This is a genomic window from Pseudogemmobacter lacusdianii (assembly GCF_030848395.1).
GTDB lineage: Bacteria > Pseudomonadota > Alphaproteobacteria > Rhodobacterales > Rhodobacteraceae > Pseudogemmobacter > Pseudogemmobacter lacusdianii.
Genome location: NZ_JAVDBT010000003.1, coordinates 224437 through 280289 on the forward strand (window position 1 = coordinate 224437; position 55853 = coordinate 280289).

At 62.3% G+C, this 55853-nt stretch carries 52 protein-coding genes (1 of these 52 running past the window's edge); 25 read left to right on the forward strand and 27 right to left on the reverse strand.

The window, feature by feature from the left end; all coding sequences use genetic code 11:
- Positions 1 to 95: 95 nt before the first annotated feature.
- The 8 genes from Q9295_RS04305 to Q9295_RS04340 form a co-directional block, all read right to left on the reverse strand.
- Positions 96 to 680 (reverse strand): HNH endonuclease, encoded by a 585-nt coding sequence (locus Q9295_RS04305; RefSeq protein ID WP_306679271.1) that lies wholly within the window; start codon positions 678 to 680, stop codon positions 96 to 98.
- A 226-nt stretch (positions 681 to 906) separates the two neighbouring features.
- Positions 907 to 1692: an FAD binding domain-containing protein gene (locus Q9295_RS04310; RefSeq protein ID WP_306679272.1), complete on the reverse strand. Its 786-nt coding sequence runs from the start codon at positions 1690 to 1692 to the stop codon at positions 907 to 909.
- Positions 1693 to 1704: 12 nt separating this feature from the next.
- A complete protein-coding gene (locus tag Q9295_RS04315) occupies positions 1705 to 4089 on the reverse strand; it encodes a xanthine dehydrogenase family protein molybdopterin-binding subunit (RefSeq protein ID WP_306679273.1) in 2385 nt (794 codons plus the stop codon).
- A gap of 57 nt (positions 4090 to 4146) precedes the next feature.
- A complete protein-coding gene (locus tag Q9295_RS04320) occupies positions 4147 to 4635 on the reverse strand; it encodes a (2Fe-2S)-binding protein (RefSeq protein WP_306679274.1) in 489 nt (162 codons plus the stop codon).
- A 35-nt stretch (positions 4636 to 4670) separates the two neighbouring features.
- Complete coding sequence (locus Q9295_RS04325) at positions 4671 to 5204, reverse strand: SRPBCC family protein (RefSeq protein WP_306679275.1); 534 nt, start codon at positions 5202 to 5204, stop codon at positions 4671 to 4673.
- Between the two features lie 45 nt (positions 5205 to 5249).
- Positions 5250 to 7061: a sensor histidine kinase gene (locus tag Q9295_RS04330; RefSeq protein ID WP_306679276.1), complete on the reverse strand. Its 1812-nt coding sequence runs from the start codon at positions 7059 to 7061 to the stop codon at positions 5250 to 5252.
- Entirely contained in the window at positions 7058 to 8173 is a 1116-nt protein-coding gene (locus Q9295_RS04335; protein WP_306679351.1) for an FIST N-terminal domain-containing protein, read from the reverse strand. The genes Q9295_RS04330 and Q9295_RS04335 overlap by 4 nt, the downstream gene beginning before the upstream one ends.
- A gap of 129 nt (positions 8174 to 8302) precedes the next feature.
- Positions 8303 to 8998: a response regulator transcription factor gene (locus Q9295_RS04340; protein ID WP_306679352.1), complete on the reverse strand. Its 696-nt coding sequence runs from the start codon at positions 8996 to 8998 to the stop codon at positions 8303 to 8305.
- A gap of 171 nt (positions 8999 to 9169) precedes the next feature.
- On the opposite strand from Q9295_RS04340, the gene Q9295_RS04345 reads away from it, so the two are divergent.
- Genes Q9295_RS04345 through Q9295_RS04355 form a run of 3 tightly spaced genes read left to right on the forward strand, consistent with a single transcriptional unit; the run spans position 9170 to position 11345 of the window.
- Entirely contained in the window at positions 9170 to 9625 is a 456-nt protein-coding gene (locus Q9295_RS04345) for a lytic transglycosylase domain-containing protein (protein WP_306679277.1), read from the forward strand.
- Positions 9625 to 10557, forward strand: coding sequence for a diacylglycerol/lipid kinase family protein (locus tag Q9295_RS04350; protein WP_306679278.1), 933 nt, complete (start codon positions 9625 to 9627; stop codon positions 10555 to 10557). The genes Q9295_RS04345 and Q9295_RS04350 overlap by 1 nt, the downstream gene beginning before the upstream one ends.
- Complete coding sequence (locus tag Q9295_RS04355; protein WP_306679279.1) at positions 10554 to 11345, forward strand: metallophosphoesterase family protein; 792 nt, start codon at positions 10554 to 10556, stop codon at positions 11343 to 11345. The genes Q9295_RS04350 and Q9295_RS04355 overlap by 4 nt, the downstream gene beginning before the upstream one ends.
- 6 nt (positions 11346 to 11351) lie before the next feature.
- Here the strand turns inward: Q9295_RS04355 and Q9295_RS04360 are convergent, their stop codons facing one another.
- From Q9295_RS04360 to Q9295_RS04370, 3 genes are all read right to left on the reverse strand, one after another.
- The gene (locus Q9295_RS04360; RefSeq protein WP_306679280.1) at positions 11352 to 12974 is read right to left on the reverse strand and encodes an alpha-D-glucose phosphate-specific phosphoglucomutase; all 1623 of its coding nucleotides are present in this window, start codon (positions 12972 to 12974) and stop codon (positions 11352 to 11354) included.
- 440 nt (positions 12975 to 13414) lie between these two features.
- On the reverse strand, positions 13415 to 13807 hold the full coding sequence (locus Q9295_RS04365) for a Cu(I)-responsive transcriptional regulator (RefSeq protein ID WP_306679281.1): 393 nt from the start codon (positions 13805 to 13807) through the stop codon (positions 13415 to 13417).
- Entirely contained in the window at positions 13804 to 16227 is a 2424-nt protein-coding gene (locus Q9295_RS04370) for a heavy metal translocating P-type ATPase (RefSeq protein WP_306679282.1), read from the reverse strand. Before Q9295_RS04370 ends, Q9295_RS04365 begins: the two co-directional genes overlap by 4 nt.
- A gap of 142 nt (positions 16228 to 16369) precedes the next feature.
- On the opposite strand from Q9295_RS04370, the gene Q9295_RS04375 reads away from it, so the two are divergent.
- Both Q9295_RS04375 and Q9295_RS04380 read left to right on the forward strand, forming a co-directional pair.
- Positions 16370 to 16561, forward strand: a complete 192-nt coding sequence (locus Q9295_RS04375) for a heavy-metal-associated domain-containing protein (RefSeq protein WP_306679283.1) — start codon at positions 16370 to 16372, stop codon at positions 16559 to 16561.
- Positions 16562 to 16986: 425 nt separating this feature from the next.
- Positions 16987 to 17334: a TfoX/Sxy family protein gene (locus Q9295_RS04380; protein ID WP_306679284.1), complete on the forward strand. Its 348-nt coding sequence runs from the start codon at positions 16987 to 16989 to the stop codon at positions 17332 to 17334.
- A 23-nt stretch (positions 17335 to 17357) separates the two neighbouring features.
- On the opposite strand, the gene ndk is transcribed toward Q9295_RS04380, so the two are convergent.
- Entirely contained in the window at positions 17358 to 17780 is a 423-nt protein-coding gene (gene ndk / locus Q9295_RS04385) for a nucleoside-diphosphate kinase (RefSeq protein WP_306679285.1), read from the reverse strand.
- A 269-nt stretch (positions 17781 to 18049) separates the two neighbouring features.
- Between ndk and Q9295_RS04390 the strand changes: the two genes are divergently transcribed.
- The 3 genes from Q9295_RS04390 to Q9295_RS04400 all read left to right on the forward strand — a co-directional run bounded on the left by Q9295_RS04390 (position 18050) and on the right by Q9295_RS04400 (position 21232).
- Positions 18050 to 19900, forward strand: coding sequence for an ABC-F family ATP-binding cassette domain-containing protein (locus Q9295_RS04390; RefSeq protein WP_306679286.1), 1851 nt, complete (start codon positions 18050 to 18052; stop codon positions 19898 to 19900).
- 107 nt (positions 19901 to 20007) lie between these two features.
- Positions 20008 to 20628: a MarC family protein gene (locus Q9295_RS04395; RefSeq protein WP_306679287.1), complete on the forward strand. Its 621-nt coding sequence runs from the start codon at positions 20008 to 20010 to the stop codon at positions 20626 to 20628.
- A 25-nt stretch (positions 20629 to 20653) separates the two neighbouring features.
- On the forward strand, positions 20654 to 21232 hold the full coding sequence (locus Q9295_RS04400) for a retropepsin-like aspartic protease family protein (protein ID WP_306679288.1): 579 nt from the start codon (positions 20654 to 20656) through the stop codon (positions 21230 to 21232).
- 154 nt (positions 21233 to 21386) lie between these two features.
- On the opposite strand, the gene Q9295_RS04405 is transcribed toward Q9295_RS04400, so the two are convergent.
- Both Q9295_RS04405 and Q9295_RS04410 read right to left on the reverse strand, forming a co-directional pair.
- Positions 21387 to 21854, reverse strand: a complete 468-nt coding sequence (locus tag Q9295_RS04405) for a DNA polymerase III subunit chi (RefSeq protein ID WP_306679289.1) — start codon at positions 21852 to 21854, stop codon at positions 21387 to 21389.
- Between the two features lie 3 nt (positions 21855 to 21857).
- On the reverse strand, positions 21858 to 23330 hold the full coding sequence (locus Q9295_RS04410; RefSeq protein WP_306679290.1) for a leucyl aminopeptidase: 1473 nt from the start codon (positions 23328 to 23330) through the stop codon (positions 21858 to 21860).
- Positions 23331 to 23491: 161 nt separating this feature from the next.
- On the opposite strand from Q9295_RS04410, the gene lptF reads away from it, so the two are divergent.
- From lptF to rsmA, 6 genes are all read left to right on the forward strand, one after another.
- Complete coding sequence (gene lptF / locus Q9295_RS04415) at positions 23492 to 24619, forward strand: LPS export ABC transporter permease LptF (protein ID WP_306679291.1); 1128 nt, start codon at positions 23492 to 23494, stop codon at positions 24617 to 24619.
- Entirely contained in the window at positions 24616 to 25701 is a 1086-nt protein-coding gene (gene lptG / locus Q9295_RS04420) for an LPS export ABC transporter permease LptG (protein ID WP_306679292.1), read from the forward strand. The genes lptF and lptG overlap by 4 nt, the downstream gene beginning before the upstream one ends.
- A complete protein-coding gene (locus Q9295_RS04425; protein WP_306679293.1) occupies positions 25701 to 27857 on the forward strand; it encodes an LPS-assembly protein LptD in 2157 nt (718 codons plus the stop codon). Before lptG ends, Q9295_RS04425 begins: the two co-directional genes overlap by 1 nt.
- A gap of 79 nt (positions 27858 to 27936) precedes the next feature.
- Complete coding sequence (locus tag Q9295_RS04430) at positions 27937 to 29163, forward strand: peptidylprolyl isomerase (protein ID WP_306679294.1); 1227 nt, start codon at positions 27937 to 27939, stop codon at positions 29161 to 29163.
- A 10-nt stretch (positions 29164 to 29173) separates the two neighbouring features.
- Positions 29174 to 30148: a 4-hydroxythreonine-4-phosphate dehydrogenase PdxA gene (gene pdxA, locus Q9295_RS04435; RefSeq protein WP_306679295.1), complete on the forward strand. Its 975-nt coding sequence runs from the start codon at positions 29174 to 29176 to the stop codon at positions 30146 to 30148.
- A 75-nt stretch (positions 30149 to 30223) separates the two neighbouring features.
- Positions 30224 to 31066 carry a 16S rRNA (adenine(1518)-N(6)/adenine(1519)-N(6))-dimethyltransferase RsmA gene (gene rsmA, locus Q9295_RS04440; RefSeq protein ID WP_306679296.1) on the forward strand — a complete coding sequence of 281 codons (843 nt, stop codon included), beginning with the start codon at positions 30224 to 30226 and terminating at the stop codon, positions 31064 to 31066.
- A gap of 93 nt (positions 31067 to 31159) precedes the next feature.
- Here rsmA and Q9295_RS04445 read toward each other — a convergent pair whose 3' ends face one another.
- The 6 genes from Q9295_RS04445 to Q9295_RS04470 all read right to left on the reverse strand — a co-directional run bounded on the left by Q9295_RS04445 (position 31160) and on the right by Q9295_RS04470 (position 38315).
- On the reverse strand, positions 31160 to 32158 hold the full coding sequence (locus tag Q9295_RS04445) for a DUF4167 domain-containing protein (protein ID WP_306679297.1): 999 nt from the start codon (positions 32156 to 32158) through the stop codon (positions 31160 to 31162).
- A 218-nt stretch (positions 32159 to 32376) separates the two neighbouring features.
- Entirely contained in the window at positions 32377 to 33219 is an 843-nt protein-coding gene (gene prmC / locus Q9295_RS04450) for a peptide chain release factor N(5)-glutamine methyltransferase (RefSeq protein ID WP_306679298.1), read from the reverse strand.
- Positions 33216 to 34271: a peptide chain release factor 1 gene (prfA, locus tag Q9295_RS04455; RefSeq protein ID WP_306679299.1), complete on the reverse strand. Its 1056-nt coding sequence runs from the start codon at positions 34269 to 34271 to the stop codon at positions 33216 to 33218. Before prfA ends, prmC begins: the two co-directional genes overlap by 4 nt.
- A gap of 208 nt (positions 34272 to 34479) precedes the next feature.
- The gene (speB, locus tag Q9295_RS04460; RefSeq protein ID WP_306679300.1) at positions 34480 to 35445 is read right to left on the reverse strand and encodes an agmatinase; all 966 of its coding nucleotides are present in this window, start codon (positions 35443 to 35445) and stop codon (positions 34480 to 34482) included.
- A 115-nt stretch (positions 35446 to 35560) separates the two neighbouring features.
- A complete protein-coding gene (locus tag Q9295_RS04465; protein ID WP_306679301.1) occupies positions 35561 to 36976 on the reverse strand; it encodes an aminotransferase in 1416 nt (471 codons plus the stop codon).
- 175 nt (positions 36977 to 37151) lie between these two features.
- On the reverse strand, positions 37152 to 38315 hold the full coding sequence (locus tag Q9295_RS04470) for a M20 aminoacylase family protein (RefSeq protein ID WP_306679302.1): 1164 nt from the start codon (positions 38313 to 38315) through the stop codon (positions 37152 to 37154).
- 202 nt (positions 38316 to 38517) lie between these two features.
- Between Q9295_RS04470 and mazG the strand changes: the two genes are divergently transcribed.
- On the forward strand, positions 38518 to 39348 hold the full coding sequence (gene mazG, locus Q9295_RS04475) for a nucleoside triphosphate pyrophosphohydrolase (RefSeq protein WP_306679303.1): 831 nt from the start codon (positions 38518 to 38520) through the stop codon (positions 39346 to 39348).
- A gap of 59 nt (positions 39349 to 39407) precedes the next feature.
- On the opposite strand, the gene Q9295_RS04480 is transcribed toward mazG, so the two are convergent.
- Entirely contained in the window at positions 39408 to 39722 is a 315-nt protein-coding gene (locus Q9295_RS04480; RefSeq protein ID WP_306679304.1) for a DMT family transporter, read from the reverse strand.
- 234 nt (positions 39723 to 39956) lie between these two features.
- On the opposite strand from Q9295_RS04480, the gene Q9295_RS04485 reads away from it, so the two are divergent.
- Positions 39957 to 40970: a Fe(3+) ABC transporter substrate-binding protein gene (locus Q9295_RS04485; RefSeq protein ID WP_306679305.1), complete on the forward strand. Its 1014-nt coding sequence runs from the start codon at positions 39957 to 39959 to the stop codon at positions 40968 to 40970.
- A gap of 152 nt (positions 40971 to 41122) precedes the next feature.
- A complete protein-coding gene (locus Q9295_RS04490; RefSeq protein WP_306679306.1) occupies positions 41123 to 42064 on the forward strand; it encodes a nucleoside hydrolase in 942 nt (313 codons plus the stop codon).
- Positions 42065 to 42093: 29 nt separating this feature from the next.
- On the opposite strand, the gene Q9295_RS04495 is transcribed toward Q9295_RS04490, so the two are convergent.
- The 4 genes from Q9295_RS04495 to Q9295_RS04510 form a co-directional block, all read right to left on the reverse strand.
- A complete protein-coding gene (locus Q9295_RS04495; RefSeq protein WP_306679307.1) occupies positions 42094 to 43116 on the reverse strand; it encodes an ATP-binding protein in 1023 nt (340 codons plus the stop codon).
- A 238-nt stretch (positions 43117 to 43354) separates the two neighbouring features.
- Positions 43355 to 43873: a gamma carbonic anhydrase family protein gene (locus tag Q9295_RS04500; protein ID WP_306679308.1), complete on the reverse strand. Its 519-nt coding sequence runs from the start codon at positions 43871 to 43873 to the stop codon at positions 43355 to 43357.
- A complete protein-coding gene (gmk, locus tag Q9295_RS04505; protein ID WP_306679309.1) occupies positions 43870 to 44550 on the reverse strand; it encodes a guanylate kinase in 681 nt (226 codons plus the stop codon). Before gmk ends, Q9295_RS04500 begins: the two co-directional genes overlap by 4 nt.
- Positions 44551 to 44552: 2 nt before the next feature.
- Positions 44553 to 45458 (reverse strand): YicC/YloC family endoribonuclease, encoded by a 906-nt coding sequence (locus Q9295_RS04510; RefSeq protein ID WP_306679310.1) that lies wholly within the window; start codon positions 45456 to 45458, stop codon positions 44553 to 44555.
- Between the two features lie 306 nt (positions 45459 to 45764).
- Between Q9295_RS04510 and Q9295_RS04515 the strand changes: the two genes are divergently transcribed.
- Complete coding sequence (locus tag Q9295_RS04515) at positions 45765 to 46478, forward strand: PAS domain-containing protein (protein WP_306679311.1); 714 nt, start codon at positions 45765 to 45767, stop codon at positions 46476 to 46478.
- A 74-nt stretch (positions 46479 to 46552) separates the two neighbouring features.
- Here the strand turns inward: Q9295_RS04515 and Q9295_RS04520 are convergent, their stop codons facing one another.
- Complete coding sequence (locus Q9295_RS04520) at positions 46553 to 47923, reverse strand: class II 3-deoxy-7-phosphoheptulonate synthase (RefSeq protein ID WP_306679312.1); 1371 nt, start codon at positions 47921 to 47923, stop codon at positions 46553 to 46555.
- A 156-nt stretch (positions 47924 to 48079) separates the two neighbouring features.
- On the opposite strand from Q9295_RS04520, the gene Q9295_RS04525 reads away from it, so the two are divergent.
- Positions 48080 to 49114 carry a GlxA family transcriptional regulator gene (locus Q9295_RS04525; protein WP_306679313.1) on the forward strand — a complete coding sequence of 345 codons (1035 nt, stop codon included), beginning with the start codon at positions 48080 to 48082 and terminating at the stop codon, positions 49112 to 49114.
- Positions 49115 to 49139: 25 nt separating this feature from the next.
- On the opposite strand, the gene Q9295_RS04530 is transcribed toward Q9295_RS04525, so the two are convergent.
- Positions 49140 to 50237 (reverse strand): PQQ-dependent sugar dehydrogenase, encoded by a 1098-nt coding sequence (locus tag Q9295_RS04530; RefSeq protein ID WP_306679314.1) that lies wholly within the window; start codon positions 50235 to 50237, stop codon positions 49140 to 49142.
- Between the two features lie 191 nt (positions 50238 to 50428).
- On the opposite strand from Q9295_RS04530, the gene Q9295_RS04535 reads away from it, so the two are divergent.
- The 6 genes from Q9295_RS04535 to Q9295_RS04560 all read left to right on the forward strand — a co-directional run.
- Positions 50429 to 51631, forward strand: a complete 1203-nt coding sequence (locus Q9295_RS04535; protein ID WP_306679315.1) for an ABC transporter substrate-binding protein — start codon at positions 50429 to 50431, stop codon at positions 51629 to 51631.
- Positions 51632 to 51748: 117 nt separating this feature from the next.
- Positions 51749 to 52540, forward strand: a complete 792-nt coding sequence (locus Q9295_RS04540) for an ABC transporter ATP-binding protein (RefSeq protein ID WP_306679316.1) — start codon at positions 51749 to 51751, stop codon at positions 52538 to 52540.
- A gap of 35 nt (positions 52541 to 52575) precedes the next feature.
- On the forward strand, positions 52576 to 53289 hold the full coding sequence (locus Q9295_RS04545; RefSeq protein WP_306679317.1) for an ABC transporter ATP-binding protein: 714 nt from the start codon (positions 52576 to 52578) through the stop codon (positions 53287 to 53289).
- Positions 53290 to 53292: 3 nt separating this feature from the next.
- Positions 53293 to 54297 carry a branched-chain amino acid ABC transporter permease gene (locus tag Q9295_RS04550; RefSeq protein WP_306679318.1) on the forward strand — a complete coding sequence of 335 codons (1005 nt, stop codon included), beginning with the start codon at positions 53293 to 53295 and terminating at the stop codon, positions 54295 to 54297.
- 1 nt (position 54298) lies between these two features.
- The gene (locus Q9295_RS04555) at positions 54299 to 55603 is read left to right on the forward strand and encodes a branched-chain amino acid ABC transporter permease (protein WP_306679319.1); all 1305 of its coding nucleotides are present in this window, start codon (positions 54299 to 54301) and stop codon (positions 55601 to 55603) included.
- Positions 55604 to 55776: 173 nt separating this feature from the next.
- Positions 55777 to 55853, forward strand: partial view of a GcvT family protein gene (locus Q9295_RS04560; protein ID WP_306679320.1) — the 5' end (the start) only. 2344 nt of this gene lie beyond the right edge of the window; the window shows 77 of its 2421 coding nt (coding positions 1–77); its start codon is at positions 55777 to 55779; the stop codon falls past the right edge of the window.

Below are 55853 nucleotides of genomic sequence, written 5' to 3' on the forward strand. Positions count from 1 at the left end.
GGCGCATGGGTTAGAGTGTAACAGCTTTATGACAATCATCGCATATCTGCGACAAACAAAGCACCAATGCCGACCTTGCGCGCGAAGTTTGGCGGTTAAGCCTCAAGCTCGGCATCCCAATAAAGGTAATCGATCCAACTTTGATGCAGATGATTGGGCGGAAAACGGCGGCCATGCGCCTGCATCTCTTGCGCTGTCGGCGCCACAGCCGGACGGCGCAGATGCAACCCCACTTGGCGCAGACTTTTGTCCCCCTTCTTCAGATTGCACGGACTGCAGGCCGCCACCACATTCTCCCACGAGGTCACGCCCCCGCGTGAGCGCGGGGTGATGTGGTCAAAGGTCAAATCCCCCTTCGCCCCGCAATATTGGCAGCAAAATTCGTCCCTTAGAAAAAGATTAAAGCGCGTGAAGGCCACGCGCTTTTGGGGTTTTACGAATTCTTTGAGCACGACGACCGAGGGGATCCGGATCTCAGCCCTTTGGCTGCGCACCACCTGTTCATATTCGGCAAGGATTTGCACCCTGTCAAGAAAGGCCGCCTTGATGGCGTCTTGCCAAGGCCAAAGCGACAAAGGGTAGTAAGAGAGCGGCCGGAAATCTGCATTGAGCACCAGCGCTGGAAAATGCTTCAGCGCGGCCGGGTCGCGTACAAACTGAGTTCGAAAATCGCCGTCCAAGATGAGTGACTCCGTCTTTGCTCTGCGCCTGTGCGCATCGCGACGGGGAGTCCCGCCCCGATGGCCCGACTATATCTGGCGGCTTTCGGCTGACAACCCCCGACAGATATGTGAGGCAAGCTCTAGCCGGTGCGGATCACGCAGATATGACAGCCGAGACGAGAATGGCCCACCCGCTGCGGTTGCGGATGGGCCTGTGTCTGGTTTTTAAAGGCGCGACTGGGGGTTAGGAGGCCGCGACCGCGCGGCCTGTCAGAACCTTGGCCAAATGCGCGCGATAATCGCCACTGCCATGCAGATCGGCCATCATATCCGCGCCCGAAAGGTTCAGGTCCGACAGGGCCGAGGCTGAGAAGTTGGCCGAAAGCCGCTCTTCTGCGGCTTTCCAGCGCAAGACGCCGTCATTTGAGGCCCCCGTCACCGCCACCCGCACGCCGTTTGCGTATTTGGCGACGAAGACAGCCGTCAACGCAAAGCGGCTGGCGGGCTGTTCGAACTTTACGTAAGCCGCGCGTTCGGGGATCGGGAACTGCACCTCGGTGATGATCTCGCCCTCTTGCAAGGCGGTGGTGAAAAGGCCTTGGAAGAAGTCATCCGCCGCGATTTGGCGCCGGTTGGTGACGATGGTGGCACCTGAGGCGAGTGCCGCTGACGGATAGCAGGCCGAAGGGTCGTTATTGGCCAGCGATCCGCCGATGGTGCCGCGATTGCGCACGGCTGGATCGCCGATGCCGCCCGCAAGCTTGGCCAAAGCGGGGTAATGCGCCGCCGCCTCGCGCGCCACGGCGGCATGGGGCGTCGCCGCCCCAATCCGCAGCACGCCCTGCGCCGCCGCAACCCCGCGCATCTCGGCAATGCCGCCTAGGCTGACGAGCACCGAAGGCGCGGCCAATCTTTGCTTCATCACCGGGATCAGCGTCTGCCCGCCCGACAGCGCCTGCGCGCCATCGGCGGCCAACGCGCTGACCGCCTCGGCCAGAGTGGAGGGTTTTACCAGATCAAAAGATTGCATCTTATCCTCCGCTTAGCGTTGCATGGCGGCCCAGACCCTGGACGGGCTGGCCGGCATATCGATGTGGGTGACATGGGTGAAACCGCCGCGATGCAGCGCGTCGAGCACCGCATTGATCACCGCCGGCGGCGAGCCGATCGCCCCCGCCTCACCGCAGCCTTTCACGCCCAAGGGGTTGTGCGTGCAGGGCGTGGCGCAGCTGTGATCGACTTGGAACATCGGGAAATCATCCGCCCGGGGCATGGCGTAATCCATGTAAGAGCCCGAGAGGAGCTGGCCGTTTTCATCATAGACGCAATGTTCCAGCAAAGCCTGTCCGATGCCTTGGGCCAGACCGCCATGCACTTGGCCCTCAACGATCATCGGATTGACAACATTGCCAAAATCATCCGCTGCCGAGAAGGCGACCACCTCAACCTTGCCGGTCTCGGGGTCAACTTCGACCTCGCAGCCATAGGCGCCGGCGGGATAGGTAAAGTTCGACGGATCGTAGAAGGCGGTCTCTTCCAGCCCCGGCTCAAGGTTCTCAAGCGGATAGTTATGCGGCACGTAAGCGGCCAGCGTCACATCCACCCAAGTCTTTGATTTATCGGTGCCTGCAACGGTGAAGACGCCATCTTTCAGCTCGATATCGGCCTCCGAGGCTTCCATCAAATGCGCCGCGATTTTCTTGGCTTTGTTGATGATTTTATTGGTCGCCTTGACCATGGCCGAGCCACCCACCGCCAGCGAGCGCGAGCCGTAAGTGCCCATACCCATTGGGGTATTTGAGGTGTCGCCATGGACAATCTCAATCTGAGAAGCGTCAATCCCGATCATATCCGAGACGACTTGGGCGAAAGTGGTCTCATGCCCCTGCCCGTGGCTGTGGCTGCCGGTGAAGACGGTGATGGAGCCTGTGGCATTCACCCGCACAGAGGCGCTTTCATAAAGCCCCGCCCGCGCGCCAAGCTGGCCAACAAGGTTCGAAGGCGCGATGCCGCAAGCCTCGATGTAATGCGCCAGACCAAAGCCGCGCAGTTTGCCACGAGATTTGGACTCTGCCGCACGGGCCTCAAAGCCCGCAACGTCGGCCATTTCGACCAATTTATCCAATGTCGCCTGATAGTTGCCGGTGTCATAGACCACGGCGACCGGGGTTTGATAGGGGAATTGATCGGGCTGGATGAAGTTCTGGCGGCGCAGATCGAAGGGCGAGACGCCCAGCTCTCGCGCGGCCTGATCGACAAGGCGTTCCAGCTGGAAGGTCGCCTCGGGACGGCCCGCGCCGCGATAGGCGTCGACCGGGACGGTATTGGTAAAGACGGCCTTCACATTCACATAGATCAGCGGGGTTTTGTAGTTGCCCGCCATCAAAGTGCCATGCAGCCAAGTCGGCACGGAAGGTGCGAAGGTCGAGAGGTAAGCCCCCATATTCGCGTAAGTATCCGTGCGCAAAGCGGTGAAATTGTTCTGCGCATCCAAGGCCAGTTGGATCTTCGTCACATGGTCGCGGCCATGCGCGTCGGTCACAAAAGCCTCAGACCGGGTCGAGGTCCATTTCACCGGGCGTTTCAGGATATGCGCAGCCTTGGTGACAAAGGCCTCTTCGGCGTAATGGAAGATTTTTGAGCCGAACCCGCCGCCCACATCCGGGGCCACAACGCGCAGCTTATGTTCCGGAATAGAAAGGACAAAAGCCCCCATCAACAGCCGGATCACATGCGGGTTTTGGCTGGTGGTGTAAAGCGTGTGCTGGCCGGTCCATTCCTCAAAATCGCCCACCGCAACGCGCGGCTCCATCGGATTGGCGACGAGGCGGTTGTTGACCAGTTCCAGCGTGGTGACATGGGCGGCTTTGGCGAAAGCCTCCTCAACCGCCGCCTTATTCTCTTCGACAAATCCCCAGTCAAAGCAAAGGTTTGAGCCGAGTTCTTCATGCACAAGATCACCACCCGCAACGGCGGCTTTCATATCCATGACGGCGGGCAATTCCTCGATCTCGATCACCACAGCCTCGGCGGCATCGCGGGCTTGATCGAGCGTTTCGGCCACGACCACCGCGATCGGATCGCCGACATGGCGCACCTTGCCCTCGGCGAGGATCGGGTGCTTCGGCTCAAGCATCGCCTTGCCGTGGCGGTCGGTCACCTGCCAGCCGCAAGGGATGCTGCCCGCTTGCGCAAAATCGGCCGATGTGAAGACCTTAGCCACCCCCGGCATCGCCTCGGCGGCGGAGGCATCGATCGAGATGATCCGGCCATGCGCCACTTCCGAGCGGATAAAATGGGCGTAAAGTTGGCCGCGAATGTTGATGTCGTCGGTGTAGCGACCTTTGCCGGTTAGGAACCGCAAATCCTCGCGCCGTTTGGTGCTGGCACCAATTCCGCCCTTATTGGCGATCTCATCTTTGGGCATCTCATCCCTCCTCATGCAACGCTTTAACTTCGCGCCACAACATGATGAAAATTATGATTATTCAGCAGCGACGCCTTGCGTGTCCGTCTGGCCGGACGCCTGCAAAACCGCTTTGACGATGTTATGATAGCCGGTGCAGCGGCAGATATTGCCCTCAAGCCCGTGGCGGATCTCGGCCTCAGTTGGGCGCGGATTGTTCGCCAGCAAAGCCGCCGAGGCCATCACCATGCCCGGCGTGCAGAAGCCGCATTGCAGCCCGTGGCAGTCGTTGAAGGCCTGTTGCAGCGGGTTCAAACTGCCATCGGCATGGGCCATGCCTTCGATGGTGCGCACCTCGGCCCCGGCCACATCTTGGGCAAAGATGGTGCAAGATTTCACGGCTTGGCCGTTCACATGCACGGTGCAGGCGCCGCATTGGCTGGTGTCGCAGCCGACATGGGTGCCGGTGAGCCCCGCGCCTTCGCGCAGGAATTGGACCAGCAAGGTCCGCCCTTCAGTCTCGGCCGAGACGGCTTTGCCGTTCACGGTCATGGTGACTTTTGTCATCCGCTCCTCCCTTGGTCATGCCTAGGTCAAGCTGATCAGCCCCCGATCATGCGGCGGAACCAGCCTTTCTTACTTGTGCCAGTCTCGTCCGGTGCAGCGCCCTCCTCTGGCGCTGCCGCGTCCGCCTCACCCGCTTCAACCGCTGCCTGGAAGCGGGTGAAGAACTCGTCCGCGAGTTTTTTCGCAAAACCGTCGATGATCCGGCTGCCGAGTTGGGCAAGCTTGCCGCCCACGGCCGCATCAACGTCATAGGTTAATAATGTGCCCGCGCCCTGCGCATCGAACCGCACGGCGGCGCTGCCCTTGGCATGGCCTGCGGCGCCGCCTTTGCCTTCGCCGCTGATGGTCAGCGATTGGCCGGGGATGATGTCGGAAAGCCGCACGAGCCCGGTGAAAGTGGCCGAGACCGGGCCGACCTTTTGCCTGACCACCGCCTCATAGCCGTCTTCGACCGATCCGGTGAGGCTTTCGCAGCCGGGAATGCAGGCCCGCAGCACTTGCGGATCCAAGATTGCGTCCCAGACAAGCGCCGGGGCGGCATCGATGCTGCGGCTGTCAGATAGTTTCATGATCACTCCCTTGGCAAAAAGCCTAAAGCGGCGGGGCGCGGCGCGCTATGAAACCTTGGTCGTAGTTTTCATCATGGCGCGGCCTTCGAGCGGCAAAGTGATGCGGAAGGTGGCGCCGCGTCCGGGGGCGGAGATCAGTTCGAGCGGATGGCCGAGAAGACGGCAGGCGCGCTCCACGATGGCAAGGCCAAGGCCCATGCCTTCGGAGGCAGAGGCGCGGGCGTTAAGCCGTTGGAATTCCGCAAAGATCAGCTCTTGCGCGGCTTCGGGGATGCCGGGGCCGGTGTCGCGCACCTCAAGCCGCAGGGTGCTGCCCCGGCGGCGGACGGCGATCAAAACGCGGCCTTTATCGGTGTAGCGCACCGCATTGGCGATCAGGTTTTGCACGATGCGGCGCAGGTAGCCGGGGTCGGAGAGCACCAAGGCTTCGGCCCCGCGTAGGTAAAGGCCAAGGCCCTTGGCACCGGCGATGGGGGCGAATTCCTCGGCGAGTTGGTCGAGCAAGGGGCCAAGGGCGACGGGCCCAATCGAGAAGGCCAAGCGGCCGGCTTCAAGCTTTGAGATATCAAGCAGCGCGCCCAAGATGCCTTCCACCGATTGCAGGGCGTTTTGGGCTTTGTCCAAGGCGGCCTCGCCGTCCCCGGCGGCTGCGGCGGCGATGTAAAGTTTTGCCGCTGCAAGGGGTTGCAGAAGGTCATGGCTGGCGGCGGCGACAAAGCGGCTGCGGGAGGCATTGGCGCGCTCGGCATCCGCCAGCGCATCTTCCAGCTCTAATGTGCGGGCGCTGACGCGGGCCTCCAGCGTTTCATTGGCGCGGTGCAGCGCGGCCAAAGCGGCGCGTTCGGCGGTGACATCGGTCAGGCTCATCACAAAGCCGCCGTCGGGCAGTTCTTGCGCGAAAACGGTGAGGACAAGCCCGCCGGGGCGCTGGAGGGTGAAGGTCAGCGCGGGGCGGCCCGGTCCCTGCCCGGCCCAAGCCGCCAAGGCCTCGGCGCTGATGCCGGTGAGCTGCATCTGGGATTGGACCCGCGCCAAGACCCGTTCAAAACTGGTGCCGAGGCGCAGTTGCGCCAAAGGGATCATCGCCAGAAAGCCAAGGCGCTGGTTCCAGCCAGCGAGCTGAGCGCTCGCGTCGAAGACGGCGACGCCTTGGTCGAGATGGTCCAAGGTCGCGCGGATCATCTGGGCTTGGTCATCAAGCATCCGCCCGCGTTCCACCCTTTCATTGCGGATGATATCGGTGACATCGGTTTGCAGGACGACGGTGCCGCCCTCGGCGGTGCGGTGTTCGCTGACTTGGATCCAGCGGTCCCAGATCATCCGCACGTTGAAGATGACATGGCGCTCTTGGTGGCGCAGCAGCCGTTGTTCGCGCCATTGCGCGGGGGTTAGCCCCTGCGGCAGTGCCAGATGTGACGAGCGGCTGACGAGGGTGACGTAATCAGCAAAGCCCAGACCGGGGCGGATCTCGTCGCGGATATCGGTCATATGCATCGCAAAGCGCGCGTTGCACAGGATCAGAAGGTCGTCGCGGTCAAAGAGCGCAAAGCCTTCTTGCACGGTCTCGATCGCGCTGGCGAGGTTGGCGCGGGCGGCCTCGGTCTCGGCCATAGCTTCGGCCAGTTTGGCGTTGGAGAGGTTGAGAAGATCGAGCGCATGTTCAAGGTCGCGGGTGCGGTCGCGGACCTGATCTTCCAGCATGGCGGCGCGCTGGAACTGGGCGTAAGCGGCGCCGGACTCGTCGGTGACCGCCTCAACCCGGGCCATCAAAGCGCCAGCGATGGCGAGGAGTTTCTCAACCCTGCGTTCGGGGCCATCGGCGGGGTCGATCAGGGCTTCGGCGAGGGCTTCACTCATGTTGTGACCTCGGGCGCCCAGATCGCCATGCCGGTCATGGTCTGGTTGACATGCATCGCATTGACCTGCTCGCCATAAGTGGAGAAGCCCACCACGCCATGCGCGCGCAAGATGGTGGACACTGCGCTAAAACGTTGATTTTCCTGCGCCTCCATCCGCCGCAAGATGCAATCGCAGGCCAAGATCGCATCGGGCGCGCCCGATTTGCCCATCTCGCGCAAAGCGCCTTCCAGATGGGCGGCGATGTCCTGCGGCTCGGCCAAGGTCAGCACCAGCCCCTCGGCGATGGCGGAGAAGAAGACGAGATCGCCGTTCGGCTCCATCCGCTGGATGGCGCGGACATGCGGGCGGCCGCCGACGCGCACGACCAAGGGATGCGCGGCGAAGGTGAAGGCGGTCAGCTGCTCGGGGTCTTTGCCCAAGAGGCGGGCATATTCGCGGGCGGCGGGTTCGGCGTTGATGCTGCGCACGATGCGGCGGGCGGGGTCGGCGCCGGTCACGACCATGCGCCGCGCGGTGGGCACGAGATGGTCCAGGCTGAAGACTTTGACCCGGCAGGCCGAGCGCGCCATGAGGACCACGGCGGCATGGTCATGAACCTGCCCGTCCCACAGGAGTTTGGCTTGGCCAAAGCGGGTGCCATCCCCGGCCGAACCGCCGAACAGCGGCACCGGGCCAAGGCCGGGGGCAAGGGCGGCGGTCAAAGCATCCTCACGCGTTGAGGTGCCATCGACCATCAGAAAAGCAAATTCGGTTTCCCATTCGGGGCGGGCTTGCGCGAGTTTGGAACGCGCGCGGATGAGGCCGCCAATCAGCGCTTGCGGGTCGAGCGCGCTGAGGTCCGGCACGGGTAGGATCTCAGTTGCGAACATCGCTTGCGGCAGGCCGATGGCAAGGATGGTGTCCTCGGCATAGCCCTCGGCGGTGATCTCTCCGGCCGTTGTGCAGCCCAAGACGGGGGCGCTGAAAAGCGCGGCCCCGGCGGCCAGAGCCTCAAGATCGGCCTCGGGCGCGGCGAAAAGCACCACGGCGGCGAAGGGACCGGGGCCAAGCCCGCGCTGCAAAAGCGCCATGGCGTCCTTGGCCCGCGCCGAGACGCTGGCGCGCGGCATCACCGTGGCAAAGCGCAAGTCCCTCATCAGCCGCCCTCCCCGGTGCTGCGAGCCTTCACGGGGGCAAGCCTAAGACGGAAGCGCGCTTTGCGCCAAGCGCAACCTGAAGGGCGTGGGGCGAAAAGGCGTTCAGCCCGCCTCGGGCACCAATGCGGCGAAGCTGGCCTCTTTGGCCAAAAGCACCGCTTGCGTGCGGCTTTGCACGCCCAATTTGCGCATCGTGGCGGTGACATGGGCTTTGACGGTGGTCTCAGCGATCGACAGTTCCCATGCGATTTGCTTGTTGAGCCGCCCTTCGCAAATGAGCTGCAGAATCCGCGCTTGTTGCTTCGTCAGCGCGCTGAGGCGTTGGATGGCGTCCTCTTGGCGGCTGACCAGGCCGCAGAGACCGGGCGGTTGATAGCCCTCGGGGAGCCAAGTTTCGCCAGAGCGCAGGGCTTCAAAGGCGGCGCGAAACACCTCACGCCGGGAATGTTTCGGCACGAAAGCCGCTGCGCCCGCCGCCATGCAGGCGGTGATGACCCGGTCCTCGGCCATTGAGGAGACCACCACAACCGGCACCCGTGCCGCCGTTTGGCGCAAGCGCAACAGCCCCTCAAGCCCCTCAACATCCGGCAAATGCAGATCCAGCACGATCACATCGGGGGCAGGCCCCTGCCCCAGCCGCGCCAAAGCGGCATCAAGCCGGTCGGCCGTGTCAATCCGCGCGATCCCCACCACCGCCTTCAGCGTCATCGCCAAAGCGTCGCAGAACAAAGGATGGTCATCAATGATCAGCGCCAGATCTAGCGCGACGGGCTGGCTTTGCGGCTGGCCTTCGAACATCACGCGCGGCCTCCCCTCCGCTTAAAGAAAGGCTAACACCGGCGCGGCGCTGTCGCTATAGCGCAAAAGTCCAACTTCCGCCGATGCTTTGGGCAAGGCTTGCCCCAAGGCTTGCTCGTGCCGCGCGCGCGCCCTATCCCTTGGCAAAATGCCAAGATCCAAAGGCCTCTGATGCTTCTCAACCGCCGCTTTCTTCTTCTCGCCCCCTTGGCTCTGGCCGCTTGTGGCGCAGGCAAAAGTGACCCCGCCCCTAAGGGCCTGCATAGGGGCGAGACGCCGGAAATGCGGGCCTTGATCCGCAAATATGCCAAAATACACGATATTCCGGAAAGCCTGCTGCATCGGGTGATCCAGCGCGAAAGCGGTTATAATGCGGGGGCGCGCAATGGCCCCTATTACGGGCTGATGCAGATCATGCCGCAAACCGCCCATACGATGGGGTATCGCGGCGCGCCCGAGGGGCTCTTGGACGCCGAGACCAACCTGCAATATGCTGGCAAATATCTGCGCGGTGCCTGGCTGGTGTCGCGTGGCAGCGAAGAGCGCGCGGTCAGCTGGTATGCCAAGGGCTATTATTACGAGGCTAAGCGCTTGGGCCTGTTGAAAGAAACCGGGCTGCGCAGCTGATGGGCAAAGATGACGCCCAGATCTGCGTCATCGCCAACCCCGCCTCGGGGACCGTTGCGCGCAACCCAGACGCTTTGACCCGCGCGATGGAGGTGTTCGGCACGGCCGCCGAGCTGCGCCCCTTCAAGGGCGATCCGGCCAAAACCGCCGAAGCCGCCGCGCGCGAAGGGTTCAAGATCATCGTCGCCGCGGGCGGCGATGGCACGGTGGCCGGGGTGGCCCATGCTTTGGCAGGGACGGATGCCGCCTTGGCCGTCTTGCCCTTGGGCACGTTCAATTATTTCGCGCGCGGCCTTGCCATGCCCGAAGACCCTGCTTTGGCCGCCGCGGCCATCCTTCAGGGCGCGCCACATCCGATTAAAGTCGGCACGCTGAATGGCCGCGTCTTTCTCAATAATGTGGCGATTGGGCTTTACCCGGCGATCCTAGAGGAACGCGAGGCGGCCTATGCCCGCTGGGGCCGATCGCGGCTTTTGGCGCATTTGGCGTCCTTGCGCACGATTTTGCGGTTTCAAAAGCCGCACCGAATGCGGCTTAAGCTCGACGACACCGAGCAGCTGATCCGCACGCCGATGCTTTTCGTGGCGCGCTCGGCCTATCAGTTGGACCAGTTTGGGCTGAATGGCGGCGAGGCGATCTCGGACGACCGTTTTGCCTTGTTCTTGGCGCCACAGCAAACCCGGCTTGGGTTCTTGCGGTTGGCGCTGCGGCTGATCTCCAAACGGGTGGATCATGGGCGCGATGTGATGGTGGCAACGCCCGCACGGATCGAGGTGCAGATTCCAAGGCGGCGGCGGATCTCGGTCGCCTTGGACGGCGAGCAGTTGACCATGCAACTGCCCTTGGAGATCGCCCTTGCACCCGACCGTTTGCAGGTGATTTTGCCACCGCAAAAGGCAGGACAGATGGGCGGCTCTGAGGCGGCTGTATGACCCGGATCCTGCATCTCTCGGATCTGCATTTCGGCACTTTGGAGCCGGGGATTGAGGGCAAGGCCTTGGCCCTTGCCAAGCACCTTAGGCCCGATGCCACGGTGATTTCAGGCGATATGACACAACGCGCAAGGGCCGAGCAATTCCGACAAGCCCAAGCCTTCGCCGCCAAGCTGCCCCAGCCCGTTCTGGCGGTTCCCGGCAATCACGACGCGCCGCTTTACAATCTTTTCCAACGGCTTACCGCGCCCTATGCCGGTTTTGCCCGCACCTTCGGGGCCGAGTTGGAGCCGTGTTTGCATATCCCCGGAGCGGTTTTGCAAGGGGTGAACACCGCCGATCCCTACGCTTGGAAACGGGGCCGGCTGCGCACTGGCTCGCTTGCTCGGATGCAGCAAAATTTCGCCGCCGCCCCGGCGGAGTATTGGCGCGTCGCGGTGCTGCATCACGCCCCCGTTCCCGCCGCCGACAACACCCCCGCCGATATCGCCGATGCCCCGCGCGCTTTGCGCGATCTGGGGCAAACCGGCGCGCAGATCGTGCTGTCCGGCCATACCCATATGCCGCATTGGGGCATGGCCGAGACCGCACAGGGCATGCTTTTCGTGCAAGTCGGCACCGCGATCTCCACCCGCCGCAAGACCGAGGCCAATGACATTGGCCTGCTGGAATTGGACCCTTGGGGCGTCACCTTGCGGACATGGCTGGCCCTGCCCGGTCAAGACTTCCGCGAAGGCCCGCAGGCGCGGTTTCGCTATGAGGGGCAGCATTGGGTGAAAGAGGGGTAAACGACCTCAGGTCACCACATCGGGCGCGCTGCGGCCGGTGAATCCGGTGATATCCGCAATGCGATGCGCCGCCGAGATCACGCCAGCCAGTGCCGCTTGCGGCTCCTCCGACAGCCCCTTTGGACCGGGCTCGAACCGCTCAAGATAAAGCCGCAACGTGGCCCCTTCCGTACCGGTGCCAGAGAGCCGGAACACCGCCCGCGCGCCGCCTTCAAAAAGCACCCGCACGCCTTGCTTGGTGGAAACCGAACCATCGACCGGGTCTTCATAGGCGAAATCATCCGCCGCCTCGACGGTAAGCCCGTCGAAATTTTGCCCCTTCAACTTAGCCAGTTTGGCCCGCAAAGCTGTGAACATCGCCTCAGCCGCCTCACTCGGGATCGCCTCAAAATCGTGGCGGCTGTAGTAGTTGCGGCCAAAGCGCTGGAAATGCTCGGCCAAGATCTGCGCCACACTCTGGCGACGCTTGGCAAGGATGTTGAGCCACAAAAGCACCGCCCAAAGCCCATCCTTCTCGCGCACATGGTCCGAGCCGGTGCCAAAGCTTTCCTCACCACAAATGGTGGCGCGGCCCGCGTCGAGGAGATTGCCGAAGAACTTCCACCCCGTCGGCGTCTCATAATGCGGCAGACCCAAAGCTTGCGCCACGCGGTCGGCGGCGGCCGAGGTCGGCATCGAGCGCGCAATGCCCTTAAGACCCGCTTTGTACCCCGGCGCCAGAGGCGCATTGGCCGCCAGAACCGCCAAAGAATCCGAAGGCGAGACATAGATCCCGCGTCCCACCACCATATTGCGATCACCATCGCCATCCGAGGCAGCCCCAAAGTCGGGAGCATTTTCGCTAAACATCTCGTCCATCAAGCCCGCTGCCCAAGTCGGATTGGGGTCGGGATGCATGCCGCCAAAGTCGGGCAGAGGCGTGGCATTGATCACGGTGCCTTTGGCAGCGCCCAGACGGTTTTCAAGGATTTCAACGGCGTAAGGGCCGGTCACCGCGCACATGCTGTCCATGCGCATCCGAAATCCGCCCGCGAACAGCGCCCGGATCGCCGGGAAGTCAAAAAGGCTTTCCATCAACGCGGCATAATCGGCCACCGGGTCGACCACATCGACGATCATGCCGCCAAGCTCAGACCGCCCGATCCGCGACAGATCGACGTCCTGCGCCTCAAGCAGGTGGTATTCGGTCAGTTCAAGCGAGCGGCGATACATCGCCTCCGTCACCGCCTCGGGGGCCGGGCCGCCATTGGCCATGTTGAACTTCACCCCGAAATCCTCGTCCGGACCGCCGGGGTTGTGCGAGGCGGACATGATCACCCCGCCATCGGTTTTGTGCAGCCTAATCAAATGGCTGGCAGCCGGAGTGGAGAGGATCGCCCCCTGCCCAACAATCACCCGTGCCGCCCCATTCGCCGCCGCCATGCGCAAGATCACCTGCGCCGCGCGGTCGTTGAAGTAGCGCCCATCGCCGCCCAGAACAAAGGTTTTGCCCTTGGCCCCCACCACATCGAAGAGCGATTGGATGAAGTTTTCCAGATAATGCCGCCCCATGAAGACGGCGGTTTTCTTGCGCAGCCCCGAGGTGCCGGGCTTTTGGCCAGCGATCGGGGTCGTTGCGACAGATGTCATGGCTCTTTCTCCAAAGGCGCATAAATACCCTGCGCGCTGCAGCAAAACGAAACGGGCTGGCACTGCGGCGAACGGCATATCCCTGTCGTCCTCGGACCGCGTGCTGTCAAGGTTCATCGCTTCAGCCTGGCACGTCCCGGCAAGGAAAAGGACAGGGCGGATGTGCAATGAAAGATGCCGAAAAGCGGCGGCACAGCATCTGCCCTCATCGCCAGAATGCCCCCGCGCTGAACCATCGCCTCAGCTGCCCCGAACTGAAACCCTTTCATCTTGAGCGAAATACTCCGGGGGGTGCGGGGGGCTGGCCCCCCGCCTCCTTCGCCGACCCATCTCCTCAGCCCCCCTGCCCGCCGATCCAAGCCGTCGTCGGCCTTCGACCGGAAACGCCTATCAAGGCAAATCGGACGCTCTCTTTTGCGAAACAGCAAGGGTGACGCGACTTAGCGCGCGGGGCTGGCCAGCCCTGAAAGGATCGGACAATCGGGTCGTGCATCGCCGCAACAAGCGCCGACCAGATCGCTCAGCACCCTCTGCATCGCCCGCAATTCGCTTAACTTCGCAGCGATCTGCTCAAGATGCCGCTCGGCCAAGGCTTTCACATCGGCACTCGCCCGCGCTTTGTCTTCGTAAAGCGCCAGCAAGGCGCGGCAATCCTCAATCGAGAAGCCAAGCCCGCGCGCACGACCGATGAAGGCAAGCTTGTGCAGATCGGTCTCGCGAAAATGCCGGTAGCCATTGGCGCCGCGCTGCGGATGGATGAGGCCGATCTCCTCATAATATCGGATGGTTTTGGCCGGCAGCCCAGCCCGCGCGCCCACCTCTGAGATGTTCATGACAGACCTCCTTCACGGCCAAACCGCCGCAATCGCAACGCATTGCCTAAGACAAAGACCGAAGACAAAGCCATCGCCCCCGCCCCGAGCATTGGCGACAGCTGCGGCCCGCCAAAGGGCACCAAAGCCCCCGCCGCAACCGGGATCAGCGCGATGTTATAGCCAAAGGCCCAAGCCAGATTTTGCCGGATGTTGCGCATCACTGCCCGGCTCAGCCGCACCGCCGCCGCCACCGCGCGCGGATCGCCGCGCATCAAGACCACCTCACCGGCCTCGATCGCCACATCGGTGCCACCGCCCATCGCAATGCCAACATCCGAGGCCGCAAGCGCCGGGGCATCATTGATGCCGTCCCCCACAAAGGCGCCGCCGTTTTGCTGCAATATCTGCAGCTTACCTGCGGGCAAAACCTCACCATGCACCTCATCAATGCCAAGCTGCCGCGCCACTTTTTGCGCTGCTGCCCGGCTGTCGCCCGAGACGAGTGCCGTGCGCAGTCCCATATCATGGAGTGCCGCAATCGCCTCGGCTGCGCCCGGTTTCAGCGGGTCTGCCGTCAGAATCAGCCCCGACACCACACCCTCCCGCGCAACGTAGAGCAAGCTCTCTCCTCGCTCGGCCGCTTCCTGCGCCAGAAGCGCCAGATCCGCTGGGATGTTCTCAAACATCCGCGCGGCACCAACGGCGACCTCTGCCCCCTCGATCTGCGCCAAAGCGCCGTACCCCGGGCGGGCCGTGAAGCCTTCTGCGATGGGCAGATTATGGCCCTTCGCGGCCTCAAGAACAGCGGCGGCCAAGGGATGCTCGCTGCCCGCCTCGACCGCGGCGGCCATCGGCAGCACCCAATCGGGGCCATGCACGGCAACGACTTGCGGGCGGCCCATGGTCAACGTGCCGGTTTTGTCAAAGCTGACGCTCCGGATATCTGAGAGCTGCTGCAAGGCATCGCCGCGGCGGAACAGCACGCCCATCTCAGCCGCGCGGCCGGTGCCGACAAGGATCGAGACCGGCACCGCCAGCCCCATAGCGCAAGGGCAAGCGATGATCAGCACCGCCACTGCCGCCACCATGGAGCGCGCGATATCGCCAGTAAGTGCCAGCCAAATCAACGCGGTAAAGAGGGCCACCGCCATAACGGCAGGCACGAACCACAGGGTCACCCGGTCGACCAAAGCCTGCACCGGCAGCTTGGCGCCTTGCGCCTCTTCCACCATCGCAACAATTCGGGCCAGCGTGGTCTCGGCCCCGACCGCCGTCACCTGCACCACCAAAGCGCCAGTGCCATTGACGGTGCCTGCGGTGACCTTATCGCCGGGGCCTTTGGCTTGCGGCACAGGCTCCCCCGTCAGCATCGCCTCATCCACCGCCGAGCGGCCACTGATGACCGTGCCATCCACAGGCACCCGCTCACCGGGGCGCAAAGCGATGCGCTGGCCGGGGGTGAGGCTGGCCACCGCCACCTCCTCGCCGCTCTCAAGCCGGGCAAACCGCGGCTGGAGGCCGATCAGCTTAGCGATTGCCGCCCCGGCCCGGCCCCGCGCCCGCGCCTCTAAAGCGCGGCCCAGAAGGATCAAGGTGATGATGACGGCAGCCGCCTCGAACCAAACCGCGCGGTTCTCAGCCGGGATCAACGCGGGCGCAATGAGCACCAGCGTGGAAAAGCCCCAAGCGCTGAGCGTGCCAAGCGCCACCAAAGCATTCATCTCAGGCGCGCCGCGCAGCAAGGCGGGGATGCCTTTGGTGAAAAACCGCCGCCCGGGCAGCGCCAAAACCAGCGTGGCGAGCAGGAATTGTGCAAGCCAGAGCGGGGTTTGGCCGATGCTGGCATAAAGCCAATGGTGAAAAGCCGGGATCAAATGCCCCGTCATCTCGGTCAGGAAGATCGGCAGCGTCAAAGCGGCGGCAAGGGTGAAATCGCGCCAAAGCTGGCGCTCTTCATTGCCCGCCCTGTTATCGGAGCCAACCGGCGCCGCTTCGGGCGCGACAGCCGAAGCCGCAAAGCCCGCCGCAGTCACGACCTTCGCCAAAGCCTGCGGATCAAGCCGCTCCCAGCCGCTGACCTCAACCCGGCGGGTTGCCAGATTGGCCCGCGCCGTGGCGACGCCGGGTTGCGCTTGCAAGACCCGCTCCACCCGCCCGGTGCAAGAGGCGCAACTCATGCCCTCGACGTTCAGATTTAGCGTTTCGGTCTGGCTGGGATAACCCGCATCCGCCAGCACCTGCGCCATCTGGGCACGCGTGGCGGGGGCGGTGAAAGCAACCTCGACCCGGCCAGTGGAGAAATTGGCCGCAGCGGCGCGCACGCCGTCAAGCGCGGTCAACGCCCGCTCGACCCGGCCCACGCAAGAGGCGCAGCTCATGCCCTCCAGCGCGAAGCGTGCGGTCTGCAGGTCGGGGGCGGACGTGAGGGGGCGCGACATGTTTGATCTCCTTGCCCAAAGCCAGATAAGGCTTCCAGTGACGGGAAGGTCAAGCCCGCCGCGCGATATTTCTGCGCGCCCGCAGCCCCTCTTGACCTTTGCCGCGATCAGGCGCCGATATGGCCCGACAAGGAGAGATCACATGACCACATTTTCGGTGCCAGAAATGAGCTGCGGCCATTGCAAAGCCAGCGTTGAGGCGGCTTTGGCCCCCATCAGCGCGACGGTGCGGGTGGATCTGGAGCAGCGCCGCGTGACCACAGAAGGTGCAGAAGCGGCGGCCGTGATCTCGGCGCTGGCGGCGATTGGTTTTCCGGCGCAACCGCTTGGCTGAAGGGATTTCACCCCGATGCTGGGACATTTAACTGTTGGGAAATAAATGTGCCAAAGCTGTGACTTATGTCGCACATGTGAAAGAAGAGCCGCATCAAGGCCACCGATCCACCCTTGCTGCGGCCCCACCTTCGGCGCAAAGAGGCCTGCAATGACATCAGAGCCGAAGGCAGAGCAGTCAAATGGCCACAGCATCGCAACAGCAAGGTGACCTCCCGTCGCCCGCACAAGCCCCGCAACAGCAAGGCAGCATGCCCAAACCCACGGGCAAGCCGGTGTTCAAGGACTGGGCCTCGATCTAAGGCGCCCCCATTTCTCATTTTGGATGTGCAGAACCCGCTCGGGCCTGCGGTCTTGCGGCAGCAGCCGAGTGCGTTAGGCTAAGGCCCTGCCCGTCTAGCGCCCTGGTTCTCTATGCCCAGCGATATGCCCACTGATCCCCCCGATCCGATCTCGGCCATCCGCAATCTTGGCCCCGCCTCTGAGGCCAATTTTGCCAAGGCAGGCATCCATACCGCCAGCGCCTTGCGGGCTTTGGGCGCGGATGAGGCCTATGCGCGCCTGCTTGCCTCGGGCACAGCGCCGCATTTCATCAGCTATTACGTCTTGGTCATGGCGCTGCAAGGTCGGCCTTGGAATGACGCCAAAGGCGCCGAGAAATTGGCTCTGCGCGCAAAATTTGACGCGATCAAAGCGGCAATGGGGCCAAAAGATAAGGGCCGCTCCGATCTGGAAGCGGCCCTTTCTATGATTGGCGTGGTGGAGCGGCGCTGAGGCCGCCCGACCTTAAAGGGCGATCAGCCCACCAGCTCGAGGCCGGAGAAGAAGAAGGCGATCTCACGGGCGGCAGCAGCTTCGCTGTCCGAACCATGGGCCGAGTTTTCGCCTTTGGACAGAGCGAATTCTTTACGGATGGTGCCTTCAGCGGCTTGAGCCGGGTCGGTTGCGCCCATGACTTCGCGGTTTTTCGCGATGGCGCCTTCGCCTTCCAGAACTTGCAGAACCACCGGCTCGGAGATCATGAAAGCGACGAGCTCGCCGAAGAAGGGGCGCTCTTTGTGCTCAGCATAGAACTCGCCAGCTTGGGCAGCGGTCAGTTGCACGCGCTTGGAAGCGACGACGCGCAGGCCGGCTTCTTCAAACTTGGCAACGATCTTGCCGGTCAGGTTGCGCTTGGTGGCGTCTGGTTTGATGATCGAAAGGGTCCGTTCGATGGCCATCTGAGGCTCTCCATATCAGGGGCCAGTCAAAGGCCCAATTGCATGGCGGGCTGCTAGCACGGGGCGCGGATAAAGAAAAGTGTTCCGAAAGGCGGCGCAGGCGTCTTTCGATGACAGTTTCTTAAATCGGGACTTTGAATGGGAGCTCTGCCGCCGCCGCGCGTGCCGCGCGCCTCCCCCGGGATATTTAGGGTTCTGAAAGAGGGGAATGGCGCTTTGAGGCGCTGCGGGGCGTTGACCTTGGCGCGCGCCTGCGGCAAGGCGTGGCCATGCTGCGCATTGATGATATCACCTATAATGTCGAAGGCCGCCCCCTCTTTGAAGGGGCCTCGGCCACCATTCCCACCGGCCATAAGGTTGGTCTTGTCGGGCGCAATGGCGCGGGCAAGACGACGTTGTTCCGGCTGATCCGGCGCGAGCTGGCTTTGGAGGGCGGCGACATCTCGATCCCGTCCCGGGCGCGGATCGGCGGCGTGGCGCAAGAGGTGCCCTCGTCCGAGACCTCGCTGATCGACACGGTGCTGGCCGCCGATACCGAGCGGGCCGAGCTTTTGGCCGAGGCCGAGACCGCGACCGATCCGCACCGGATTGCCGAAGTGCAGGCGCGGCTGGCCGATATCGACGCTTGGTCGGCTGAGGGGCGCGCTTCCGCTATTCTGCGCGGCCTTGGCTTTGATGCCGAAAAACAACTGATGCCCTGCTCGGCGTTTTCGGGCGGCTGGCGGATGCGGGTGGCTTTGGCGGGGGTGCTTTTCGCCCAGCCCGATTATTTGCTCCTCGACGAGCCGACCAACTATCTTGACCTTGAAGGTGCGCTTTGGCTTGAAGCTTACCTGCAAAAATACCCCCATACTGTGCTCATCATCAGCCACGACCGCGGGCTTTTGAACCGCGCCGTGCAGGGGATATTGCATCTTGATAACCGCAAGCTGACCTATTGGCAGGGCAATTACGACCAATTCGCCCGCCAGATGGCCGAGCGCCGCGCCGTTCTTCAGGCCGAGGCCAAGAAGGTTGACGCTCAGCGTGCTCATTTGCAGGCCTTCGTGGACCGCTTTAAAGCCAAGGCCTCCAAGGCCGCGCAGGCGCAGTCCCGCGTGAAAATGCTGGAAAAGCTGACCCCGATCACCGCGCCGGAAGATGCCAAGAAGGTGGTCTTCACCTTCCCCGAGCCCGAAGAGCTCTCGCCCCCGATCATCAGCATGGAGGGCACCTCGGTCGGCTATGGCGGCCCGGCGGTTTTGAAAAAGCTCTCGCTCCGCATCGACCAAGACGACCGGATCGCGCTTTTGGGCCGCAACGGTCAGGGCAAATCGACGCTCTCGAAGCTCCTCGCTGGCAAGCTGGAGCCGATGGAGGGCAAGGTCGTGCGCTCTTCCAAGCTGCGCATCGGCTATTTCGCCCAGCATCAGGTGGATGAGCTGCATCTCGATGAGACACCGCTTCAGCACATCATGCGGCTGCGCCCGACCGAGGGCCAGCCGAAACTGCGCGCGCGCCTTGCGGGCTTTGGCCTGATGGCCGATCAAGCTGAAACCGCGGTTGGTCGCCTCTCGGGTGGCCAAAAGGCGCGGCTCTCGCTGTTGATGGCCACAATCGACGCGCCGCATCTTCTGATCCTCGACGAGCCGACCAACCACCTTGATATCGAATCGCGTGAGGCTTTGGTTGAGGCCCTCACCGCCTATTCCGGTGCCGTGATCCTTGTCAGCCACGATATGCACCTTTTGGGGCTGGTTGCGGACCGGCTTTGGCTGGTCAAAGGCGGCTCGGTCGCGCCCTATACCGAGGACCTTGAGGCTTACCGCAAGCAGCTTTTGCAAGGTGAGGAAGAGGTCAAGCCCGTCGCGAAAGCGGTTGAAAAGCCCAAACGCGCCAGCCGCGATGAGATCCTTGCCCTTCGCGCCGAGGTGCGCAAAAGCGAAGAGCGGCTCGCCAAAATCAACGATATGCGCGACAAGCTGGCGAAAAAACTTGCCGATCCAGAGCTTTACGAAGGCGCCCGCAAGGGTGAGCTTGAGGTTTGGAACAAGAAATACGCCGAGTTAATGGAAGCCATGGACCGGGCCGAGGCGTTGTGGCTGGACGCTCAATCGAAGCTGGAGAAGGCCGAGGCCTAATCCTCCCAGCCCCTGACCGCGCGTCAGGGGCGTTCCTGCGGGCCGAAAGCCGCTTCCCCTGCCCCCCGCCTTGGCGCTAGGCTGCGCCCAACCCAAGCGGAGCGATCATGCCCGAAATCGCCTTTCTGATCACCGCCTTTGCCACGCTTTTCGTGGTGATTGACCCGCCGGGTCTGGTGCCGATGTTCATCGCCCTCACCCGCGGCATGTCGGCCGAGCGGCGCCGCGCCATGGCGCAACGCGCCTGTCTGATCGCCACCGCGCTGCTCACACTCTTTGGCCTTTTCGGCGAGTCGATCCTTGGCTTCATCGGCATCTCGATGCCCGCCTTCCGCATCGCCGGCGGCATCCTGCTCTTCCTCACCGCCCTCGACATGCTCTTCGAGCGCCGCACCCAAAGGCGCGAGGGCCAACAGGCCGACCCCGATCACGACCCTTCGGTCTTCCCGCTCGCCACGCCGCTTATTGCTGGCCCGGGCGCCATTGCGACGATGATCCTTCTTGTCGGCCAATCCGGCCCCGGTTGGATTGGAACCACATGGGTGGTTGGGCTGTTGCTGGTGATGATGGCAACAACTTTCGCTTTCCTGCTGCTGTCGAACTGGTTCGAGCGGATGCTCGGCCGCACCGGGGTGATCGTGATCACCCGCCTTTTGGGCATGCTCTTGGCTGCGCTTTCTGTGCAATTCGTCATCGACGGCGTCAAACAAACCGGCCTGATCGGTTAAACTCTCACCAACCGAAGGGCCACGCATGGACGGCGACAGCATTGCAAGACTTGGCTATCTGGCGCTTCTTTTGGCAGCGGTCGGCGGTTGGGTGATCGTCGAATATCGCAGCCGTATGGGCCAAGCTCTGCGCGTCGCCGCCGCTTGGGGCCTCATCATCCTTGGACTGATGGCCGCCTATGGGCTTTGGAACGACATCCGAGGCCCCGAGCGCCCGCAGGCCCAAGTGACCACCGAAAATGGCAAGGTCGAGCTGAAACGCGGCGCCGATGGCCATTACTATGCCACGCTGCGGATCAATGGCCATGACATCTTCTTCATGGCCGATACCGGCGCCTCGATGATGGTGCTGACCCAACGCGACGCGCAGGCGCTTGGCTTCGATCCTGAGGACCTGCTCTACCTCGGCCAAGCCTCCACCGCCAATGGCACCGTGCGCACCGCCCATGTCACTTTGGATGAGGTGACGCTCGGCCCCTTCACCGACCCGAACGTCTCGGCTTGGGTCAATGAAGGCGCGCTCGATATCTCACTTCTCGGCATGGAATATCTGGGCCGCTTTAGGATCGAGATCACCGGCGACCGCATGATCCTTTCGCGCTAAGCCAGCGAAACCCAAAACCATTTCATCTTGACTTAAATACTCTCTTCGCTCCGCTCAGAATGAAATTCTGGGCGGAGCGCATCTCCGCAGCCGGTTGAGCCGCAAGGCGCAGATGCAAGATAAAACCCTTGCGCCGGAACGGCGCTCCGCTGGATCAGGCCTTCGCCGCAGCTTCTGCCTTCAGATCCCAACGACCGCTTTCGTCGTTCCAATATTGCGCCGCAAGCCCGGCGGCAGTCACCGCCTTCCACTGCATCCGCGCCTCTTGCACCTGGGTCTGATCGCGCCCGTCAAAGACCAGCCAAATCCGCTCCAGCGCCGCCGCCTCTGCCGCATCGACCGGCAAAGGCCCCATCAGTAAAAGACATTGCGCCGCATTGCCGACCGGACCCGCGCCCAAAAGCACCGGCTGATCGGAGTCCTGCGCGCCGCCCTCAAGGCCATGTGGCACAATCCCCGCGCCGCTATGCTGCCAAAGCCGATTGTCCAACCGCTCCAAAACCGCCCGCTCGGGGTGGCGGATCATCACCCGCCAGCCCTGCCCCAAGGCGCGCGGCACCAGCATGTCGATCACCTCGTCCATGCTGTGCCGCTGCAAATGGTAAAAGTTAACGCTGGCCAAGGTTTACTTTTGCTCAAACTTGTCGCGGATCAGCCGGTTCAGCGCCATCACACCCCAGCCGGTGGCACCCTTCGGCGCCAAAGCCGTGTCGGATTTCAGCAAAGCCGTGCCCGCGATGTCGAGATGGCACCAAGGCATGCCCTCTTTCACGAAACGCTGCAAGAATTGTGCCGCCGTGATCGCCCCACCATCGCGGCCACCCACGTTCATCATATCAGCAATCCGCGACTTCAGCTTGGCATCATAAGCCTCGCCCATCGGCATCCGCCAAGCGCCCTCGCCCTCGGCCCCGGCCGCTTTCAAGAAAGCGTTGCAAAGGTCATCATCGTTCGAGAAGACGCCAGTATTCTCATGCCCCAAAGCGATGATGATCGCCCCGGTCAGGGTGGCAAGGTTGATCATCCCCGCAGGCTTAAAGCGCTCTTGCGCATACCACAGCACATCGGCCAGCACCAAACGGCCCTCGGCATCGGTGTTGATGACCTCGATCGTGTCACCTTTCATGGACTTCACCACATCGCCCGGACGCTGCGCCTTGCCGTCGGGCATATTCTCGACAAGCCCCACGAGGCCCACGACATTGGCCTTGGCCTTGCGCAAAGCCAAAGTGCGCATGACGCCAGCCACAACGCCCGCGCCGCCCATATCCATGGTCATCTCTTCCATGCCACCAGCCGGCTTGATCGAGATGCCGCCGGTGTCGAAGACCACGCCTTTGCCGATCAGCGCGAAGGGCGCCTCATCCTTGGCGCCGCCCTTCCATTGCATGACCACAACCTTGGACGGGCTTTCCGAGCCCAAGCCGACGCCCAGCAAAGCGCCCATGCCCAGCTTGGCCAATTCGGCCTCTTCCAAGATCTCGACCTCAAGGCCCAGCTCTTGCATCGCGGCAAGACGGGCGGCAAAATCGTCTGTGGTCAAGACGTTGGCTGGCTCATTCACCAGATCGCGGGTGAAGAATACGCCCTCCGCCACTGCCGCCATCGGCGCCGCTTCCGCGGCCACCGCTTCGGGGTTGGCCACCATCATCTCGACCGCGCCACGCACAGGCTGCGCGCCGGTTTTATGCGGGGTGAACTCATAAGCGCGCATCGCCAGACCAAAGGAGATCTCCGCCGCGCGCGCATGGTTCTCTGCCATCACCAGCAAATCAGCCGAGGCGAGACCGCGCCCGATCGCGCCACCCGCCTTGCGGGCCGCAGCAACATCCGCGCGTTTTGCCAGCCGCACCAGCTGCAAGCTTTCTGCCGCCAGACCGGCCGGGAAGGCCAGATCCAAAGCATCGCCCGCCTTCAGCTTGCCAAAAGCCTCAGAGCCCAAGGCGCGGCTCAACGCCCCTTTCATCGCCCGGTCCAGCTTACGCGCGGCAGGGCTCAGCGCTTCCGGGCCATCGGCCAGAACCGCAATGCGGCCCGGATGGCTCGTAAGCCGGTCAAGGTCAGTTTGGGCAAAACGGATCGGAGCGGGATGAGTCATGGGTCGCCTTCGCATCTGGGGATCGCCCCGACCACCAAAGCGGATCGGCGGGCGCTGGCCGACAGGCTATAGATTGGCCGCCGCCAACGCCAGATATGAGTTTCAGAGCTTTGCCAAATCCTTTAGGGTCGGCGCAATATCTTGTGAGGGTCGCGCAAAGCGTGTCGAGATTTGACCGATATCTGCTGTCGCATCTGCTGGCGCTGTTTGGGTTTTTCAGCCTGGTGCTGGTGGCTGTCTATTGGGTCAACCGGGCGGTTGGCCTTTTTGACCAACTGATTGGCGACGGCCAATCGGCGGTTGTTTTCGTGGAATTTTCCCTGCTGACCCTGCCCAATGTGATCCGTCTGGTGCTGCCGGTCTCGGCCTTCGCGGCCTGTCTTTACGCGATCAACCGCCTGGCGCAGGAAAGCGAGCTGGTGGTCATGCAGGCCACCGGCTTTTCCGCCTTCCGCCTTGCGCGCCCGGTGCTTTACTTCGGCCTTTCGGTCATGGCGATGCAGATGGTGCTGACCCATGTGCTGGTGCCCCTGTCCAGCGCGCGCCTGGGCGAGCGGACCTCGGAAATCTCGGCCAATGCCACGGCGCAATTTCTGAAAGAGGGCAGCTTCATGCACCCCACCGCTGGCATCACGCTCTACATCAGCGAGATTTCGCAGCTGGGTGAGCTGCAAAAGATCTTCCTCGCCGATGATCGGGGCGAGACAGAGCGACTGGTTTATACGGCTGAGACCGCGCTTATGGTGCGGGGTGAGACAGGGCCGGTGCTGGTGATGATCGACGGCGCGGCGCAGCGGCTGACCCGCGAAGGGCAGCGGCTTGCCCTGACCCGGTTTGAGAATTTCGCAATGGATCTCAGCGGCTTGGTCAGCACTGGCGATGCGCGCCGCATCTCGCTGCGCGAGCTTTCGACGGCCGAGCTTTTGAAAGCCGATCCCGCGATGCTGGAAGAAACCCGTGGCAATCGCGCCTATTTCTTTGAAGAGGCGCACAGCCGCTTTGCCTCACCGCTTTTGGCTTTGGCCGCGCCGCTGCTGGGCTTTGCCGCTTTGATGCTGGGCAGCTATTCGCGCTTTGGCCTCTTGCCGCAGATTGGCTTGGCGGTGGGGCTTTTGATCGTGGTGCAAACCATCTCAACTTTGGGTTCGGGCCGCGCGCTGGAAAGCGACAACGGCTGGCCCTTGGTCTATGCCGCCCCGCTCACCGGCCTTGCGCTTTCAGCTTTCATGCTCTGGCTCGCGCAACGCCCCAGACGGCGCCCCAAAGCACAAGCCGAGGTGCCGGCATGAGACTCTCGCGCTATATCGCCCGCCGTTTCATCACCACGACCGGCATGGTTTTCGCCATTTTCTTCGGCATCCTGCTGTTGATCGATATGATCGAGCAGATGCGCAAGCTTTCAGGCAGCGATGCGAGCTTTGGCGATGCGCTGCATCTGTCGCTCCTGAACGTGCCCGATACGATGTATCGCATCCTGCCCTTGATCACGATCATGGGCTCGGTCGCGCTGTTCTTGGCCCTTGCCCGCTCGTCCGAGCTGGTGGTGGTGCGGGCGGCGGGCCGCTCGGGCCTGCGCTTCTTGGTCACCCCGGTGCTGGTGGCTTTGGTTTTCGGCATCTTCGCCGTGGCCGTGCTGAACCCCTTGGTCGCCGCCACCCAAAAAGCCTATGATGAGGCGCGGGCCGCGGGCAATTCGGTTCTTTCGGTCTCGGATTCCGGACTTTGGCTGCGCCAAGGCGGTGAATACGGCCAGACTGTGATCCAAGCCGCTCGGGCCAATCAAGACGGGACCGAGCTTTCCACCGTCACCTTTCTGACCTTTGGCCCCGATGGCGCGCCGGCCACAAGGATCGAGGCCCCGACCGCAAGACTCACCCCCGGAGCTTGGCTTTTGGACGGCGCGAAGATGTGGGATCTGACCGCCCCCAACCCCGAGCTTGCCGCGCAGAGCTGGCCCGATGGCACCCCACTGCCCTCGGACCTTACGCCCGAGCGGATCCGCGACAGTTTCGGCACGCCCAATGCGGTGCCGATCTGGCAATTGCCCAGCTATATCGACGGTTTGGAAACCGCGGGCTTCTCGGCCCGCTCCTATCAGTTGTGGTTCCAGATGGAGCTGGCGCAGCCGCTCCTTCTGGCGGCCATGGTGCTGATCGCCGCCGGTTTCACCATGCGCCACGCCCGCTTTGGCAAGACCGGCACCATGGTGCTTTACGCCATGCTGGCCGGCTTTGCTTTGTTCTTCCTGCGCAATTTCGCCCAAGCCTTGGGCGAAACCGGCCAGATCCCGATCGCCGCCGCCGCATGGAGCCCGCCGCTTGCCGCGGCCCTCTTGGCCCTTGGCCTTGTCTTGCATTTGGAGGAGGGCTGATGCGCGGCCTTTTGCAGATTTTCGCCGTTGTTTTGGCGGGTTTTTTCGCCGCAAACGCCCTGCCCGCCCATGCGCAAGAGACAGCCTCGCTGATCTCGGATCGGCTGAGCATCACCGGCGACACCCGCCTGATCGCCGAAGGCAATGTCGAGGTGTTCTTCCAAGGCCGCTCCTTGCGCGCCAGCCGGATCATCTATGATCAAGCCGCCGATCGGCTTTTGATCGAAGGCCCGATCGTGCTGACCGAGACCGGCGGCGATACGCTGATCCTTGCTTCGCAGGCCGATCTTGCGGCCGACCTTTCCGAAGGGCTTTTGACCTCGGCGCGCATGGTGCTGAACCAGCAGCTGCAATTGGCCGCCAATGAGATCCAGCGCATCGATGGACGCTATACCGCGCTGAACTCGGTCGTGGCCTCGTCTTGCAAAGTCTGCGCCAGCCACCCGGTACCGCTGTGGGAGATCCGCGCCGCCCGGGTCGTGCATGACCAAGAGGAGCGTCAGCTTTACTTTGACCACGCGCAGTTCCGCCTTGCGGGCGTGCCAGTCTTCTACATCCCGCGCCTGCGGATGCCGGATCCTTCGCTCGACCGCGCCACCGGCTTTTTACAGCCGAAACTCCGCACGACCTCGCTCCTCGGCACCGGGCTGAAACTGCCCTATTTCATCGCTTTGGGCGAGAACCGAGATCTGACCGTCACGCCCTATATCACCACCAAAGGCGGCCGCTCGGTCGAGCTGCGCTACCGCCAAGCCTTCCGCACCGGTCAGATCGACGTCACCGGCGCCACCTCGCGCGATGATATTCTGCCCGGCGAGAGCCGTGGTTATCTCTTCGCCACCGGTCAATTTGCTTTGCCGGAAAACTACCGGCTCGACCTGAAACTTCAGGCCGTCTCGGACCCGGCCTATCTTTTGGATTACGGCATTTCGGACACCGACCGCCTCGACAGCCGCATCACCATCGATCGCACCCGGCGCAATGAATATATTTCCGGCCGGGTGATCAGCTTCCAAAGCCTGCGCGATGATGAGGACAACAACACCCTACCCTCGGTCGTCGCGGATCTGACCTTCCACCGCCGCTTCTCGCTTGGCCCATTGGGCGGCGAAGGCGGCTTGCGGCTGCAAACCCACAACCATTGGCGCAGCTCCTCGGACCCGCTGGATGGGCCTGACGATGACCTGATCGCCGATGGCCGTGACCTCAGCCGCATTTCGGCCCGGCTCGACTGGCGCCGCAGCTTCCTTCTGCCCGGCGGGGTCGAGGCTGTGCTCTTGGGCGAGGCCTCGGGCGACATCTACTCGGTCGGCCAAGACGCAACCTATTCTGGCAATTACAGCCGCAGCCACACCGCCGCGGGGGTTGAGCTGCGCTGGCCGCTGGTCAAGGCCACCGGCACAGGTGCGATGCATGTGATCGAGCCAATCGCCCAGCTGGTTTGGGCCGATTCCGACAATAATGGGATCCCGAATGAGGATTCCACCCTTTTGGAGTTCGACGAGGGCAACCTCTTCTCCCTGAACCGCTTCCCCGGCTCGGATGCAGTTGAGCAAGGCCGCCGCGCCAATATTGGCATGATCTGGACCCGCTACGACCCGCGCGGCTGGTCGATGGCTCTGACGATGGGCCGCATCTACCGCGAACGTGATTATGGCCAATTCGGCCCGGCCTCGGGCCTTGCGGGCGAAACCTCTGATTGGCTGGCAGGGGTGAATTTCACCTTGCCTCAAGGCTATAGTCTTGCGGCGCGCGCCACGTTTGACGGCGATTTTGAACTCTCCAAAGCCGAAGGCCGTCTGTCGCTTAACCGCGATAAGCTGGCCCTTGCGGCCTCGATGCTTTGGGTCGAGGCGGATCCGCTCTTTGAGAACCGCCCCACGCCCACCCGCGAGTTCAGCTTTGACGCCAGCTGGAAGGCCAGCCAACAGCTGACGACACGACTGGTCGGCAGCTATGATTTCGAAGGCGGGCGCGGCACTTTGGCCGGATTGGGGCTGGAATACCGCACCGATTGCATCGCGGTGGATCTTTCCCTATCGCGTCGCTTCACGTCATCGACTAATGTAACTCCGACAACGGATTTTGGCCTTTCCTTTGAGCTGATTGGCATCAATGGCAAGGGCGCAGCCGGGCCCTCCCGGCGGTGCAGCTAAGACGTTGGACGGCAGGACCAGGACAGAGAGACCCGGGGATCAAGACGGGCGCAGGATGAAGATGCAAGGTTTCGGGCACATGACTTTCTGGCGTGGACTTCAGGCGGCGACGCTTGTGGCAGTATTGGGCGCTTCGGGTGGCGCGGTCTGGCTGGGCTCGGCCCCGCCCGCCCAAGCGCAAAACCTTTTCGCGCCGCGGCTTTACGTCAACGATCAGGCGATCACCTTTTATGAGGTCGAGCAGCGCGCCAAGTTCTTGCAAGTGCTGCGCTCGCCCGGTGACCCGATGACCGAGGCTTTGCGCGTCCTGACCGAAGACCGGTTGCGTCTGGCTGAAGCCAAGCGTCTTGGCATCACGATGGGCGAAGAACAAATCAAAGCGGGCATGGAAGAATTCGCCTCCCGCGCCAATCTCTCGGCCGAGCAGCTGCTGGTTGAGCTGCAAAAAGCCGATATCGCCCCGCAAACCTTCCGCGACTTTGTGCTTGCGGGGCTTGTGTGGCGCGAAGTGGTGCGGGCGCGTTTTGTCGGCATGGTCTCGGTGTCCGAGGCCGATATCGACAAGGCGATGCAGACCATGACCCGGCCGCGCGCTTTGTCGGTTCTGGCGTCAGAACTGGTGATCCCTGCCCCTCCGGGGCAAGAGGCAGAAGCCTTGGCTTTGGCGGATGAATTGGCCGCCAGCATCCGGTCCGAGGCACAATTTGCCGAAGCCGCGCGCAAATATTCCGCCTCGCCCACCGCAGCGGCGGGCGGGCGGCTGGAATGGCTGCCTTTGGCCAACATGCCCCCCGCCATCTCGGGCCAACTTCTGACCTTGGGCAAGGGCAAGCCCTCGCAACCGATGGTGGTGCCGAATGCCGTCGTGCTTTTCATGCTGCGCGACGTGGCCGAGGATAAGACCGCCGCCCCGATCTCGGTCTCGGTGGAATATGCCAAATACTTTGTCGCCGATGATCCGGCGGCTGTGGCTCATGTCGCTGCCAATGTCGATCGCTGCATGGACCTTTACGGTCTGGCCAAGGGCCAACCGGCCGAGGCTTTGGTGGTTGAGACCAAACCGATGTCGCAGATCCCTTCGGATATCGGGCTGCAACTGGCCAAGCTGGATCCGGGTGAGTTTGTCACCAGCCGCACCGCCGCAGGCCAGCGGATGATCTTGATGCTGTGCACCCGCAATGTCGAAGCCGACACGCCGCCGACACGCGATCAGCTCCGCGATCAGGTGCAAAACCAAAAGCTCGACGGTCTGGCACAGGGCTATATGGCCGAGCTGAAGGCCAATGCGCTGATCCGCGAGCCCTGAGGCGGCGGGAATGCGCGCCCAAACCATCGTCCTAAGCTGCGGCGAACCCGCCGGTATTGGCCCCGAGATCGCGGTGAAAGCCCGCGCGGTCTTGGGGGCGGATTTGCCCTTTGCTTGGATTGGCGATCCGCGCCACTTGCCGCAAGCGGCCCTTTATACCGAGATTTCCCACCCGGCCGAGGCCGCTTCGGTGCCTCCGACCCATCTGCCGGTGCTGACCCAGCACTTTGCAGGTGCCGTAACCCCCGGCACACCCGATCCCGCCAATGCCGCCGGTGTCATCGCTGCGATCGAGCGCGGCGTGGCCCTGGTGCAAGCCGGCGAGGCCTCAGCGATTTGCACAGCACCCATCCATAAAAAGGCGCTGAAAGACGGCGCCAATTTCGCCTTTCCCGGCCATACTGAGTTTCTGGCCCATCTCGCCGGCGTCGAGCGCGTGGTGATGATGCTGGCCTGCGCTGAACTGCGCGTCGTGCCCGCCACGATCCACATTTCGCTCTCGCAAGTGCCGCAAGCGCTGACCGAAGCTGTGCTTAAGGAGACCATCCGCCTGACCCATGCCGGACTGGTCCGGGATTTTGGTCTGAGCGCACCGCGTCTAGTCGTGGCGGGCCTCAATCCCCATGCCGGCGAAGGCGGTGCGATGGGCTGGGAGGATGAGCGGATGATCCGCCCCCTTGTGGCGCGTCTGGCCGCCGAGGGGATGCAGATCCGTGGCCCGCTGCCTGCCGATACGATGTTTCATGCCGCCGCCCGCAGGGGCTATGATGCGGCGATCTGCGCCTATCACGACCAAGCGCTGATCCCGATCAAGACCATCGATTTTGCCGGAGGGGTGAATGTCACCCTCGGCCTGCCCTTCGTGCGTACCTCGCCCGATCACGGCACCGCCTTTGACATCGCCGGACGCGGCATTGCCGATCCCTCCTCGCTTGTGGCGGCGCTGCGAATGGCGCAAGAGATGAGCCAAGCGCGGCGGCGTTGACCATGTCGCCAAGGCCGGGGCTTTGCCCCGGACCCCGGGATATTTAGAGACAGAAAATGAGTAAGGGCCAAAGATATGGGCACGATTGACGGATTGCCGCCGCTGCGCGAGGTGATTGCGGCCCATGGTTTGGTGGCCAAAAAGCAGCTGGGGCAGAACTTTCTGCTGGATCTGAACCTGACCGCGAAGATCGCCCGTTGTGCGGGGGATCTCACGGGCGCGGATGTTTTAGAGGTGGGGCCCGGCCCCGGCGGCCTGACGCGCGGGCTTTTGGCGGAAGGTGCGCGGCATGTGGTGGCGGTCGAGAAGGACCCGCGCGCCATTCCGGCGCTGATGGAGATTGCCGCCGCGCATCCGGGGCGTTTGACCGTGTTGGAAGGCGATGCTTTGGAGCTCGGCGTGGCGGCGCATCTCACCGGCCCGGTGAAGATTGCCGCCAACCTGCCCTATAATATTGGCACCGAGCTTTTGATCCGCTGGCTCTCGCCCAAGGTCTGGCCGCCGTTTTGGGACAGCCTGACGCTGATGTTCCAAAAGGAAGTGGCCGAGCGGATCGTGGCCAAGCCCGGCTCCGACCATTACGGGCGGCTCGCACTTTTGGCGCAGTGGCGGGCTGATGCGAAGATCGTGATGATCCTGCCGCCCGAGGCCTTTACCCCTGCGCCGAAAGTGCATTCGGCGGTGGTGCATTTGAAGCGGCTGGAGGCCCCGCGTTTCCCTTGCGATTTCGCGGTTTTGCAGCGGGTGACGGCGATGGCCTTCAACCAGCGACGCAAGATGCTGCGCTCATCCTTGAAAGGCCTTGGCCCGCGGCTTGAGGAGATGCTTGAGGCCGCTGGGATCAAGCCCACCGCAAGGGCCGAAGAGATCGGGCTTGAGCAATTTTGCGCTTTGGCGCGCGAGGTTGCCAAAGGCTGATCTGGCCCCGCATTCAAGACAAAAAAGAACCGAAGCCATGACGGCTTCGGTTCTTTTCGTTTCAGGCTGTTCGGGCTTTGAAAAAAGCAGCGCTTATTCAGCGGCGGCCTTTTTGACCTCGGTCTCGGTCTCGGCCTTTGGCTTGCGCGGGGCGCGGCGGGGCTTTTCAGCCGGAGCAGCTTCGCCCTCAGCACCAGGTTCAGCGCTGACACGTTTGGCCGGAGCTGCGGTCTCTTTGCGCGGGGCTTCGGGCTCTGCGGCGCTGGCCTGCGCCACCGGCTCTGCCGCAGCGGGCATCGGTGCCGAGATAAACGCCGGCAGCTCAGCCTGTTCGCCGGTTTCGCGCGGTGCGCGGCTGCGATTGTTAAAGCGATTGCCGTCCCGATTGCGGTTGTTGTCGCGGTGGCCCTCGCGGCGTGGCTGCTCGGCCGTATCCTCGCGGCGCCGCGCTTCCGGCGTCTCGATCAGGCCAGTGTCACCAGCTTGGGCGTCAAGATCGATGACCTGCACCACCATTGGCTGCTCTTCCGCACCCGGATCGCGGTATTCACGCTCTGCGCGGGCTTCACGGTGGTGGGTGTCGCGTTGGGCGTTCTGCTGGCCGCCGTCGCGCTGATAGCCGCGCTGTTCGTCACGGTTGCCATCCCGGCGATCGTCGCGATTGCCGTCCCGGCGCTCATTGCGACGATCATCCCGATCGCGGTAATTGCCGCCATTTTGGCCGCCGTGCTGGCCATTATGCTGACCACCATGCGAGCCATTGCCATTGGCCGCGCCGCCATTTTCATGGGCCGCACCACCGCTTTGCTGGAACTGCTGCTGACGCGCCTCTTGCTCAGCCGCCAACTCTCGCTGCGCTTCTGCCAACATCCGGGTATAATGCTCGGCATGCTGCAAGAAATTCTCAGCCGCCACACGGTCATTCGACAGCTGGGCATCGCGCGCGAGCATCTGATATTTCTCGATGATCTGCTGCGGCGTGCCGCGCACTTTGCCCTCGGGGCCCGAGGAATCAAAGACGCGGTTGATAATATTGCCGAGGCTGCGCGGGCGGTTCTGGCTGGAACGCGAGCGTTTCTTTGAAGAGCGCATCTTGTCCTTTGATGCTTTGGGCCGCGGGCGCCGCCCGGATCAACGGGGCAACTTTCATGACATCCGCAGGGGCTGGCAGGTCGTCGGGCCGGGCCAATGCCCCTGCCTAACGTGTGGCCAATAAACACAGGCTTGACGCTGTGACAAGAGGAATTTGCGGGATTTGCCGCGATTGCGCAAGGCAAAGTTGCAAAAAACCGCCCAAAGGATTGGGGGATTTAAGGCGAATTCTTCGGGTTATGCGCCGCGACGACACGGTCACGCTGGTCCAGATCGGGCAGGATTTCCACCTGGACAAAGCCAGCCTGCTCCAAAAGCTGCGCCACGGCGCTGCCTTGTGTTGGCCCGATCTCAAAGAGAAGCCGCCCGCCAGGGGCAAGCAAGCGCAAGGCGCCGGCAGCGATCTCGCGGTAAGCCGTCAGCCCATCAGCCCCATCGGTCAGCGCGCGCTGCGGCTCATGCTGGCGAACTTCGGGCGCAAGTTCGGCCATTTCATCCAGCGCGATATACGGTGGGTTTGACACGATAAGGTCAAAGGACCCGGTGATGCCGTCAAGCCAGTTGGCCTTGGTGAACCGCGCGCGCGCGCCAAGGCCAAGGCTGTCGGCATTGCTTTGCGCCACGTCGAGCGTTTCCTGCGCGATATCGGTGCCAAGACCCTGCGCCTGTGGCCGCTCGGCCAAAAGCGTCAAGAGGATGCAGCCGGTCCCGGTGCCAAGATCCAACACCTGCGCGTAAGGCTTTGAAAGCGCGTGCTCAATCAAGACTTCCGTCTCAGGACGCGGATCCAATGTCTCGGCGGTGACCCGGAAGGACCGGCCCCAAAAGAGCCGCCGGCCAAGGATCTGCGAGACCGGCACCCGCGCTTCCCGCGCCGTGACAGCCGCCTCAAACGCCTGCAACTGCGGTGCGGTCATCTCGTCCGAGCTGTGCATCAACAGCCGCTCTGGCGGCAAATCCATTGCATGGGCCAGCAGCAAACGCGCATCACGCGGCGCATCTTCAACCCCCGCCGCCCGCAGCCGAGGCACGGCAGCGGCCAAGGCCAGCTTGGCGATCATGCCTCCATCTCGGCCAGTTTCGAGGCCTGATCATGCGCGGTCAAAGCCGCAATCACCTCATCAAGATCGCCCGCAACAATCTGGTTCAGCGCATAAAGCGTAAGATTGATGCGGTGGTCCGTCAGCCGCCCTTGCGGGAAGTTATAGGTGCGGATCCGCTCCGAGCGATCGCCGCTGCCGACTTGCGACTTCCGCTCGGCCGCGCGCTCATTGGCCAGCCGGTCGCGTTCGGCTTCAAAAAGCCGGGCGCGCAGAACCTGCATCGCGATGGCGCGGTTCTGGTGCTGCGATTTTTCCGAGGAGGTGACCACGATCCCGCTCGGGATATGGGTGATCCGCACCGCCGAGTCGGTGGTGTTGACGTGCTGCCCACCTGCCCCGGAAGAGCGCATTGTATCAATCCGAATGTCCGAGGCCGGGATCACAATATCGACCTCTTCCGCCTCGGGCAGCACGGCGACCGTCGCCGCCGAGGTGTGAATGCGCCCGCCCGCTTCGGTCTCGGGCACGCGCTGCACCCGGTGCACGCCGGATTCGTATTTCAGCTTGGCGTAGACGCCCTCGCCTTGGATATGGGCGGTGAACTCCTTGATGCCGCCAAGGTCAGAGGCCTGATGCTCCAAGACCTCAAAACGCCAGCCCATCCGCTCGGCATAGCGCTGATACATCCGGGCAAGGTCGCCGGCAAAAAGGCTCGCCTCATCCCCGCCCGTGCCGGGGCGGATCTCGATGATCGCAGGCCGCGCATCGGCGGCATCTTTCGGCAAAAGCGCGATACGTAGGCGGTCTTCCATCTCCGGGATCCGCGCGCGCAAGGCCGGGATCTCTTCCTCGGCCAGGGCCTTCATCTCGGGATCGGTCAGCATGGCTTGGGCATCTTCAAGATCGGTCAGCGCCTGCCGGTAAGCCGCAACCTCATCGGCGACCGGCTTCAGCTCGGAATATTCCCGGCTGATCTGCGCGATTTCCGAAGGCGCTGCTCCGGCATTAAGCCGCGCTTCGAGAAACTCGAAGCGCTGGGTGATCTGAGCGAGTTTATCCAAAGGAACCATGCCGCACCTGTGGCGCTTTCAGGCGGGTCGGTCAAGAGGAGGCAAGGCCGGGGGCTGTCTGCCCCCGGACCCCCGAGGATACTTTTAGACAGAAAATGCCGCAAAAGACCTAGAGCTCATTTTCTGCCTAAAAATATCCCCGCCGGAGGCACCGCGCCGCAAGGCGCGCAAAATCGAAGGAGGCCGCGCGAGCGGCCTCACGCCCGGATCAACGGCGGGTTTTGGCCCAATGGTAGAGGCAGATGAGCTCATAGCCGACATGGGCCCCGGCAATCGCGGTGGCTCCGGTGGTGTCATAGGGCGGCGAGACTTCAACGATATCGCCGCCGACCATATTGATCCCGGCGAGATCGCGCAGAGCCGCCGCCGCCTGCCAGCTGTGGAGCCCCCCCCAAACCGGCGTGCCGGTGCCGGGCGCGACCGAAGGGTCAAGGCAATCGATGTCAAAGGTGACATAGGTCGGATGATCGCCAACGATCGCCTTGGCCTTGGCCACCGCCGCCGCGACGCCCCCTTCGTGCACCTCACGCGCGTCGATCACCTCCACACCAAGATAATCCTCGGTCGTGGTCCTAATCCCGATCTGGACCGAGCGTTTGGGGTCCACGAGCCCGGTCTTCACCGCCTTATAAAGCATGGTGCCATGGTCGATCCGGCTCAGATCATCATCCGGCCAAAGGTCGGAATGCGCGTCGAAATGAATGACCGCGAGCGGGCCGAACTTCTCGGCATAGGCCTTCAGGATCGGAAAAGTGATGTAGTGATCGCCGCCAAGCGTCACCGTCCCTGCCCCAGCGGCAAGGATGGTGCGGATGTGCTGCGTCAAAGCATCGGGGAAATCCGAGACCTTGGCATAGTCGAAGGCGAGATCGCCGTAATCGACAATCGCCATTTCCTCCAAGGGGTTGGTAGGCCAGCCATAGGGCGGATCATAGGGCTGCAAGCTGCTTGCCTCACGGATCGCGCGCGGGCCAAAGCGGGTGCCGGTGCGATGGGTCACCGCTTGGTCAAAGGGCACGCCGGTGATCGCCAGATCGACCCCGGTCAGGTCTTTGGTGTAGGTCCGCCGCAGGAAGCTGGTCGCCCCGCCAAAGGCGTTTTCAAAGGCCAAACCGCGCAGTCCTTTGCGGGTGAAAGCAGTATCGACCTCAGTCTTCGCGTCTTCCAATGCCATGATAAGTCTCGGAGATTTTAAGGCGCGCAGTCATTCTACCCCCGGGCGGGGGCCGGAGACGCGCGGATCCGGGTGGCGGCAGAAGACCCCCGCCGCCGCCACAAGTCAAGCCCGCTCAGCCGATCCGGTAGCCCTCGCGCACCAACTCATCCGTGACCTTGCGGATCGCCTTCTCCAGCGTCTCGGCCACGAAATCCACCTGAGGCTTGGTGATCACCAAAGGCGGCGACATCACATTGAGATGCCCAATCGGCCGCACCATCAGCCCCATCGCCTCTGCCGCATCCGAGATGCGCTTCGATTCATTGGCGCCGTCGGGCAGCGGCTCTTTGCTGTCCTTATTGCCGACATTCTCCACGCAGACCATCAGCCGCTGCCCCCGCACTTGGCCCACCAAAGGCAGAGCCTCAAGCCCCTGCAAACGCTCCAAGAAATAATCACCGACCTCGGCCGCATTGGCCAAAAGCCCCTCATTCTCGATGATCTCAATCGTCTTCAGCCCCGCCGCACAGGCCACCGGATGCCCCGCATAGGTCAAACCGCTCGTAAACCAGCGCTCGCCGCCTTCCGCCATCACCTCCCAGATCCGATCCGAGAAAATCATCGCCCCCAAGGGCTGATAGCCCGAGGTCAGCCCCTTGGCGCAGGTGATCACATCCGGGATCACCTCGAACACATCCTCCGAGGCGAACCAATGCCCCAGCCGACCAAAAGCTGTCACCACCTCATCAGCGATGAACAAAATGTCATGACGGCGGCAAATCTCCCACATCCGCCGCAGATAGCCCTTCGGCGGCACGATCACCCCGCCCGAGGCTTGGATCGGCTCGGCAAAAAAGCCGCCAATCCGGTCAGCCCCCACCCGCGCGATCAGATCCTCAAACTCGGCCACCAGGAAGTCGCAGAAGGCCTCCTCCGACATGCCCTCGGGCCGCCGATATGGGTTCGGCACCGAAAGATGGTGAATGCCCGCCTCCATATAGCGGAATTCCTCGACCCGGTCGCCGGGCCGCTTGCCCACCGATTGCGACAGATAAGTCGAGCCGTGATACGAATGCTCTCGCGCCACGAGATCGGTCTTCTGGCGCTGCCCTCGGCAGCTTTGGTAATACCACACCAACCGCGCCGCCGTATCCACTGCGGTCGATCCCCCGGTGGTGAAATGCACCCGGTTCAAATCCCCCGGCGCAAGGCTTGCCAATTTCGCCGCCAACCGGGCCGAGGGCTCATTGGTGACATCGACAAAGGTGTTGGAAAAGGCCAAACGCTCGGCCTGATCGGCAATCGCCTGCGCCATATCCTTGCGGCCAAGCCCGAGATTGGTGCACCAAAGCCCGCCCACGGCATCAAGATACCGCCGCCCCTCGGCATCCCAAAGATAGCAGCCCTCGCCGCGCGCAATCACCAAAGCGCCGTCTTTTTCAAACGAGCCGAAATTGGTCCAAGGATGCAAGGCATGACGCCGGTCCATCTCCCAAAGATCCTGCGGCGCAGGCTGGCCTGCGGCAAATTTGGCATCCAAACCGGTCATCTTAGGCTCCCTCTCCCTGTCTGAAGAGAGAGCCTAGCATTTTGATCAAATGACGCTAGCCCCCGCAAAGCCTGCAGAAAAAAGCCGCAAAGAAGCGCCCTTTGGCTTTTCATCTTGATCTAAATACTCACCTTGCGCGGCACGCCATAAGTGCCGCCCCTCACCGCAAAGGCCCTCACCGCAAAGGTTGGCCCTTCTCCACCAGCCGCGCAAAGAAGCTTGCGCCCAAAGGTGCGGCCTCATCGTTGAAGTCAAAGCCCGCATGATGCAGCCCGGCCCCCGGCCCGGTGCCAAGGAAGAGATAGGCCCCCGGCCGCGCCTCAAGCATATAAGAGAAATCCTCAGATCCCATTTCGCGATTGGCCCGGTCATCCACCGCATCGGCCCCCGCCACTTCCCGCGCCACTTCGGCTGCGAAAGCCGCCTCGGCCTCATGGTTGATCGTCGCCGGATAGCCCCAATCGTAATCAATCTCCGCCGTCACGCCAAAGGCCGATGCCGTGCCTTCCACGATCTCATAGAAGCGCTTTTTCAATAGATCCCGCACATCGGGCTTGAAGCAGCGGATGGTCGCGGCAAACATCCCATCCTCTGGGATCACGTTCGAGGCTGAACCCGTGTGGATCATCGTGACCGAGATCACCGCCTCATCCAAAGCATAGACGTTGCGCGGGATGATGGTCTGCACCGCCTGCACCATGGCGACAATCGCCACCACCGGATCCACCGTCTCATGCGGCGTGGCACCATGGCCGCCCTTGCCCAAAACCTTGACATAAGCCGTATCGACCGAGGCCATCAGCGGCCCGGGCGTGGTGTAGAAATGCCCAAAAGCCACGTTGGGCGCATTATGGATGCCGTAGACGGTCTCAATGCCAAAGCGCTCCATCACGCCCTCTTGCACCATGACCTGACCGCCACCGCCATCTTCTTCCGCCGGTTGGAACAACAGCACCACTTTGCCGGCGAAATTCCGCGTCTCGGCCAAATATTTCGCCGCGCCCAACAGCATCGTCACATGGCCGTCATGGCCGCAAGCATGCATCTTGCCCGGCACTTTGCTGGCATATTCCGCCCCGGTCATCTCTTCGATCGGCAAAGCATCCATATCGGCGCGCAGTCCCATCACCGGACCCGGGCCTTGGCCATTGATCACCGCCACCACACCCGATTGCGCAATCCCCTCATGGATCTCATCCACGCCCATCTCGCGCAGCCGCGCGACAATCCAAGCCGCCGTCTTATGGCAATCAAAAGCCAGCTCAGGATATTGATGCAGGTGCCGGCGCCAGCCTTTCATTTCCTCGGCGAATGAGGCGATGCGGTTCAAAACGGGCATGGAGGTTCTTTCTCTAAAGCGGGGATCGCTGAACAGGATCAGAACCGAATTTGCATCGCCCCGCAATGGCGGGGTTTCCCGCCCCCAAGCAAATCCCAACCCAAGCAAATCACGCCCCAAGCGTGCCTTCACCTGCCCCCGTCTCGTGACACTGGCCCCCAACCATGTAATCTGGCGGCCATCCAATCTGCCTTAGGTTCCCATGCCCGCCAACTCCCCCCCCGATTCCCAACTCGCCTCCCTCACCGGCATCGACCGGCTTTTGCACATCATGGAGCGGTTGCGCGATCCGCAGACCGGCTGCCCTTGGGACATCGAGCAAAGCTTCGCCTCCATCGCGCCCTATACTTTAGAGGAAGCGCATGAGGTCGCCGATGTGATCGAGCGGCAGGCTTGGGATGAGCTGAAGGGAGAGCTGGGCGATCTTCTCTTCCAATCGGTCTTTCATGCCCAAATGGCGAAAGAGGCAGGGCTTTTCGCCTTTGACGATGTGGTGACTGCGATCAGCGATAAGATGATCTCCCGCCACCCGCATGTCTTTGGCGACCAGTCCCGCGACAAATCCCCCGAACAGCAAACCCGCGATTGGGAGGCGTTGAAGGCCAAAGAGCGTAAAGGAGCACGCACGCTTGACGGTGTGGCGATGGCCCTGCCCGCGCTCACCCGCGCGGTGAAGCTGCAAAACCGCGCCGCTCGCGTTGGCTTTGACTGGCCTTCGACCGATCAGGTGCTCGACAAATTGGTCGAGGAAACCCGCGAGGTGGTTGAGGCCCGCGACAGTCTTGGCCCCGAGGAGTTGACCGAGGAAATCGGTGATCTGATCTTCGTGCTGGCCAATATCGCGCGGCATCTCAAAGTCGACCCCGAAGCCGCCTTGCGCGCCGCGAACGCGAAATTCACCCGCCGTTTCGCGCGGATCGAAGATGCTTTGGCCGCTGCCGGCAAGACGCCCGCCGAAAGCAATCTCGAAGAAATGGACGCGCTTTGGGATCTGGCGAAAGCCGAAGACAAAGCCGCGAAAGCCAAAGGCTAAAGCCGGACATGCAAAGGGCCGGGAAAAACCCGGCCCTTTTTATTCGCGCGCCATAAGGCTCAGCTCGAGACTTTCATCAGCACGATCCCCGACAAGATCAGCGCCGCCGCCACAATCCGCCCCGCGGTCGCAGGCTCGCCCATCATCACGATCCCCACGACAAAGGCCCCCAAAGCGCCAATCCCGGTCCAGATCGCATAGGCCGTGCCCAAAGGCAGGCTGCGCATCGCATAGGCCAAAAGCCCAAAGCTGATCAGCATGGTCGACAGCGTGACCACCGAAGGCCAAAGCTTGGTGAACCCTTCCGAGGCTTTCATCGCTGAAGCCCAAACAACCTCAAAAATTCCGGCAAAAAACAACGCAATCCAGGCCATGACGGCACTCCCTTTGCTGGTGCCGGGCCGTCCCGGTCTTGGACCCTGATCCCTCAGGGGGAGGACGTTGCCTCGCCGCTTCTATCTGACAGCGGGCGGTTTCATCGGCAAGAATGTCATGGGGAAAATCGCCAATGGTGGCCTGTTGGCAACCACCCGCTGCATTTCCCCATTGACCCAAGTAAATCACTCAGGTTTAACGCCACTCGAAAGCCTGACAAAAGGACTAAGTCAATGTTCCATTCGTCCCTGCGCCTGACCGTGGCGGCCCTTGCGCTCACCACCGCCCTTCCCGCCTTCGCCGATGAGGTCAATGTCTACTCCCACCGCCAGCCCGAGCTGATCCAGCCGCTGGTCGATGCCTTCACCGCCGAGACCGGCATCGCCGTCAATGTCGCCTTCGTCGACAAAGGCATGGCCGAGCGTCTGCAAGCCGAAGGCGACCGCTCGCCCGCCGATGTGGTGCTCACCGTCGATATCGCCCGCCTGATGCAGATCGTCGATGCTGGCGTCACCCAAGCCGTGCAATCGGACGTGCTTGACGCCAATATCCCCGAGACCCTGCGTGATCCCGCCGATCACTGGTTCGGCCTCACCGCCCGCGCCCGCATCGTCTATGCCGCCAAAGACCGCGTCGCGGATGGCGAGGTGACCACCTATGAAGATCTCGCCTCCGACAAGTGGAAAGGCCGCATCTGCACCCGCTCGGGCCTGAACGACTATAACGTCGCCCTCCTTGGCGCCTATATCGGCCACCACGGCGAAGAGGCCGCGCAAACTTGGGCCCAAGGCCTGAAGGCCAACCTTGCCCGCAAACCCGATGGCGGCGACCGCGATCAGGTCAAAGCCATTGCCGCTGGCGAATGCGACATCTCGATCGGCAACACCTATTACATGGGTCAAATGCTGAAAGACCCCGAGCAAAAGCCTTGGGCCGATGCCGTCCGCATCGTCTTCCCGACCTTCGAGAATGGCGGCACCCACCTCAACGTCTCGGGCGTGGCGCTGACCAAATCTGCTCCGAACAAAGAGGCTGCCATCAAGTTCATGGAATGGCTCTCCTCGGATGCGGCCCAGCAGATCTATGCGGAAACCAACAATGAATTCCCGGTGAAACCGGGCGTTCCGGCCTCGGAGCTTGTCACCAGCTGGGGCAGCTTCACGGCTGACGCCTTGCCCTTGGCCGATGTCGCCAAGCACCGCGCGGCCGCGCTGAAAATCATGGAAACCGTCGATTACGACGGCTAAGGCCAACCTTCCGACGACAGAGACGGGCGCCCCTGCGGCGCCCGTTTTCATGCGGGCCTGACCTCACGTCGTCGCTGCATATCCATCTGACAATCTAGACAAATCGCACCGCCTCGCCTTAGCTGGGCACTCCCCGCCAGCAGGAGACGGACATGGCCGCGCAAAAGATCATCATCGACACAGATCCCGGCCAAGATGATGCCGTGGCCATCTTGCTCGCCCTCGCCTCGCCCGAAGAGCTTGAGGTCTTGGGCATCACCGCCGTTGCCGGAAATGTGCCGCTGCCGCTGACCCAGAAAAACACCCGCATTTTGGTAGAGCTTTCGGGCCGCCCGGTGCCAGTTTACGCGGGCTGCGACGCGCCTTTGCAGCGCAAGCTGATCACGGCCGAGCATGTGCATGGCCAAACCGGGCTAGACGGCGTGCCGCTGTTTGAGCCGAGCCACCCGCTGGAAGCCCAACACGGCGTTGATTTCATTATTGAAACCCTGCGCCGCGAGGCGCCCGGCACGGTCACGCTTTGCCCGCTTGGCCCCTTGACCAATATCGCCGCCGCCTTCCTCAAAGCCCCCGATATCGTCGCGCGCGTCAAAGCCATCGTCCTGATGGGCGGCGCCTATTTCGAGGTTGGCAACATCACCCCGGCGGCTGAATTCAACATTTACGTCGACCCAGAAGCCGCTGATATCATTTTCAAATCCGGGGTTGAGATCGTGGTGATGTCGCTGGATGTCACCCATAAAGCCCTGACCTCTCGCGACTGGATCGAGGGCATCCGAAGCCTTGGCACCAAGGTCGGCGAGGCCGTGGCCAGCTGGACCGATTTCTTCGAACGGTTCGATGTGGAAAAATACGGCGCCCAAGGCGCGCCTTTGCACGATCCCACGGTGATCGCCTATGTCCTGCGCCCCGAACTCTTCTCGGGCCGCAAAATCAACGTCGAGATCGAAACCCAATCCGAGCTGACGCTGGGCATGACCGTGGCCGATTGGTGGGGCGTCACCGACCGCACGCCGAATGCGCTTTTCATCAATACGATCGACCGCGACGGCTTTTACGCCCTTTTGACCGAGCGTTTGGCGCGGCTTCCATAAACGGGGCAAAGCCCAATGGCCGCAGGGGCTTATCCCTGCGGCAAGATCACACTGAAGCTCGATCCAACACCTTTCACGCTCTCCAGCTTCAGCCAGCCGCGATGGCGTTGCACGATGTGTTTGACGATCGCCAAGCCCAGCCCGGTGCCGCCCTTTTCGCGGCTGCGATGACCATCGATGCGGTAAAACCGCTCGGTCAGTCTTGGGATATGGATCGGATCAATCCCCTCGCCCTGATCGCTGACGGTGATGCGCAAAGCTGGGCCACGGATGCTGTTTTCCGCCGTGGCGCGCAGCCGCAACACCTGCCCGGCTGCGCCGTATTTCAAGCCATTCTCCACCAGATTGGTGAAGACTTGCACCAGTTGATCGCTGTCGCCCGGCACGGTCAAAGGCCGATCAAAACCCTCAAGCTCCATCTCAGCGCCAAGGCTTTCCGCCATCGGTTTCAGCGCCCCGGTCACCTGACGCAGCACCGCGGCCAGATCCACTGGCGTCGAGGGCCGCACCCTTTCTTCCGCCTCAACCCGGCTCAATTGCAGCAGATCCTGCACCAGCCGCTCCATTCGGCCCGATTCGCGCGCCATGATCGCTAAGAAGCGCTCACGCGCCACCGGGTCCTCCTTGGCAGCCCCCCGCAAGGTCTCGATAAAGCCCATCAGCGCGGTCAGCGGCGTGCGCAGTTCGTGGCTGACATTGGCCACGAAATCGCGCCGCATCTGGCTGGCCAGCACCTCATCCGAAAGGTCGCGGAACACGCAAAGCGCCATCTGCCCCTCGGGCGCCGCCACCGGCCCGACCGAGGCTTGCCATTGCTGCTCGGCCCCGTCGCGGATCAGCGAAAATCGCGGCTCATCCAAGGGAACGCGCCCCTTCAATGCCTCACCCACCGCCTGCAAAAAGCTCGGAGCGCGCAGCACCAGCGCCACGTTGCGCCCTTCCGTCAATCCGGGAAGGGCTGCGCGCGCATGGGCATTGGCCAGCACCACCTGCTCACTGGCATCGATCACCAGCGCCGGCAAAGGAATGGCGTTGATCGCATCTTGAAGCATAAGGGCCCTCGGCTTGAAACACCTGTGGCCTTCCTAACGCGCTCTGCCGCCCCCGACCAGACAGCGCGTCCCATGTCATGCGCAAAGCCATACCTTTGCCATACACAAACCCGACGCAAACCATACACTGCTGGTGCTGGGACTTCGGGTGCAAAGTCTTCGGTGCAGATTGGGCTGTCAAACAGCCCACCGCCTCACTTCACGCAAAGCATGAAGATCTGCCAGCAAGCATTTAAAATTAAATAACTTTTAGGCCAGATCTGAACCGCGCCGCATTGGCTCGATACCCCTCAGCCGAGCGCAAAAGCCGCGCCTGCGCCTCAGCATCCAAGCTGCGCACCACCTTGCCGGGGCTGCCCATCACCAAGGAGCCATCAGGGATTTCCTTGCCCTCAGTAATCAAAGCACAAGCGCCAATAAGGCAACCTTTTCCGATCTTTGCGCCATTGAGGATCGTAGCCCCCATACCGATCAGCGTGCCCTCCCCAATGGTGCAACCATGCAGCATCGCCTTATGACCGATGGTGCAATTCGCGCCGATCACCAAAGGGTGACCCATATCGGTGTGCAGGACAGAATTTTCCTGAATATTCGAACCGTTACCGATCTCGATCCATTCATTATCGCCGCGCAAAGCCGCGCCAAACCAGATGCCAACCCCGGCCCCCAGCCGCACCCGGCCCATCACATGCGCGCCCGGCGCCACCCAAGCATCTGGGTCGATTTCGGGCGAAATTCCGTCCAGTTCATAGATCATCTGGCCTCAAACTCCTTGTTCAATCCGCGCACGAAATCAGTCATGCCGGGTTGACGATCGCGTCGCATCCGCTCGGCCTGCAACAGCGTCAGAAGCCGCGCGAAGGTTGCCTCAAGATCGTCATTCACCAGCACATAATCGTATTCCGCCCAATGGCTTATCTCGGCTTGCGACTTCGCCATCCGGCCCGCGATCACCTCTTCGCTGTCTTGGCCCCGCCCGCGCAGGCGGCGGTCAAGCTCGGCGATCGAAGGCGGCAGGATGAAGACCGAGACCACATCGCGGCCCAAAGCTGAGTTGCGGATCTGCTGCCCGCCCTGCCAATCAATGTCGAAAAGCGTATCGCGTCCCTCAGCCATCGCTTGCTCGACCGGCGCGCGGGGCGATCCGTAGAAATTGCCAAAGACTTCAGCATGTTCCAGCATATCGCCCGAAGCGACCATCGCCTCAAACTCAGCGCGGGGTTTGAAATAATAGTCGCGCCCGTCCTCTTCGCCCGCGCGCGGCGCGCGGGTGGTGGCCGAGACCGAAAAGCGCAACGTCGGATCCCAAGCCATCAAGCGCTTGGCCAGCGTGGATTTTCCCGCCCCCGAGGGCGAGGACAGGATCAGTAAAAGCCCCCGGCGGCTTTGTGCCAAGGCTTGCGAGGCGGGGGTGGCAACATCTGCAGCAGTCATCGTCATTCCACGTTCTGAACTTGTTCGCGCATCTGGTCGATGACGGTCTTTAGGTCAAGCCCGGTGCGCGTGAGCGCCAGATCTTGCGATTTTGAAAGGAGTGTATTCGCTTCGCGCAAAAATTCCTGCATCATAAAATCGAACTTACGCCCCACCGGGCCTTTTTCGGTCAACAGTGCGCGGGCGGCGGCGATATGGGCGCCAAGGCGATCGGTCTCTTCGGTAACATCCTGTTTTACCGCCAAAATCGCCAATTCTTGGGCGATGCGGGTCTCATCCAGCCCCTCGGCATTCTCCAAAAGCCGCGCGAGAGATTGGCGCAACGCATCCCCCGCCTTGTCCCGGCGCGCAAGGCTTTGCGCCTTGGCATCGCGCAAAAGCGCCTCGATCTGGTCAAGCTGGCCGGTGATGACGCCGGCCAAAGCTGCCCCCTCACCAGCGCGCATCGCGTTGAAATCGGCCAGAAGTGCGGGCAGATCGGCGAGGATGGCGGCGCGGAGCGGCCCGGTGTCTTCCTCGGCCGCCGCATGGTCCAAGACGCCGCGCATGCCCAGCACATCAGCCGAAGTTGGTTGTGCCAAGGTCAGGCCAGCGGCCATCGCCACCTCTTCGACCCGCGCCAAAGCCGCAAGCGTGCTGCTCAGCACTTCTTCATTGACCCTCAGGCCCGGAGCCTCGCCCACCTCACGCGAAAGCCGCAACGACAGGCTGACATTGCCGCGCGCGATGGCCTTTTGCAGCTCTCCGCGCAGGCTGGCTTCCAACCCATCAACCCAATCGGGCACCCGAAGCCGCAGTTCCAGCCCCTTGCCATTGACCGAGCGGATGTCCCAAGCCCAAGCAAAGCCCAAAGCCGCACCACGCCGCGCAGCAAAGCCGGTCATTGAAACTGTTGATGAAACGGTCATCGCGCCTCCTGAACAGCCGCTCTGACCGGGCGACCGTTTACCATTTGTCAAGATTTCCAGCCCGAAAGCTGGGTTTCGGGTTATGTTTACACATCGGTAACACCTCTTACCGCAGCATTAACCAGCAAGTGCCCCAAGATCGTTAGGGCCGAACCGGCAGGGATGCAGCGGCAAGCGAGGCAGTGGTTCAACCACGGGCGTAGCAGAGCCGGTCACAGGCGGCAACCGAAGCCGCCAGAGAACCGCGCGCCATCATGTCACAAGTGCAAAGCTTTGGGCCGCAGGCCCGGAAAGGTGAAGGTCCAGATGTTTACGTTTTTCGGCGGTTCCAACTCGGGCGAGACACAGGATCCCACCCTTCTTGCCGCAGCGCGCGGCCCGGCAGAGGTCCGCGCCTATTGGCAAGCGTTGCGGCAAGGCGGCGCGATCCCGGCGCGGTCGGATCTGGATCCGCGTGGCATGGCCGATGTGCTCGACCGCGTCTTTGTGGGGGAATCTATCGCGCCGGGGCTGGTCCTTCTGCGGATCGCCGGCCATGCGCTGTCGCAGCTGACCGGGATCGAGGCGAAAGGCCTGCCACTCTCGGTGCTCTTCACGCCCGAAGCGCGCGCGCAATTGGCCAAAACCACAGCCCGGGTTCTGGCCGGGCCGGTTGCAGCCGAGTTTACCTTGAAAAGCGAAGCGACGCGGGGGCGGCCCGAGCTTGGTGCAAAGCTTTTGCTCCTTCCTTTGTGCAACCGCGAGGGGCGGCGGAATCTGGTGCTGGGCTGCCTTGCGCCCTTGGGAGAGATCGGCATCGCACCGCGCCGCTTTGGCATTGCCGCTCGGAGTGAGGAGCATCTGGGGCCACAGAACACGCGCGCCATGTCCCGACTGCCCCCTGTGGTGCCTGCTGCAAAGCCGTCCGAAACCCCGGCCCACAACCTGGCGCAGCTCTTTGAGCAGATTGGCGCGGAAAGCCCACGGCCCGCCCGCGCAAAGCCCGGTCGCAGCCATCTGCGGCTGGTGCATTCTTCGTAAACTCGGGACCAAATGACTTAAAAGCAAAAGGCCCCGCCGTTGAGCGGGGCCTTTTTATGAATTCAGTCAATCGGTTAGAAGGCAACCTTACGAGCAGCCTCACGCTGCGCCGACAGCTCTTCCGAGACCAAGAACGCCAGCTCCAAGGCTTGGCTTGCGTTCAGACGCGGGTCGCAAGCGGTGTGGTAGCGGTCCGACAGATCCTCATCCGTCACAGCGCGCAAGCCGCCGGTGCATTCGGTCACATCCTGGCCGGTCATCTCAAAATGCACGCCGCCCGGGATGGTGCCCTCGGCTTTGTGGATCTGGAAGAACTCACGCACTTCGCGCAGCACGGAATCGAACGGCCGGGTTTTGTAGCCGGTCGAGGATTTGATCGTGTTGCCATGCATCGGATCGCAGGACCACAGCACCGAAGCGCCCTCTTCCTGCACCGTCTGGATCAGGCGCGGCAGGTGATCGCCAACTTTGCCCGCACCAAAGCGCGCGATCAGCGTCAAGCGGCCCGGCTCATTCTGCGGGTTCAGCTTGGCCATCAGCACTTTGAGATCTTCAGCCGTGGTCGAGGGGCCGCATTTCAGACCAATCGGGTTCAACACGCCGCGGGCAAATTCCACATGCGCGCCGTCGGGCTGACGGGTGCGGTCGCCGATCCAGATCATGTGACCCGAACCTGCCACCGGCTGGCCGGTGATAGAATCGATGCGGCAGAGCGCCTCTTCATATTCCAAGAGCAGCGCCTCATGGCTGGTGTAGAAGTCCACCGAAGCCAAAGTCGGCGCACTGTCGGGGTTCACCCCGGCGGCACTCATGAAATCCAAGGCATCCGAGATGCGATTCGACAGCTCACGGTAACGCTCGGCCTTGTCGCTTTCGGCAAAGCCCAGCGTCCAAGAGTGGACGCGGTGGATATCGGCAAAGCCGCCCGTCGAGAAAGCGCGCAGCAGGTTCAGCGAGGCCGCGGCTTGGGTATAGGCCTGCAACATCCGGTTCGGATCCGGACGGCGTGCCTCGACCGTGGCGTCGAAACCATTGATGATATCACCGCGGTAGGACGGGTATTCGACGCCACCGATCACCTCGGTCGGGGCGGAACGCGGCTTGGCAAATTGCCCCGCCATCCGGCCGACTTTCACAACGGGAACCTTGGCGCCATAGGTCAAAACCACCGCCATTTGCAGCATCACGCGGAAAGTGTCGCGGATATTGTCGGCGCTGAATTCAGCAAAGCTTTCAGCGCAATCGCCGCCTTGCAGCAAGAAGGCCTTCCCCTCGGCTGCGGCTGCGAGTTGCTTTTTCAAGCGCCGCGCCTCGCCGGCAAAAACCAGCGGCGGATATTTCGACAATTGCATCTCGACCGCAGAGAGCGCAGCTGCATCGGGATAATCCGGCATCTGTACCCGCGGTTTTGCGCGCCAATCCGATTTCGTCCAGCCCTTAGTCATGGCCCCACCATTGGTCGTTTGCGGTAACGGCATGGCTATACGCGTCTGGCCTTAGAAAGCAAAGATGAAAAGGCGACAACGGACAGTCACGGCCCCTTGCTCTCTATTGGATTTCAGGTATCGGTTGCTCACAAACGACGCAATTAGGTCGCAGACATGCCCAGCTTGCAGCGCAAGGCCACTCAGATCAGCAAAGAAGCCCCGCAACGGCGGTTTGTATTTCTGTTGTTGGATGGTTTCACAATGCTGGCTTTCGCCTCGGCGATTGAACCGCTGCGCATTGCCAATCGTATTGCTGGATCAAAGCTCTACAGCTGGTCGCTGACTGGCGAGAATGGCCAAGAGGTGAGCTGTTCGAATGGGGCCTCGTTCAAACTGGACATGGGGCTGGCCGAGATCGACCGCGATGACATCGTGCTGGTCTGCGGCGGCGTCGATGTGGCGCGGGCCACGACCAAACCGATCCTCAACTGGCTGCGGCGCGAGGCGCGGCGCGGGGTCACGATGGGCGGACTGTGCACCGGGGCCTATTCCTTGGCCAAGGCGGGCCTCTTGGACAATAAGAAGGCCACGATCCACTGGGAGAACCAAGACGGTTTCTTGGAGGAGTTTGAAGAGGTTAAGCTGACGAAATCTGTCTTTGTGATGGATGGCAATCGCTGGACCACCGCAGGCGGCACCTCGTCATTGGATTTGATGCTGAAGGTGATCGCCGCCGACCACGGCGAGGATTTGGCCAATACCGTCGCCGACCAGCTCATTTATTCGACGATCCGCACCGACCAAGACACGCAGCGGCTGTCGATCCCGACGCGGATTGGCGTGCGGCATCCGAAGCTTTCCCAAGTCATCCAGATGATGGAAGGCAATATCGAAGATCCGATCTCGCCCGCCGATCTGGCCGAGGATGTCGGCATGTCGACGCGCCAGCTTGAGCGGCTGTTCCGGCGCTATTTGAACCGCAGCCCCAAGCGCTATTACATGGAATTGCGGTTGCAAAAGGCGCGCAACCTTTTGATGCAAACCGATATGTCGGTGATCAACGTCGCCTTGGCCTGCGGCTTTGCCAGCCCGTCGCATTTCTCAAAATGCTACCGCGGCCATTACAACACCACACCGTACCGCGAGCGCGGCACCCAAGGCGTGGCCGGGGGTGTGCCGGGCGGTATGCCGGCGCGGCTGTCGATCTAATCGCCCAAAGCCCCCGGCTTGGCGTCTATGGCGCCAGCCGATAGACCGCGCCATCGGTCACCGACAAAAACCAGATTGCGCCATCTGGGCCTTCTTTCACATCCCGCACACGGCCCGTCTCGGGAGCTGCAATGCGCTCTTCCGCATATCCAGTCGGCGCGGGCGTTTGCGGGTCCAACCGGCCTAGAAAATCGCTGTTGAGCGAGCCGAAGAAGAAATCTCCCTGCCAGTCGGGCACCAAAGCGCCGGAATAGATCATCAGCCCCGAAGGCGCGATTGAGGGATCCCAGTAATGCAAGGGTTGCTCCATCCCTTCGCGCGCGGTCCCGTCGCCAATCGCACCGCCGCCGTAGTTGACGCCGTAGCTGATCACCGGCCAGCCATAGTTGCGGCCGGGCAGCGGGGCATTCAACTCATCGCCGCCCTGCGCGCCATGTTCGGTGGTGAAAAACCGCCCGTCGCCGTCCAATGCCGCCCCTTGGATGTTACGATGCCCCGAGGAGAAGACTTCAGCTTTCCACGCCTGCCCGACCTTGCCAAAACGGATCACCTTACCGATGGAAGTGGCGGGATCTTGCGCCTCTTGCCCCTCAGGACCGGTGCCGCGATCCCCGGTGGCAAGCAGGATCGTGCCATCGCGCGCCTCGACCAAGCGGGCGCCGAAATGTCGCCCGCCCGGCGCGCCTGAGCCCAAAAACACCGTCTCGAACCGCACCAGAGACTTACCATCCGCCGAAAGCCGCCCCTTGCCCGCCGCTGTCGCCAGCCCGCCTTGGGCCTTGGCGGTGAAACTGAGCCAAACCTCGCGCGTGGTTGCGAAATCAGCCGGGATCATCACATCCAGAAGCCCGCCCTGCCCTTCGGCCACGATGTCAGGCAGGCCCGTCACCTCATGCCGGGCGGCGCCGTTCACCAACCACAATTTGCCCGAGCGTTCCGTAACCAAAAAGCGCCCGTCTGGCAGGAAGGCCAAGCCCCAAGGCTCTTGCAGCCCGGTGGTCATGGTGGTGATCTGCATCGGCCCGGCCGAGGTCTCAACCGTCCCCGCCTGCGCCGAAAGCGCTATGGCCAAAAGCGGCGAAGCCATTGCAATGGCACGAAGAATTGCGGGCGGATTTGTCATCACTGGCTCCGAGTTTGCTATCGGATTGAATTTAGGCATAGGGCGGCCAAGCGCCAAATCACAATGCCGAAGCTTTGCCCAAAAGCAGATTATTTCAAGCTTAAACTTTATTTTGCGTAGGCGCTTTTCTTTTGATATTACTGCCTCTAGGCTTCGATCAGGATTACGGTCCAAATCAGGGAGAATTCATAATGAAAAAACTGTTGTTGGCTGCTTCGGCAATGGCGCTTTCTGCCGGCGCTGCGGCTGCGGAAGATGTAAAGATCGGCTCTTTGCTGGGCGCCACCGGCCCGATTGAAAGCATTGCGCCCAATATGTTCACCACCGTTGATCTGGTGGTCAAAGAGGTGAACGACTCCGGCAAAGCCGCCAATGGCTGGGTGTTCCACAACGTCCGCGCCGACTCCACCTGCATCGACAACGCCGCCGCCCAAGCCGCAGCCGAGCGTCTGGTCACCTCGGAAGGCGTCAAAGGCATCGTCGGCGCCGACTGCTCGGGCGTGACCCGCGCTGTTTTGACCAATGTCGCTATGCCCAATGGCATCGTGATGATCTCGCCCTCGGCCACCTCGCCGGCGTTGAGCGTTGACCCCGATGATGGCTTCTTCTTCCGCACCGTGCCTTCGGATGCGCGTGAAGGCGTGATCATGTGCCAAGTGCTGAAGGACCGCGGCTATAGCTCGATCGCGATCTCCTATTCGAACTCGGACTACGGCAAGGGCCAGGCCGAAGCGATCGAAGCCAACTGCAAAGAGATGGGCCTGACCATCACCACCAACGCCAGCCATGACGACGGCAAAGCCGATTACTCGGCCGAAGTCGCGGCATTGGCAGCAGCGGGCGGCGAAGTGCTTGTCGTTGCAGGCTATATCGACCAAGGCGGCAAGGGCATCATCCAAGCTTCGCTTGACACCGGCGCCTTCTCGCTCTTCGGCCTGCCGGCTGGCATGTATGGCGATAGCCTGCCCGAGAACATCGGCCCGGGCCTGAATGGCTCCTTCGGCCAGCACCCAACCTCGGTCGCCGAAGGCTACCAGACCTATCTCGATGCGGCCAAAGCCTTTGAGCCCTCCTTCGACGGTTCGACCAACTTCGCCGCGCAATCCTATGACGCGGCCGCTTTGATCATCTTGGCGATGCATGCCGCCAATTCGACCGATGCGAAGGTTTACAAAGACAAGATCATTGAAATCGCCAATGGTCCGGCCGATGGTTCGGGTGAGCTGATCAAAGCGGGTGAGCTGGGCAAAGCGCTTGAGCTGATCGCCGCTGGCAAAGCCATCAACTACGATGGCGCAACCGGTATCGAGATGCTGGAAAATGGCGACGTTGCCGGCACCTATTCGGAAGACGAAGTCAAAGACGGCAAGTTCACCAGCGTTGGCATCCGCTAAGGCCTAGCCACAGCTGCAATCGGCGCGGCCCGGGGCGCGAACCCCGGGCCGTTGCCTAAAGATAAGACCGCCAGACCAGGACAACCTGGCGCGATGGCAGGTTAAACAGGGGTACATATGATCAAGGTCGAAGGGCTGCATAAGCATTTCGGCGGCTTTCATGCCGTTGATGGCGCGACGCTTGAAATCAAAACCGGAACCATCACCGGGCTGATCGGGCCGAATGGTGCCGGGAAAACCACGCTTTTCAACGTGATTGCCGGACGTTTGCCGCCGACCTCGGGGCGGGTGATCATGGATGGTGAGGATATCACCGGCTTGCCGCCGCATGTGCTGTTTCAAAAGGGCCTCTTGCGCACCTTCCAGATCGCGCATGAATTCAGCTCAATGACCGTGCGGGAAAACCTGATGATGGTGCCGCCGCGCCAATCGGGCGAGCGGCTCTGGAATGCGCTCTTCTCGCGCGGCCAGATCGCCGCCGAAGAGGCTCAGATCCGCGCCAAGGCCGATGAGGTGCTGGAGTTTCTGACCATCAGCCATATCGCCGATGAGAAAGCTGGCAATATCTCGGGCGGGCAGAAAAAGCTGGTCGAGTTGGGCCGCACCATGATGGTCGATGCCAAGATCGTCTTTCTTGATGAAGTCGGCGCAGGCGTGAACCGCACGCTGCTCAACACCATTGGCGATGCGATCATCCGGCTGAACAAAGAGCGCGGCTATACTTTCTGCGTCATCGAACATGACATGGATTTCATCGGTCGGCTTTGCAATCCGGTGATCTGTATGGCCGAGGGCAAGGTGCTGGCCGAAGGCACTTTGGAAGAGGTCAAGAACGACGAGCGCGTGATCGAGGCCTATCTGGGCACCGGGCTGAAGAACAAACTCAAAGAGGAGCAGGCACATGCGTAAGCCCCTCTTCGCAAAACAAATTCCCGAGGTGCCCCGTGGCTGAACCCTTCCTGATTGGCGAGGCGATGACCGGCGGCTATGGCCCGGTCGACATCTTGCACTCTTGCACCATCGCGGTTGAGAAAGGCGAGATCGCCGTCATCGTCGGCCCCAATGGCGCTGGCAAATCCACCGCGATGAAAGCCGTCTTCGGCATGCTCAACCTGCGCCAAGGTGCTGTGCGTTTGGGCGGCGAGGATATCACCAAGCTCTCGCCGCAGGCGCGGGTGCGCAAAGGCATGGGCTTTGTGCCGCAAACGTCGAACATCTTCACCTCGATGACGGTGGAGGAAAACCTTGAGATGGGCGCTTTCATCCGCAGCGATGACACGATCGCCCAGACCATGGAGCAGGTCTATGACCTCTTCCCGATCCTGCGCGAAAAGCGCCACCAGCCGGCGGGCCAGCTTTCCGGCGGTCAGCGCCAGCAGGTCGCCGTCGGCCGCGCGCTGATGACCCAGCCGCGCGTTTTGATGCTGGATGAGCCGACCGCAGGCGTCTCGCCCATCGTGATGGACGAGTTGTTCGACCGGATCATCGAGATCGCCCGCACCGGGATTTCGATCCTGATGGTCGAGCAAAACGCCCGCCAAGCGCTGGAGATCGCCGATAAGGGCTATGTCCTTGTGCAAGGCAGCAACCGCTTCACCGACACCGGAAAGGCGCTGCTGGCCGACCCCGAAGTCCGCAAATCCTTCTTGGGGGGCTGAGCTATGGATATCCTCAACGCCCTGACGGCATTCGCAAATTTCATCCTTGTCCCCGGACTGGCCTACGGCAGCCAATTGGCGCTTGGCGCGCTTGGCGTAACCTTGGTCTTTGGCGTCTTGCGCTTTTCCAACTTTGCCCATGGCGACACCATGGCCTTCGGCACCGCCTTTGTGATCATGTTCACATGGTGGTTCCAATCGATGGGGATCAGCTTTGGCCCCCTGCCGACCGCCCTTCTGGCCCTGCCCTTCGGCATCGCGGTCACGGCGGCTTTCGTCCTTGGCACTGACCGCGTGGTCTACCGCTTTTACCGACAACAAAAGGCCAAGCCGATCATCCTCGTCATCGTCTCCACCGGGGTGATGTTCGTGATGAACGGCCTTGTGCGGATCCTGATCGGCACCTCCGAGCGCAACTTCGCCGATGGCGAGCGGATGCTGCTGAACCCGCAAGACTGGAAGGCTTGGACCGGGCTGGCCGAGCCTTTGGCGATCAAGACCACCGCTGTCGTCTCGATCGTCGTCGCCGTGCTCTCGGTCGCGCTGCTCTTTTGGTTTTTGCAAAAGACCCGCACCGGCAAATCGATGCGCGCCTATTCCGACAATGAGGATCTCGCACTCCTCTCCGGCATCAACCCCGACAAAGTGGTGGCAGTCACTTGGGTGCTGGCGGCAGCGCTCGCCACCATCTGCGGCACGCTTTACGGTTTGGACAAATCCTTCCGGATCACCGTTTACTTCGGCCTGTTGATGCCGATCTTTGCGGCAGCGATCGTCGGAGGCCTTGGCAGCCCCTTGGGCGCCATCGTCGGCGGCTTTGTCATTGCCTTCTCCGAGCTGATCATCACCAGCGCCTGGAAGAAGATCGGCAGCTATCTTTTGCCCGACTCTTGGCTTGGCGATGGGCTTTATCAAGCGCTTTCAACCGATTACAAGGTGGCCGTCAGCTTCGCCATCTTGATCATCGTTCTCTTGTTCAAGCCGACCGGCATTTACGGAGCGAAGTGACATGACCCGCTATCGCAACCTTTGGCTCTTCGCCGGTGTGGCCCTGCTCTTCGTGGCCACCGGCGCCATGCTCAGCTGGAACCTCAGCCTGCAAATCCTGAACCTTGCGCTTCTGTCGGCCATTATGGCGGTGGGGGTGAACATCCAATGGGGCTATGCCGGGCTCTTCTCCACCGGCGTCGTCGGCTCGGTCGCTTTGGGCGGTCTGGCCGTGGTGCTGGTTTCCGGCAAGCCGGTGCCGGCAGGATGGGAGGCCGGTGGCCCGCGCGTCCTCTCGGCGCTGCTCTTTGCCGCTTTGGCCGTAGCACTGGCCGTCTGGCTTTACCGCAAACTGCAAGCGGGACCGAAGCGCAGCCTTGCCTTGGTCCTTTTCGGCGTGATCGCCTTCTTCATCTATCGCGGCCTTCTCGACCCGGCCGTGATGGCGATCGAGGCGAACAACCCCTCGCAAGCCGGGCATATCGGTGGCCTTGGCCTGAACTCGCTGCTGGCTTGGCCCTTTGGCGCTTTGCTGGCCGCGGGAGCGGCTTGGCTGATCGGCAAAGTGGCGCTTGGCCTGCGCGCCGATTACCTTGCCATTGCCACCCTTGGCATTGCCGAGATCATCATTGCGGTGATGCGCAACGAGGATTGGCTGGATCGCGGCGTTAAGAACCTGATCGACATTCCGCGCCCTTGGCCGGTGCCGAAAGAGGTGGATCTGCAAGCCAGCCCCGCCTTCCTTGACCCGATGCTGGCCATGGGCCTCGACCCGGTCACCGGCTCTAGCATCTTCGTCAAACTGATCTATGCCGGGCTTTTCGGCATCGTGCTGGTCGCGCTGATCTGGCTGACCGAGCGCGCGCTGAACAGCCCATGGGGCCGCACCATCCGCGCCATCCGCGACAATGAGATCTCGGCGGCGGCGATGGGCAAGGATGTAAAATTCCGCCATCTGCAAATCTTCATCATCGGCTCGGCCGTGGTGGGGCTTGCCGGCGCGATGATGACCTCGATGGACGGGCAATTGACACCGCCAAGCTACCTGCCCTTGCGCTTCACCTTCCTGATCTGGGTGATGGTGATCGTCGGCGGCTCAGGCAACAATTGGGGGGCGGTGCTGGGTGGCCTTCTGATCGGCTGGCTCTATCTTGCCGTTGAGTTCCTTGGCCCTCAGGCGATGGAATATATCACCGCTGGGCTGCCCTCTGGCCCGGTGAAGGACCACCTGAGGGAATCCGCCGCCCATATGCGGCTTCTCAGCCTTGGCGTCGTGCTTTTGTTGGTGCTGCGCTTTGCTCCGCGCGGGCTGATCCCCGAAAAATAAGGCGGCCCATCCGGCTTTAAGGAACGCCCGCCCCCGTCCAAGGGGCGGGCGTTCTGCTTTCCGCCCAACCGCCCGACAGATCACCCATTCACGACATTCAATGTCGCAAAACTCCATGCTTTCCGCCAAAGCCGCCGCCAATCTTTGCCAAACAGCGAACAAGAGGTGACGGGATGAAAAGCCATGCTCGCGTGGTGGTGATCGGCGGCGGTGTCGTCGGGTGTTCGGTTCTTTACCATTTGACCAAGCT

What these genes read in the sequence shown, in the direction of transcription:
- Q9295_RS04310 (WP_306679272.1), bottom strand. Translation starts at nt 1,692, where the DNA reads ATGCAATCTTTTGATCTGGTAAAACCCTCCACTCTGGCCGAGGCGGTC.
- Q9295_RS04315 (WP_306679273.1), bottom strand. Translation starts at nt 4,089, where the DNA reads ATGCCCAAAGATGAGATCGCCAATAAGGGCGGAATTGGTGCCAGCACC.
- Q9295_RS04320 (WP_306679274.1), bottom strand. Translation starts at nt 4,635, where the DNA reads ATGACAAAAGTCACCATGACCGTGAACGGCAAAGCCGTCTCGGCCGAG.
- Q9295_RS04325 (WP_306679275.1), bottom strand. Translation starts at nt 5,204, where the DNA reads ATGAAACTATCTGACAGCCGCAGCATCGATGCCGCCCCGGCGCTTGTC.
- Q9295_RS04330 (WP_306679276.1), bottom strand. Translation starts at nt 7,061, where the DNA reads ATGAGTGAAGCCCTCGCCGAAGCCCTGATCGACCCCGCCGATGGCCCC.
- Q9295_RS04335 (WP_306679351.1), bottom strand. Translation starts at nt 8,173, where the DNA reads ATGCCGCGCGCCAGCGTCTCGGCGCGGGCCAAGGACGCCATGGCGCTT.
- Q9295_RS04340 (WP_306679352.1), bottom strand. Translation starts at nt 8,998, where the DNA reads ATGTTCGAAGGCCAGCCGCAAAGCCAGCCCGTCGCGCTAGATCTGGCG.
- Q9295_RS04345 (WP_306679277.1), top strand. Translation starts at nt 9,170, where the DNA reads ATGCTTCTCAACCGCCGCTTTCTTCTTCTCGCCCCCTTGGCTCTGGCC.
- Q9295_RS04350 (WP_306679278.1), top strand. Translation starts at nt 9,625, where the DNA reads ATGGGCAAAGATGACGCCCAGATCTGCGTCATCGCCAACCCCGCCTCG.
- Q9295_RS04355 (WP_306679279.1), top strand. Translation starts at nt 10,554, where the DNA reads ATGACCCGGATCCTGCATCTCTCGGATCTGCATTTCGGCACTTTGGAG.
- Q9295_RS04360 (WP_306679280.1), bottom strand. Translation starts at nt 12,974, where the DNA reads ATGACATCTGTCGCAACGACCCCGATCGCTGGCCAAAAGCCCGGCACC.
- Q9295_RS04365 (WP_306679281.1), bottom strand. Translation starts at nt 13,807, where the DNA reads ATGAACATCTCAGAGGTGGGCGCGCGGGCTGGGCTGCCGGCCAAAACC.
- Q9295_RS04370 (WP_306679282.1), bottom strand. Translation starts at nt 16,227, where the DNA reads ATGTCGCGCCCCCTCACGTCCGCCCCCGACCTGCAGACCGCACGCTTC.
- Q9295_RS04375 (WP_306679283.1), top strand. Translation starts at nt 16,370, where the DNA reads ATGACCACATTTTCGGTGCCAGAAATGAGCTGCGGCCATTGCAAAGCC.
- Q9295_RS04380 (WP_306679284.1), top strand. Translation starts at nt 16,987, where the DNA reads ATGCCCACTGATCCCCCCGATCCGATCTCGGCCATCCGCAATCTTGGC.
- ndk (WP_306679285.1), bottom strand. Translation starts at nt 17,780, where the DNA reads ATGGCCATCGAACGGACCCTTTCGATCATCAAACCAGACGCCACCAAG.
- Q9295_RS04390 (WP_306679286.1), top strand. Translation starts at nt 18,050, where the DNA reads ATGCTGCGCATTGATGATATCACCTATAATGTCGAAGGCCGCCCCCTC.
- Q9295_RS04395 (WP_306679287.1), top strand. Translation starts at nt 20,008, where the DNA reads ATGCCCGAAATCGCCTTTCTGATCACCGCCTTTGCCACGCTTTTCGTG.
- Q9295_RS04400 (WP_306679288.1), top strand. Translation starts at nt 20,654, where the DNA reads ATGGACGGCGACAGCATTGCAAGACTTGGCTATCTGGCGCTTCTTTTG.
- Q9295_RS04410 (WP_306679290.1), bottom strand. Translation starts at nt 23,330, where the DNA reads ATGACTCATCCCGCTCCGATCCGTTTTGCCCAAACTGACCTTGACCGG.
- lptG (WP_306679292.1), top strand. Translation starts at nt 24,616, where the DNA reads ATGAGACTCTCGCGCTATATCGCCCGCCGTTTCATCACCACGACCGGC.
- Q9295_RS04425 (WP_306679293.1), top strand. Translation starts at nt 25,701, where the DNA reads ATGCGCGGCCTTTTGCAGATTTTCGCCGTTGTTTTGGCGGGTTTTTTC.
- Q9295_RS04430 (WP_306679294.1), top strand. Translation starts at nt 27,937, where the DNA reads ATGACTTTCTGGCGTGGACTTCAGGCGGCGACGCTTGTGGCAGTATTG.
- pdxA (WP_306679295.1), top strand. Translation starts at nt 29,174, where the DNA reads ATGCGCGCCCAAACCATCGTCCTAAGCTGCGGCGAACCCGCCGGTATT.
- rsmA (WP_306679296.1), top strand. Translation starts at nt 30,224, where the DNA reads ATGGGCACGATTGACGGATTGCCGCCGCTGCGCGAGGTGATTGCGGCC.
- Q9295_RS04445 (WP_306679297.1), bottom strand. Translation starts at nt 32,158, where the DNA reads ATGCGCTCTTCAAAGAAACGCTCGCGTTCCAGCCAGAACCGCCCGCGC.
- prmC (WP_306679298.1), bottom strand. Translation starts at nt 33,219, where the DNA reads ATGATCGCCAAGCTGGCCTTGGCCGCTGCCGTGCCTCGGCTGCGGGCG.
- prfA (WP_306679299.1), bottom strand. Translation starts at nt 34,271, where the DNA reads ATGGTTCCTTTGGATAAACTCGCTCAGATCACCCAGCGCTTCGAGTTT.
- speB (WP_306679300.1), bottom strand. Translation starts at nt 35,445, where the DNA reads ATGGCATTGGAAGACGCGAAGACTGAGGTCGATACTGCTTTCACCCGC.
- Q9295_RS04465 (WP_306679301.1), bottom strand. Translation starts at nt 36,976, where the DNA reads ATGACCGGTTTGGATGCCAAATTTGCCGCAGGCCAGCCTGCGCCGCAG.
- Q9295_RS04470 (WP_306679302.1), bottom strand. Translation starts at nt 38,315, where the DNA reads ATGCCCGTTTTGAACCGCATCGCCTCATTCGCCGAGGAAATGAAAGGC.
- mazG (WP_306679303.1), top strand. Translation starts at nt 38,518, where the DNA reads ATGCCCGCCAACTCCCCCCCCGATTCCCAACTCGCCTCCCTCACCGGC.
- Q9295_RS04480 (WP_306679304.1), bottom strand. Translation starts at nt 39,722, where the DNA reads ATGGCCTGGATTGCGTTGTTTTTTGCCGGAATTTTTGAGGTTGTTTGG.
- Q9295_RS04485 (WP_306679305.1), top strand. Translation starts at nt 39,957, where the DNA reads ATGTTCCATTCGTCCCTGCGCCTGACCGTGGCGGCCCTTGCGCTCACC.
- Q9295_RS04490 (WP_306679306.1), top strand. Translation starts at nt 41,123, where the DNA reads ATGGCCGCGCAAAAGATCATCATCGACACAGATCCCGGCCAAGATGAT.
- Q9295_RS04495 (WP_306679307.1), bottom strand. Translation starts at nt 43,116, where the DNA reads ATGCTTCAAGATGCGATCAACGCCATTCCTTTGCCGGCGCTGGTGATC.
- Q9295_RS04500 (WP_306679308.1), bottom strand. Translation starts at nt 43,873, where the DNA reads ATGATCTATGAACTGGACGGAATTTCGCCCGAAATCGACCCAGATGCT.
- gmk (WP_306679309.1), bottom strand. Translation starts at nt 44,550, where the DNA reads ATGACTGCTGCAGATGTTGCCACCCCCGCCTCGCAAGCCTTGGCACAA.
- Q9295_RS04510 (WP_306679310.1), bottom strand. Translation starts at nt 45,458, where the DNA reads ATGACCGTTTCATCAACAGTTTCAATGACCGGCTTTGCTGCGCGGCGT.
- Q9295_RS04515 (WP_306679311.1), top strand. Translation starts at nt 45,765, where the DNA reads ATGTTTACGTTTTTCGGCGGTTCCAACTCGGGCGAGACACAGGATCCC.
- Q9295_RS04520 (WP_306679312.1), bottom strand. Translation starts at nt 47,923, where the DNA reads ATGACTAAGGGCTGGACGAAATCGGATTGGCGCGCAAAACCGCGGGTA.
- Q9295_RS04525 (WP_306679313.1), top strand. Translation starts at nt 48,080, where the DNA reads ATGCCCAGCTTGCAGCGCAAGGCCACTCAGATCAGCAAAGAAGCCCCG.
- Q9295_RS04530 (WP_306679314.1), bottom strand. Translation starts at nt 50,237, where the DNA reads ATGACAAATCCGCCCGCAATTCTTCGTGCCATTGCAATGGCTTCGCCG.
- Q9295_RS04535 (WP_306679315.1), top strand. Translation starts at nt 50,429, where the DNA reads ATGAAAAAACTGTTGTTGGCTGCTTCGGCAATGGCGCTTTCTGCCGGC.
- Q9295_RS04540 (WP_306679316.1), top strand. Translation starts at nt 51,749, where the DNA reads ATGATCAAGGTCGAAGGGCTGCATAAGCATTTCGGCGGCTTTCATGCC.
- Q9295_RS04550 (WP_306679318.1), top strand. Translation starts at nt 53,293, where the DNA reads ATGGATATCCTCAACGCCCTGACGGCATTCGCAAATTTCATCCTTGTC.
- Q9295_RS04555 (WP_306679319.1), top strand. Translation starts at nt 54,299, where the DNA reads ATGACCCGCTATCGCAACCTTTGGCTCTTCGCCGGTGTGGCCCTGCTC.